This window comes from Rhodococcus sp. BP-349 (assembly GCF_019835845.1).
Lineage (GTDB): Bacteria > Actinomycetota > Actinomycetes > Mycobacteriales > Mycobacteriaceae > Rhodococcoides.
Genome location: NZ_JABUDR010000001.1, coordinates 1,878,439 through 1,934,608 on the forward strand (window position 1 = coordinate 1,878,439; position 56,170 = coordinate 1,934,608).

Consider the following 56,170-nt stretch of genomic DNA (forward strand, 5'->3'; position numbering starts at 1 on the left):
CGACGCTCCACGTGATGGTGTAACCGCCCGGGAGCTCGATCACGGCGAACGCGATGGAGCTGAACGTCTCGTCGGTGATGGGGATGGACTCGACGCCGATCATGTAGCAGAGACCACGAGCGAGGAACATGCCGGCGAGCGTGGCGACGAACGGCTGGATCTGGAGGTAGTGCACCAACACGCCCATCGTGGTGCCGAGCAGCGTGCCGCACAGCAGCACGGTGGCGATGACGAGGACGGGGGACCAACCGAGTTGCAGTGTGCGCGCGGCGATCATGGTCGACAGCGCCACGACGGAGCCGACCGAGAGATCGATGCCGCCGGTCAGGATGACGAAGGTCATGCCCACCGCGAGGACGATCAGGAACGCGTTGTCGACGAACAGGGAGAGGAACAGCTGCGGGTCGGCGAAGCCGGGGTAGCGCATCTCGCCGACGCCGAACAGGCCGACGAGCAACGCGAAGGTGGCGATGACCGGCAGGAACCTGCTCGGCGGCGAATAGCGTCGGATGCGGTCCCAGCGGGACGGCGCGGTGGAGGTGGCCGGGGGGCGTGTCAGCAGATCGGTCATGACCGGGCCGCCTTTCGAGTCGTCGGTCTCCTGTGTCGAAGGCCCAGAAGTGACGCTCGGGCACGCGGTGACTGCAGGAGGCAGACGACGATGACGACCAGAGCCTTGAAGAGGTAGTTGGCCTCGGAGGGGATGCCGAGATTAGGGATGGTGCGGGTCAGGGTGCCGATGAGCAGCGCACCGACCACGGTGCCGGCGAGCGAGAAGCGTCCGCCCGTGAGTGCCGTGCCGCCGATCACCACGGCGAGGATCGCGTCGAGCTCGATCCACAGACCGAGGCTGTTGGCGTTCACCGAGTTGGTGTTGGCGGCGATGATGAGACCGGCGATGCCGGAGCATGTCGCCGCGAAGACGTAGACGGTCCACACGATCGTGCGGGCGCTCACTCCCGCGAGGCGACTGGCCTCGGGATTGATGCCGACCGCTTCGACGAGCATGCCGAGAGCGGTACGGCGGGTCAGCAGGGCGGTCACCACGACGACGGCGAGCGCGATCAGCAGTGCCACGGGGAGTCCGAGGACGATCCCCGAGGCGAGCGAGCTGAAGGCCCCGTCCTGCACGGTGGTGATCTGACCGTCCGTGATGAGCATGGCCAGGCCGCGGCCGGCCACCATGAGGACCAGGGTCGCGATGATCGGCTGAATCCCGAACACCGACACCAACAGTCCGTTCCACAGTCCCAGCAGCACGCTGGCTCCCAGTGCCCACACGACGGCCATGACGACGGTGGTGACGGCGCCCTCGTCCGGGGCGGCCGCGATACGCGTGCAGGCCACGGCCGCCGCGATGACGGCGACGGCGCCGACCGACAGGTCGATGCCGCGGGTCGCGACCACGAGCGTCATGCCCACCGCGACGAGGATGAGCGGCGCGGAGTTCCGCGCGATGTCGACGACGTTGCCGAACAGGCCGCCGTTCTCGATCCTGATGTCGAGGAAGTCCGGTGTCGCGACGACGTTGACGACGATCAGCGCGATCAGGGCGAGCAGCGGCCAGACGACCGGGTGCGACATCCATCCCGGGTTCCGGCGACCGGCCGGGGCGTCGGACGCCGGCCGTGGCGGGGGAGTCGACGTCGGTCGTACTCCCAGAGTGTCGGTCATGCCTCGGAACTCCTGTCGTCTGCGCGGGTTCCCGCCGCGATGGTCGCGAGGACGTCGTCGACGGAGACTCCGCGGTTGACGCGCTCGTCGATCAGGTGGTGATCGCGCATCACGACGACGCGGTCGCTGAGGCGCAGGATCTCCTCGAGCTCGGCCGAGATGAACACGACCGACATCCCGCGTTCGGCGAGATCGGCCACAAGAGCCTGGATCTGCGCCTTGGCGCCGATGTCGATTCCCCGGGTGGGCTCGTCCAGGATCAGGATCTCCGGTTCCGTGACGAGCCAGCGTGCGAGCAGCACTTTCTGTTGGTTGCCGCCGGAGAGGTTGCGCATCAACGCGTTCGGGTCCGCGGGACGGATGTCGAGTGCAGTGATGTACTTCTCCACCAGGGCGGTGCGGGTGGCGCGGGGGATCGGGCGCATCCACCCACGAGTGGCCTGGAGCGCGAGCATCATGTTGTCGGCCACCGTCAGGTCGCCCACGACGCCGTCCGCCTTGCGGTCCTCGCTGGTGAGCGCGACCCGTCGATCGACCGCGTTGCGTGGTGTGCGGAAGCGTCGACGGGTGGAGTGGATCTCGATGGTGCCGGAATCTGCGCGGTCCGCCCCGCCGAGCAACCTCGCCAGTTCGGTGCGGCCCGATCCCAGCAGCCCCGCGACGCCGACGACCTGCCCGGCGTACAGCCGGAGATCCGTCGCCTCGAGGGCGCCCTTGCGGCCGAGGCCGAGCACCTCCATGACGGGTTCGGTGGTGGGATCGACCACCGTGGGCTCGCGGTCGTCCAACTCGCGCAGGGTGTCGAGTTCCCGGCCGATCATCAGTTCCACCAGGGTCAGTTGCGGGGTGTCCGCCACCGACCGCTCCTCCACCAGGCGTCCGTTGCGCAGGATCGTCATGCGATCCGAGATGCGATAGACCTGGTCGAGGAAGTGGGAGACGAAGACGACGGCCGTACCCGCGTCCCGCAGCCGCTCGATGACCCCGTACAGGGTCTCCACCTCGTCCTTGTCGAGGCTGGAGGTGGGCTCGTCGAGGATGAGCACGCGGGCGTCGACGTCCACCGCACGAGCGATCGCGATCAGCTGCTGCACGGCGATGGGGTGATCGCCGAGCACCGACGCGGGATCGACCGCGAGACCCAGTCGATCGAGCGTCGCACGTGCGCGGCGGTTCATCGCCCGGGTGTCGATACCGCCCACGGCGTCGAGAACGGTGCGCACCGCGCCGCCGGTGCTGCCGAGCAGTCGGTCGAGCCGCCGCGGCTCGCGCCCGAGCAGCATGTTCTCGGCCACGGTGAGGTTGGGCAGGAGGTTGACCTCCTGGTACACCGTGCTGATGCCGGCAGCCTGAGCGGCCGCCGGACTCGCGAACTCGTGCACGGTCCCGTCGACGGTGACAGTGCCGCTGTCGATCGGGTAGACGCCGGTGAGCGCCTTGATCAACGTCGACTTGCCGGCACCGTTCTCGCCCATCAGCGAGTGGACCTCGCCCGGGTAGAGCCGCAAGGAGACGCCGTCGAGGGCACGGACGGCGCCGAAGGTGATGGAGATGTCCGTCATCTCCACGATCGGGTCCGTCGCCGTCGTGGTCGGCGGGGGGACGATCATCTCGGTGCTCATGTCAGTACTGGCGGTCGGCGAGCACGGACGCGGCCTGGTCACGGGTGAAGGTGGTCTCCTCGGTGACCACGCGCTTGGGTACCTCCTCGCCGGCGACGACCTTCTCGGTCAGCTCCATCAGTTGCGGTCCGAGCAGCGGGTTGCACTCGACGATGTAGTCGATCTTGCCGTCGGCCAGCGCCTGCATGCCGTCCTTGACCGCGTCGACGGTGATGATCTTGATGTCCTTGCCGGGGACGAGGCCGGCCGCCTCGATGGCCTCGATGGCGCCCAGGCCCATGTCGTCGTTGTGGGCGTAGACCACGTCGATGGCCTTGTCGGAGTTCAGGAACGACTCCATGACCTGCTTGCCGCCGTCGCGGGTGAAGTCACCGGTCTGGGACTTGGAGATCGCGATGGTCGGTTGTGAGGCGATGGCCTCGCGGAAGCCCTCGGCTCGATCGATGGCCGGTGCGGCACCCGTCGTGCCCTCGAGCTCGACGACGTTGATGCGTCCGTCGGCGTTGACGTCGGACGTCGCACTGTTCTCGACCAGCCAGTCGCCGGCCTTGACACCTTCGGCAACGAAGTCCGACCCGAGGAACGTGGCGTACAGCGACTCGTCAGTCGTGTCGACCGAGCGGTCGGTGAGGATGACGGGGATGTTCGCGCGCTTCGCTTCCTGCAGGACCGGCTCCCAGCCCGTCTCGACGACCGGGCTGAAGGCGATCACGTCCACCTTCTGCTGGATGTAGGTGCGGATGGCCTTGATCTGGTTCTCCTGCTTCTGCTGTGCGTCGGAGAACTTGAGGTCGATACCGGCGTCGGTCGCCGCATCCTGGATCGACGAGGTGTTGGCGGTGCGCCAGCCGCTCTCTGCTCCGACCTGCGAGAACCCCAGAACGGTTCCGCCCTCGCCGCTCGCGGAATCACCTCCGCCGCCGCAGGCACTCAGGATCAGCGCACTGCTCACCAGGAACGTGCTCGCTGCAACGACTCTCTTCGACGTCATCGTGGTCTCCTCTACAGGCATCACTCCGTGTGACGCGTGACACAGAGTGTGAGCGTTAACATTCGTCCGCGTCAAGAGGTTCGCGAACATTGCCGAAACTCGATGTGAACGCTCACATCCATGGCATCATGCGCCGGTCGTGAGGCGCGGAGGCCGGCCGGCTAGATTGCGGCGAACCGGTACTCGATCACGCAGCGGGACGTCTCGTCCGGGCGCAGGACGGCCGACGGGAATTCCGGCCGGTTCGGGCTGTCGGGGAAGAACTGGGGCTCGAGCGCGAGTCCGTCGCCCTGTCGCAGCGCGGTACCGCGTCGGGACACGGTGCTGCCGTCGAGGAAGTTGCCGGTGTAGACCTGCAGCCCGGGCCGATTCGTCCACACCTCGAGCGTCGTGTCACTGCGATGCGACGTGACACGCGCGGCACGGCGCAACTTCCCGCCGTCCTCGGGTCCGTCGAGGACGAAGTTGTGGTCCACCCCTCGCGTGGCCGCGACATGAGGATCGTCGGACCGGACGACGTCGCCGATGCGGCGCGGGAGCCGCAGGTCGAGTGCCGTGCCGTCGACCGGGACGACACCGTTCGTGGGAATTCCCGCGGAGTCCACGGGCACGAACGAGGCCGCGTCCACCTGCAGTTCGAGGTCGTCGACACCGTGTCCGTCGAGATCGATGTACGCATGGCTGGTCAGGTTCACCACCGTCGTACGTGAGGTCTGCGCGAGGTACTCGATGCGCATCGTGTCTCCCCGGACCGAGTAGACGGCGCGTGCCCGCACCTCGCCGGGGTAGCCCTGGTCTCCGTCGGGACTCACCAGGGACAGTTCCACCTCGTCGGCGGTGACCCGCTCCACCGTCCAGGTGCGGGAGTCGAAGCCGTCGACTCCGCCGTGCAGGTGGTTGTCGCCGTCGTTGCGCGACACCTCCACCCGCTCACCGTCGAGGTCGAATCGCCCGCGCGCAATGCGATTGGCGTAGCGCCCCACCGTCGCCCCGAGGTAGTCCGTGCCCGCGCGTAACTCGGCCTCACCGGCGACGCCGACCGACACGTCACGTCGAACGCCGTCCCCGCCCGTGACGGTCAGGCGCAGCAGGGTCGCACCGTACGGCAGCACCTCCACCTCGATCCCCGGCGCCGAGCCGATGGTCACGGCGGTGTCGGACGTCCTGTCAGTGGTCATGGCGCAGACCCTACGACTGTCAGGGCGCAGACCCTACGACTGTCTTGGCGCAGACCCTGCGACTGTCTTGGCGCAGACCCTGCGACCAGAGGTGATTGAATCTGTAGATCATGACGACCGACACCGCGACCGACAGCGCAGGAGTCGCACCTCGGCACCGAGTGCTCTCCGGCATCCAGCCCACGGCGGACTCCTTCCACCTGGGCAACTACCTGGGCGCGGTGCGGCAATGGGTCGAGTTGCAGGACGAGTACGACGCGTTCTACTTCATCCCGGACCTGCACGCCATCACGGTGCCGCAGGATCCGAAGGAGTTGCGCGCCCGCACGCGCCGGGCCGCAGCGCAGTTGCTGGCCGTCGGTATCGACCCCGCACGGTCCACCCTGTTCGTGCAGTCCCACGTGCCCGAGCACGCGCAACTCGCGTGGGTTCTCAACTGCATCACCGGATTCGGCGAGGCCGGCCGTATGACGCAGTTCAAGGACAAGTCGGCGCGCCAGGGCAGCGATCAGGCGAGCGTGGGTCTGTTCACCTATCCGGTACTGCAGGCCGCGGACATCCTGCTCTATCGCCCGCAGCGAGTGCCCGTGGGGGAGGACCAGCGCCAGCATCTGGAGCTGACCCGCGATCTCGCCCAACGCTTCAACTCGCGCTACAAGAAGACGTTCGTCGTGCCCGAGGCGCACATCGTCACCGGGATCGCGAAGATCTACGACCTGCAGGAGCCGACGGCGAAGATGAGCAAGTCGGGCTCCGGCATCTCGGGCCGGATCGACATCCTCGACGACCCCGCCGTGTCGGCCAAGAAGATTCGCTCGGCGGTCACCGACAACGAGCGTGAGATCCGCTACGACACCGCCGAGAAGCCCGGCGTCAGCAATCTGCTCACCATCCAGTCCGCCCTCACCGGCACGCCCGTCTCGACGCTCGTCGAGGGATACGTCGGAAAGGGATACGGTGATCTCAAGAGCGACACCGCGGATGCGGTGTCGGCGTTCTCAGCCCCGGTACGCACGGCGTTCACGGAGTACATGAACGATCCGGCCGAACTCGACCGGATTCTGAGGGACGGGGCCGAGCACGCACGCTCGATCGCGTCCCGGACGCTGGCACAGGTGTACGACCGGGTCGGATTCCTTCCACCGAAAGGCTGAGCGCCATGCCGGACTTCGCGGCGATCATCGAGGAACGTCGACGGCGGTGGCCCTGGTTCGATCACCTCGCGCGGGCCGGTTCGGTGTACCAGCAGCAGAAGGGCGACTACTACGCCGCGGGCATCACGTACTTCAGCGTTCTGGCCCTCTTCCCGCTGCTGATGGTCGCGTTCGCCGTGGTGGGGTTCGTCCTCGCCTCCCGGCCGGATCTGTTGACCGAACTGCAGTCCCAGATCGCCGAGAACGTTCCCGGCAGTTTCGCGGGCACCATCAACGAACTGGTCTCGAGTGCCATCGAGTCGCGCACCAGCGTGGGCATCATCGGTCTCCTGGGCGCGCTCTACGCGGGCCTCGGATGGACGGCCAATCTGCGGGAGGCACTCACCGCGATGTGGGAGACGCCGCACGAGGCGGGCAGCTTCCTGGCCACCAAGGCCAAGGATCTCGGAGCGCTGCTCGGACTGGGTCTGGCATTGGTGATCTCGCTCGGCCTGTCGGCGGTGGCCAGCGGGTCGGTGGTCCCCGCACTCCTGAAGGCCGTCAATCTGGACGGCGTTCCCGGTGTCGGCGTCGCCGTGCAGATCGCGTCGTTCGCCCTGGCGATCGCCGCGACGTGGGCGCTGTTCGTCTGGGTCATCGCCCGGCTGCCCCGTGAACCCGTGACCGTGCGCAGCGCGGCACGCGCCGCGCTGTTGGCGGCCGTGGTGTTCGAGATCTTCAAGCAGGTCGGCGCGGTCTACCTCGAGAGCGTCACGTCCGGTCCGGCCGGTGCCACGTTCGGCCCGATCATCGGCATCCTCGTGTTCGCGTTCACGACGTCACGCTTCCTGTTGTTCTCGACGGCGTGGGCGGCGACGGCCACGGAGAACCTGGCTCTCGCGGCACCCGCCGTACCCGACAGTGCGGTGATCGCACCGCAGGTCGTGGTCCGCGAAGGTGTCTCACCCGCGGGCGCGGCGGCTCTCGTCGGAGCGGGCGTCCTCACCGTGCTCGGACTGGGCGGGTGGCGCGGCCGACGCCGACGCTGACGTGCAGTGTGGTCAGGACCGTCTGCGGTGCAGCGTGCGCGCCCACAGGAGCAGTCCGACCACGATGATCAGGCCCAGAACTCCCGCACCGACCCTGATCGCGACATCGCTCTCGTCGTCCACTCCGGCGTAGGCGCCGCCACTGCTCGCCTCGGTCCGCCGGTCGGTCGGTGCGGTCGAGGTGGGGGTCGACACGGTCGTCGGCGCCGCCGCCGCGTCCGGGCTCCCGGTCACCAGCGTGCCCACCGACGTGTCGGCGGGCTGCGTGAAGCCGTAGTCGAGCAGGCGGGCGGCCTGCTCCCAGGGCCGGATGGGCAGCACGTCGGCATTCATGAGCGACACGGCCAACCGGCGGCCACCGCGTTCGGCCGCGCCGACGAAGGTCTGGCGTGCGTCGTCGGTGTAGCCGTTCTTGCCGCCCAGTGCATCCGGATAGTTGAACAACAGCGCGTTGTCGCTGGCGAGGGTGAAGCCCGGCCGGTCCTCGTTGAGCGGGAGATCGGGGTTCACCGGCACGCCGGGCATGTCGGGACGTGAGGGATTGTCCGGCTTCGACGCGTCCTTGGGATAGCCCGGGAACGGAACCGATTCGGTGGCAACGAGTTCCGCGAAGGTCGGATTCTCCATCGCGGCCCGGAAGATGAGCGCCAGATCGTAGGGGGAGCAGGCCATGCCCGGTCCGTCGAGACCCGACGGCGACGCCGTGCGTGTGTCCAGTGCACCGAGCTCGCGGGCCTTCGCGTTCATCTTCTCCACGGCGGTGTCGACGCCGCCGAGTTGGACGGCGAGGGCGTGCGCGGCATCGTTGCCCGAGGCCATCACCAGCCCCTGCATCAACTGGCGCACCGAGTACACGCCGCCGGTACCGATGCCCACCGCGCTGCCCTCGGCGGCCGCGTCCTCCGCGGTGGCCACCACGGTGCGATCGAGATCGAGCTCGTCGAGCGCGACGAGCGCCAGCAGGACCTTGATCGTGCTCGCCGGCCGGTACCGGCCGTGCGGATCCTTCGCCGCGATCACCGCGCCGGAGTCGAGATCGGTGAGCACCCATCCCGCCGCCGAGATGTCCGCGGGAAGAGCGGGCGCACCGGCCGCGGTGATCACACCGCACGCCGCCAGTTCCTCGCCGCCGACCGTCTCGGCCGGGACGGGTACGGGCTGCGGTTCCGCGTCGCCGGGAGCGGGGACCTCGGACGCATCGATGGCCGGTGGTGGCACGTCACGGTGGGGACAGGCGTCGGTGTCGGGCGTCCGGAACGGGGTGGACGTCGGGGGCGGTGCGGGCTGCGCCCCGGCGAGACCCGGAAGGACTGCGGGCGTACTCACGAGAACGACCGCCGTCGCGATCCTCGCGGCTGTCCGTCTGCCGCGTCGACTGCGGTCGTGAATGTTCATCACCGGTCACCCTAGGCGGCGCGCTCGTGCACGCCGCCCCGGGTGACCGGGTGTGTCCGGATCGAGAAGTCAGTCGGCGGAGGGCCGGAGGTACGGCCGCTGCACCTTCTTCCACGCCTCGTACGTCTCGTACGCCGTCTGCGTGCTCTCCAGCGTCGAGGTGGCGCTGACCGGAACGTCCCACCAGGACTCGCTGTCCGGTGCGGCGATCAGCGGGTCCGTCTCGACGTGGATGACCGTGCAGCGGTCCGCGGCCTTGGCCACCTTGACCGCGTCGGCGAACTCGCCTGCGGTGTTCACCCGGATGACGTCGGCGCCGAGACTCTGGGCGTTGGCCGCCAGATCGACGGGCAGCACACCGCCGTCGAGTCGACCGGACTCGGACCGGTAGCGGTACGCGGTGCCGAAGCGCTGCGAGCCGAGCGACTCCGACAGCGATCCGATGGAGGCGAAGCCGTGGTTCTGGACCAGTACCAGGATGACCTTGACGCCCTCCTGGACCGCGGTGACCAGCTCGGTGGCCATCATGAGGTAGCTGCCGTCGCCGACCATGACGAAGACGTCGCGATCCGGTGCCGCCATCTTGACGCCGATGCCGCCGGCCACCTCGTAGCCCATGCAGGAGAATCCGTACTCGACGTGGTAGCCCTTGGCATCGCGTGTGCGCCAGAGCTTGTGGAGGTCTCCGGGCATCGAGCCGGCGGCGCACACGACGATGTCGCGCGGGTCGGACAGCGTGTTGGTGAGACCGATGACCTGGTTCTGGTTCATCCCGAGGTTGTCGTCGTCCACGGCGTAGACCGAGGCGACCGTGCGATCCCACTCGGCGGCGAGTTCGGTGGCGCGGGCACGATACTCGGCGCTCACCTCGTGGTCTGCCAGAGCGTCCGTCAGTGCCTCGAGCGCCTCGCGGGCGTCGGCGACTACGGAGAGACCGCCCTGCTTGACCGAGTCGATGGACGCGACGTTGATGTTGACGAACCGCACGTCGGGGTTGGAGAAGGCCGTGCGCGACGCGCTGGTGAAATCGCTGTAGCGCGTGCCGATCCCGATGACGACGTCCGCCTCGGTCGCGAGGGCGTTGGCGGCCGTGGTACCGGTGGACCCGATCGCGCCGACCGACTGTGGGTGGTCGTAGACGAGGGAGCCCTTGCCGGCCTGGCTCTGGCCGACGGGGATTCCGGTCTTCTCCGCGAACGACGCGAGCGCCTCGGTCGCACCGGAGTAGATGACGCCGCCGCCGGCGACGATCAGCGGCGCCTTCGCCGAGCGGATGATCTCGGCGGCGCGGGCGACGACGGACCGCTCGGGCAGCGGGCGGGCGACGTGCCAGGTGCGCGGCGCGAAGAACGACTCGGGCCAGTCGTGGGCCTCGGCCTGGACATCCTGCGGGACGGCGACCGTGGCGGCGCCGGTCTCCACCGGGTCGGTGAGGACGCGCATGGCGCCGAGCAGAGCCGCGGGCAGCTGCTCGGCACGCCACACTCGATCGAAGTAGCGCGAGAGCGGCTTGAACGCGTCGTTGACTGTGACGTCACCGCTGGACGGGAGCTCGAGCTCCTGCAGCACCGGCGAGGAGGCGCGGGTGGCGAAGGTGTCCGCCGGGAGCAGCAGGACGGGCAACCGGTTGATGGTGGCCAACGCCGCGCCGGTGAGCATGTTGGTCGAGCCCGGTCCGACGCTGGCGCTGACGGCCCAGGTCTGCAGACGATCCTTCTGGCGGGCGAAGCCGACGGCGCTGTGCACCATGGCCTGCTCGTTGCGGCCGAGGACGTAGGGGAGCTCCGGCTCGGTGCCCGCCTCGACGGCGTCGATCTCGGCCTGCAGCAACGCCTGTCCGAGACCGGCGACGTTGCCGTGGCCGAAGATGCCGAAGCAGCCCGCGAAGAACTTGGTCCGGACCCCGTCACGCTCGACGTACTGGTTGGCGAGGAAGCGAACGATGGCCTGGGACACCGTGAGGTGCACCAGCGACTCGGCGTTCTCGGTCTTGCTCTGTGACATCGGTGCGGTGGACACCATCGTCAGGCTCCTTTTCCACGGTGCGCTGAGTCCAGCGGAGGTCGGGGGGTGAGGGGGAGGCGGGGATCGACGTCCTGGCCGTCCCACGTGCGGCGGATCCAGGTGTGGTCGGGATCGTCGACGATCTTCCAGGCGCGCTCGCTGCCCGGTCCGGCCATGACGTTGAGGTAGTACATGTGATAGCCGGGCGCCGCGACGGACGGCCCGTGGTACCCGTGGGGGACCAGGACGACGTCGCCGGTGCGGACCTCCTCGAGCACCTCGATGGGGCGCTCGGGTGTGCCGTAGACGCGGTGGTACCCGAAGCCGGCGGAACCGTCACGGCCACTGTCGATCTCGAAGTAGTAGATCTCCTCGAGTGCCGATTCGGTCTCGGTCTCCTCGTCGTGCTTGTGGCCGGGGTAGGACGACCAGTTGCCGCCGGGGGTGATGACCTCGCACGCGATGAGCGAGTCGGCCTCGAACGTGTCGGCGGTACCGAAGTTGTGCACCTGCCGGCTGCAGTTGCCCGCGCCGCGCAGTTCGACGGCGACGTCGGCGGCGGGAACGTAGCGGAACGGCAGGGACCGCGAGGCGCGTGCGCCGCACAGGGCGAAGCGTCCACCCTGCTCGCTGCGCAGGGTGTAGCTGCTGTCGCGGCCGACGTACGCGAAGTCGGAGGGCCCGTCGAAGACCGACGCGCGCCCCGTCAGTGCGAACGACTCCTCGCCGCACGTGACGGTCGCGGATCCCTGCAGAGGGACCACCATGATCTCGTCGTCGTCGGAGGTGAGATCGACGGACTCGCCGGGTGCGAGAAGCACTGTGCACAGACTGGATTCGGTCCATCCCGCGCTCTCCGGGGTGACGGTGACTCCGGCGCCGGGGACGGCGGGAATGTAGAACTCGCTGTTCACTCGTCCGCCCCGCCCCGCACCATGTCGACTGCGGTCGCGACCGCGGTGGCGACGTCGCCGTCCTTCGGGTACAGCAGGGTGCGGCCCACGATGAGGCCGCGGACGGCCGGGATCTTCAGTGCGCGTGCCCAACTGGCGAAGGTCTCGTCGGGCGCGGTCTGGGGGTCGCCGCCGAGGAGCAGCGTCGGAAGCGTGGTGGCGTCCATGACGCGCTCCATCTCGTCCACCACGGGCAGCTTCATCCAGGTGTACGCCGACGAGGCGCCGAGGCCCTGGGCGATGTGGATGGACTTGATGACGGCGTCGGCACGCAGATCGTTGACCACCTTGCCGTCGCGGCGCGACGACAGGAACGGCTCGACCATGGCCATGAGGCCCTCGGCCGCGAGTTCGTCGATGGCCTGAGCGCAGGCGGTGAGCGTGCCGAGCGTGCCGGGATCATCGAGGTCGATGCGGGTCAGCATCTTGGCGCCGTTCATCCGCGCCTTCGCGGTGGACGCCGCGGTCGCGCCGGTCATCCGGTCGTCGAGCTCGAACGACGCGCCGGCGAGTCCGCCGCGGTTCATCGAGGAGATGACGACCTTGTCGTCGAGGGCGCCGAGCAGGACGAGGTCGTCGAGGATCTCGGACGTCGCGAGGACACCGTCGACTCCCGGATCGGCCAGCGCGGTGCGCAGGCGGTCGAGCAGTTCGGTGCGACTGTTCATGGCCGTCGGGTTCGAGCCGACCGACAGGGCGCCGCGGGCGGGGTGATCGGCGGCCACGATCATGAGCCGCCCGTCTCCGCGCACCGTCTCACGGGTGACGCGAGAGGCCCAGGCGCGGTCGATCGCGCCCGGGTCGTGCGCCCGGATCTCGGTGACGTCGGCGTACGTGGTGCAGGTCGCGGTGGTGGTCACAGCGGTGACGGTCTCGGCGGTGATGGTCTCAGACATGTGCTTCCTCGGAATCGGCGAGATCGGAACCCGGTGCGGTGACCGCGGACTCGGCGAGGGCGGCGACCTCGTCGGCGGTGGGCATGGCGGTCGAGCATTCGAGGCGCGACGCGACGATGGCGCCGGCCGCGTTGGCGTGGCGGAGAATCTTCTCGAGTGGCCAGCCGGACAGCAGTCCGTGGCACAGCGATCCACCGAAGCTGTCGCCGGCACCGAGTCCGTTGACGACGTCGACGAAGTTCGGCGGCACCTCCACGCGCTCGGTGCGCGTCTTGCCCAGTACGCCCTTGGGGCCCTGCTTGACGATCGCCAGCTCCACCCCCATGTCGAGCAGCGCGTCGGCGGCCCGGTCCGGCTCGGTCTCGCCGACGGCGATCTCGCACTCCTCACGGTTACCGACGGCCACCGTGACGTGTCGCAGTGCGCGCTGGACCTGCTCGGTCGCGGAGGCGGGGCTCTCCCAGAACATGGGCCGGTAGTCGAGGTCGAGCACCGTCAGCGGAGCGCGTCCACGCGCCTCCCAGGCGGCGAAGTGTGCACTGCGCGAGGGCTCCTCGGACAGACCGGTGACGGTCGACCAGTACAGCGCGGCGCTGCGGACGGCGTCGGTGTCGATGTCCTCGGGGCGCACCTGCAGGTCCGGCGCGGTGGGCTTGCGGTAGAAGTACAGCGGGAAGTCGTCCGGCGGAAAGATCTCGCAGAACGTGACCGGGGTGGCGTACTGGCCGTCGACCACGACGTAGCGGTTGTCGACGCCGAGGCGGGCGAGCTCGGCGCGCACGAAGCGGCCGAACGGATCGTCGCCGGCGCCGGAGATCAGCGCGGTGCGGCGCCCGAGTCGCGCGGCGGCGACGGTGACGTTGGCGGCGCTGCCACCGAGGAACTTGCCGAACGTCTCGACGTTCTCGAGGCCCACACCGACCTGCAGGGGATAGATGTCGACTCCGCTGCGTCCGATGGCGAGCACGTCGAAACGTGCATCACCGGTGGGGCCGGTGTTGTTCACTGTGGTCAAGGTCTGCTCCATCGATACTCGGGGCGTGTGCGTGGGGGCCGGTATCACTGTGCTCCGCGCCACACCAACCTGTCAATAGTTTGTCCTGACATTCTAACTTGCCGTCATATCGCGCACGGTCACTTACACTCTGTTCTCGGGCAGCCCGCCCGCACACCCGCCTCTTTTTCGGATCGGAGCTGGTACGTGAGTCAACCGCTCGCCGTGGAGCTCGACAGGTCGAGTCCCGTTCCGCTCTACTACCAACTCGCGCAGGCCATCGAGGGTGCGATCCTCGGCGGCAGTCTGGCCCCGGGCGATCGCTTCGAGAACGAGCTCGCCCTCGCGAAGCGCCTCAACCTGTCGAGGCCGACCACGCGTCGGGCCATTCAGGAACTGGTGGACAAGGGGCTGCTGGTGCGCAAGCGTGGCGTCGGCACGCAGGTGGTGCAGAGCCCGGTGCATCGGCCGGTGGAGCTCACCAGCCTCTTCGACGACCTCGCGCGCGCCGGCCAGGACCCGACGACGAAGTTGCTCGAGTACTCGGTGGGTCTGCCCACCGAGGACGTGGCGCGCGAACTCAACATCGGGCCGGAGTCCGAGGTGGTCACCGTGCGGCGTCTGCGCCTGACGAAGGGCGAGCCGCTCGCCCTGATGGTCAACTACATGCCCGTCGACGTGGCGCCGGAGCCCGCCGAGCTGGAGGCGCACGGCCTCTACCAGTCGCTTCGCACCAAGGGCGTGCACATCCGCCTCGCGCGCCAGCGCATCGGCGCGAAGGCGGCCGATCGCGACGAGGCGCACCTGCTCGACGAGAAGCCGAAGGCGCCGCTGCTCACCATGCACCGCACGGCGTTCGACGATTCCGGCAAGGTGGTCGAGTACGGGTCGCACGTGTACCGCGCGTCGCGGTACTACTTCGACACGACCCTCGTCGACCGCTGACCCGCAGGCGTCAGCCGGCGATCGACTCCAGCTTCGGCCGGACCTTCTCCAGCGCGTACGTCAGCGACGACGGTGACGGGGTGTTCAGCGCGATGATGGTCGCGTAGTCCGTGATCAGCATGCCGCCCGAGCGCACCGAGGGCAGATCCGCCCAGCCGGGCAGCGCTTCGAGATCCGCGGCGGTACCGCCGTTCACGAGAATGACCACCAGGTCGGAGTTCAGGACGTCCACGCGTTCCGGCCCGACGACGAGGCGGTTGCCGGCCGTGGCCGGGAGTTCGACGGTCGGCAGCGTCATCCCCAGCTTCTGGTAGAACGCCGAGGCGCCGTCGTCGGGATCGGCGACCACGACGAGCTGCTGGGTGGCCGGGATGTACTGCGACAGCAGCGCCGTCCTCCCGGCCAGTCCGGGCAGTTCGGCGGCGGCGTCGGCGAGGGTGGTCTCCGTCCCCGCGATCACCGCGTCGGCGTCGTCCTCGCGGCCGAGGGCGGTGCCCAGAGCGCGCGTCAACGCGTCGTACGGCGAGACCGTGTCGCCGATGACGGGAATGGTCGGGGCCAGTGCGGTCAACTGGTCGTACAGGGTGGGTGTCGATGCCGCGAAGTCGGCGAGGATGAGATCCGGTGCGTACGAGGCGATCTCCTCGATGGGGAGGGTGCCCTCGACAGGGACGGGAATGAGCGGTACGTCCGCCGCCAGCTCCGACTGCCAGGGATAGCGGCCGTCCGGTGCCCCGGTCGTGTCCGAGGCGAAGGCCACCGGCTGCACCCCCAGGGCGAGCGCGGCGTCCACGGCCGGAGCGGTGAGGGCGACGATGCGGGGGTCGGACCCGAGTTCGGCGCGGTCGATCGTGGTGGAGCCCAGTGCGTGCTCGATGGTCACGGTGCCCGTCGGGGCGTCGCTGTCGGGGACCTCGTCGGATGTCTGGTCACTGCTGCACCCGGCCGCCGAGAGGAGTGCCATGACGGCGACGGCCGAGGCGAGTCGTCGTGATGTCGTGCTGCGCATGCGGTTCCCCTGCTGTTCGTGATGCCTCCGGAGACCACGGAGGTAGGGGTACCCTAAGTCAGGCGACGGCCGGTGTGGGGAGCTACGTTCCGGCGGGTGGGGCCGTGCTCCCGCGCACCTGCAGGGTCGGCGCGATGAGATCGAGGGTGCCGGCCGCCGTCGGGCGCGCTATCCGGTCGATCACCGCCGTGGCGGCGCGGCGACCGACCGACGCGCTGGCATTGTCCACCGAGGTCAGGGAGACGTGGCGTAGTTGCGCGATGGAGGTGTTGTCGTACCCGACTATCGAGATGTCGTGCGGCACGGCCAGTCCCGCTTCCTGGCAGGCCGTCATGACGCCGACCGCGGCGATGTCGTTGACGGCGTACACGGCGGTCGGTCGGGGGGTGCGGGCGAGAAGTCTCCGGGCGGCCTCGTATCCGCCGTCCTCGGTGAGGTCGCACGGTTCGACGAGTCCGTCGGTGTCCAGACCCCGTGACGCCATCGCGGCGCGGTAGCTGTCGGCGCGCAGGGCGGACACGGCGCCGAACGACCCGGCCACGTGGGCGATCCGGCGGTGACCCAGTTCCGCGAGATGCGCCACCGCCAGCGCGGATCCCGCGGTGTCGTCGTTGGCCACGACGTCCGCACGGGGGAGCTCGAGGTCGCGGCTCGCGACGATCACCGTCGGCATGGACGTCGTGGCATCGGCGACCAGGGGAGTGGGCGACCGGGTGCCGACCAGGACGAGCGCGTCGAGTCGCAGTTCGGTGAACTTGCGGACGACGGTGTCGTCCCCGCTCCGGTCGGCGCGACCGTCGCCGAGCATCATGGTCAGCCCGTGCGCCTCGAGCACCGGGGCCATGCCCTCGAGGCAGTCCACGAACCACGGGTTGCGGAGGTCGTTGATGAGGACCCCGACGATGTCCGTCCGTTGCCGGGACAGGTTGCGGGCTGAGAGGTTCGGCCGGTAGCCCAGCTCGTCGATGGCTGCGCGCACGGCTGCGCGCTTCTCGTCGCTGACGTTGGGGGAGTCGTGCAGGACCAGGGAGACGAGCGACTTGGACACGCCGGCGCGTTCGGCCACGGTGCGGATGGTGGGTGGCCGCTCGATGTTCGTCACGGCTCGCTCCGTCCGGTGAGGCGGCCCCGCCGAGTTGGACCGTGCCAAATGCAGCCTAGCGGGACCGACGCGGTGAACGGAAGAGCGTTGACAGCGCGATCGGGCGACGGGCAGACTGCGGACAGTCTTCCTTTTGGAACGGTCCAACAACCCTCTCGTCTGGAGTGCACCCATGTCCGACCCTCGCCTCACCACTCTGCCTGTCGCCGTCGTCGGCTTCGGCTGGATGGGCCGCGTCCACACGCAGGCCTACAGCCGCGTGCGCCACCACTACCCCGCGCTTCGACCCCTGCCCGTTCTCGCGACCGTGGCCGACGAGGTGCCCGGCCGCGCCGCCGAGGCTGCCGAGCAGTTCGGCTTCGGCTCGTCCACCGAGTCGTGGCGCGACGTCGTGGCCGACCCGTCCATCGGTGCCGTGTCGGTGACGTCGCCGAACTTCCTGCACCGGGAGATGGGCGTCGCGGTGGCCGAGGCCGGGAAGCATCTCTGGATCGAGAAGCCCGTCGGACTGTCGGCGGACGATGCCCGTGCAGTGGCGATCGCCGCGGAGAAGGCAGGCGTGCAGACGGCGGTGGGCTTCAACTACCGCAATGCACCGGCCGTGGAGCAGGCGCGCGGCATCATCGCGTCCGGCGAACTGGGCGACGTGACGCATGCACGCTTCCGGTTCTTCAGTGACTACGCGGCCCACCCGGACGGCGCACTGAGCTGGCGTTTCGAGCGTGAGCGCGGCGGCAGCGGCGTGCTCGGCGATCTGGCGTCGCACGGCGCGGACCTGATCTGGTACCTGCTCGGCGACATCGCCTCACTGGTGGCGGACACCGCCGTCTTCATCCCGCAGCGCGCCAAGCCGACGGGGGTGACCAGCGGCCACATGCGCGCCTCGGGCGGTGAGCAGGGCCCGGTGGAGAACGAGGACTTCGTGTCCGCGCAGCTGCGCATGGCGACCGGCGCCCGGTGCGTCCTCGAGGCCAGCCGCGTGGCGGTGGGCGACCAGAACTCCTACGGGTTCGAGATCCACGGGACCAAGGGTTCGGTGTCATGGGACTTCCGTCGAATGGGGGAGCTGCAGCTGGGCCTACGGGCGGCCGGCGAGGATCAGCCGCTGTATCAGGACCAGCCGCAGTCGACGCTCTTCGTCGGTCCGGGAGCGGGCGAGTACGGCGTCTTCCAGCCGGGGTCCGCGTCCGCGATGGGGTACGACGACCTGAAGGTGGTCGAGGCGGCGCGCTTCCTGCAGTCGATCGCCGAGAATGCCTCCGTCGGCGCGACCGTGCGGGATGCTGTCCGCAGCGCCTCGGTGCTGGACGCGATGACGGAGTCGGTGGAGTCGGGAAGGTGGGTCTCGCTCTAGCGGGTATGTCCGGCTGCAGTCCTAATGTCCGAACAAAGTATTGACTTATGGCTGTGATGCGTATTACATCGACATCACACGGAACGTTCGCCGCTCGCCTCCCTCACGGGGTGTCATCCGAACGAATGCTCCGCCAGCGCAGAGAATCCCCCGTCAGGTAAGGAAGTCCATGTCCACTCAGGCAGATCTCGATCTCGCCACGCATACCGTCGTGACCGACGAGCGGGTGAAGAAGCAGAAGCCGTTCCAGCGTCTGCTGGTCCGTCCGGAGATCGGTGCCCTCTTCGGCGCCATCATCATCTTCGTGTTCTTCGCCATCGTCGCCCCGCCGTTCCGCAGCCCCGAGGCCCTGGCCACCGTGCTGTACGCCTCGTCGACCATCGGCATCATGGCGTGCGGGGTGTCGGTCCTCATGATCGGCGGCGAGTTCGACCTGTCGACCGGTGTGGCGGTGACGTTCTCCTCGATCGCCGCGTCCATGCTGGCCTACAACCTGCATCTCAACGTGTGGATCGGCTCGGTCCTCGCCCTGGTGCTGGCACTGGGGGTGGGATTCCTCAACGGGTACCTGGTGATGAAGACGAAGATCCCCTCGTTCCTCATCACCCTGTCCTCGTTCCTGATGTTGACGGGCATCAACCTCGCGGTGACCAAGCTCGTCACCGGCCAGGTCGCGACGCAGTCCATCTCCGACATGGACGGGTTCGACTCCGCCAAGAAGGTCTTCGCCTCGTCGTTCTCGGTCTTCGGTGTCTCGGTCCGCATCACCGTCCTGTGGTGGCTCGTCTTCACGCTCATCACCACCTACGTGCTGATGAAGACGCGCATCGGCAACTGGATCTTCGCCGTCGGCGGTAACCAGGACTCGGCTCGCGCCATCGGTGTGCCGGTCACGAAGGTCAAGATCGGCATGTTCATGTTCGTCGGCTTCTGCGCCTGGTTCGTCGGCATGCACCTGCTCTTCGCCTTCAACACCGTCCAGTCCGGCCAGGGTGTGGGCAACGAGTTCCTCTACATCATCGCCGCGGTCATCGGTGGCTGCCTGCTCACCGGAGGTTTCGGTACCGCCATCGGTGCGGCCATCGGAGCGTTCATCTTCGGTATGACCAACCAGGGCATCGTCTACGCCGGCTGGAACCCGGACTGGTTCAAGTTCTTCCTCGGTGCGATGCTGCTCTTCGCCGTCATCGCCAACAACAGCTTCCGTTCCTACGCTGCGAAAAGGTGACACCTGACATGAGTGCAACCATCGAGACTCCCCTCGAATCGAACAGTGGCGGCAAGACCCCGCTGATCGAGCTGAAGAACGTCGGCAAGAGCTACGGCAACATCATCGCCCTCGGCGGGATCAACCTGCGCGTCGGCGCCGGCGAGGTCACCGGTGTGCTCGGCGACAACGGTGCCGGCAAGTCCACGCTCATCAAGATCATGGCCGGCCTGCACCAGCAGACCGAGGGCCAGCTGCTCGTCGACGGCGAGGAGGTCAAGTTCGGCTCACCCAAGGACGCGCTCGACAAGGGCATCGCGACGGTCTACCAGGACCTCGCCGTCGTGTCCCTGATGCCGGTGTGGCGCAACTTCTTCCTGGGCCAGGAGCTCCGGAAGAAGGGCGTCTTCCGCACCCTCGACGCCGCCGCGATGCGCGCGACGACCAAGGAGGAACTCCACAAGATGGGCATCGACCTGCCCGACGTGGACGCCCCCATCGGCTCGCTCTCCGGCGGTCAGCGCCAGTGTGTGGCCATCGCCCGCGCCATCTTCTTCGGCGCCCGCGTCCTCATCCTCGACGAGCCGACCGCCGCGCTGGGCGTCAAGCAGTCCGGCATGGTGCTGCGCTACATCTCTGCAGCCAAGGAGCAGGGCTTCGGCGTCGTGTTCATCACGCACAACCCGCACCACGCGTACATGGTCGGTGACCACTTCGTCCTGCTCAACCGTGGCCGCCAGAAGCTCGACTGCTCCTACGACGAGATCAGCCTCGACGACCTGACCAAGGAGATGGCCGGCGGCGACGAGCTCGAGACGCTCACCCACGAACTGCGCCGCTGACGCTCGACTCCCGGGCCCCGCACCTCACACGAGGTGCGGGGCCCGTGTCGTGTCGGTACCCGGACCGCGCGCGCGAGTGCTCGTGAGCAGAACTGCACCGACGACGACGGCCCCGCACCCAGGTTTTCGCCCAGAGGTGCGGGGCCGTCGTTCTCGGGGTCTAGCGGAGAGGGAGACCTGCCGCCGTGTACGCGGCATCGACGAGCTCCATGGTGGCCACCGCGTCGTCGGCGTCGAGGGGGATCGGAGCGCCGCTCTGCACGTGCGCCGCGAAGGCCTCGAGCTGGTACTCGTACGACGGGCGGGTGCCGAGGTGCTCCACCGTCGTCCCCGACGCATCCGTGACGGAGACGCGGTCGTCGGTGTTCGGCTTGATGTGGTTGTGCGCGAACGCCGTTCCCTCGGTGAAGGTCAGCAGCACCGTGAACTCGTGCTCGGCGTGCTCCATCGAGTTCGTCACGGCGCCGGTGGCGCCGTCGGGGAACGCGAGTTCGATGGTCGACGTCGCGTCGACGCCCGGGTCACGTTCGGTGGCGACGGCGGAGACCACGCGGGGAGGCCCGCCGGCGACGTCGGCGAGCAGGCGGTGCACGTGGAGCCCGTAGCAGCCCAGGTCCATGACGGAACCGCCGGCGAGGTCGAGCGACCATCGCGGATCGTCGTCGGCGGGTGCGGGCATGGCCATGACGACCTCGACCCGCGTGAGGCGACCGAGGGTGCCGTTCGCGGCGATGTCCAGCAGCCGCCGCGTCACCGGGTGGAAGAGGTAGTGGAACCCCTCGACGATCACTGCGCCCGTCTCACGAGCCACGTCGCGCACGGCCCGCGCCTCGGCGGCGTTGCGCGCGAACGGCTTCTCGGTCAGGACGGCCTTGCCGGCGCGCAGTGCGCGCATGTTCCACTCGGCGTGCAGGGCGTTGGCGAGCGGGTTGTAGACGGCGTCAACCTCGGGATCGTCGATCACCGCGTCGTAGTCGTCGGCGACGCGCTCGACGTCGTACCGCTGTGCGAAGGCCTCGGCGCGGCCGCGATCGCGTGCCGCGACGACCACCAGTCGATGACCGAGCGCGTGAGCCGGGCCGACGATCGCCTGCTCCGCGATGCGCGACGCGCCGAGGACCCCGATGCGCAGAGGTGCCGTCACACCGCGGCCGATCGCGCGGCGACGATGTCGTGGAGGTGCTGCACGCTGGCGACGACGTCCGTCACCGGGCCGCCCACCTCGCCCGGCTCCTCGGACAGGATGGTGTCCTGCTCGAGCACGAACCAGCCGGTGTATCCGGCGTCGAGGAGCGAGTCGACGACGCCGCCGATGCCCACGTCCCCGGTTCCGAGCGGCGTGTACATGCCGGCGCGGACCGCGTCGGTGTAGGTGAGCTCGCCGGCCTGGACCCGTGCCGCGAGGGCGGCGTCGACGTCCTTGAGGTGAGCGTGTGCGATGCGATCGGCTGCCGCGGTGGCCAGTTCGGCCGGATCGGTGCCGCCGATCATGAGGTGCCCCGTGTCCAGGCACAGCGGGATGGAGGAGCCGTCGAGCACGCGGTGCACCTCGTCACGCTGCTCGATCATGGTGCCGACGTGGGGATGCACCACGGCGAGGATGCCCCGCTCTGCGGAGGCGGCGGCGAGACGATCGAGGTTGCGCAGCAACACGGTCCACTGATCGGCGGTGAGCGTCGGGCGGGCGTCGTACCCCTCTTGGCCGGTGGAGGCGGCGAGGACGATGACGTCGGCGTTCGCGGCCACGAAACCGTCGAGCAGCGAGGCGATGGTCGGCACCGGATCGTGCGACTCCTCATGCAGCAGGACCGGAGCGAAGCCGCCGACGGAGGTCAGGTCGTGACCGGCGAGCACTGCGGCCAGGGACGCCGGATCAGCCGGGAGAAAGCCCTCGGGACCGTTCTCCGTCGCGGTGAGTCCGGCGCCGCGCATCTCGCGGAGCACGCGGTCGTTGTCCATCTGGTAACCCCAGCCGGGGACCTCGCAGACGCCCCACGAGATGGGTGCTCCGGCGATACGTACGGGTGCGGCGGTCATGAGCGGACCTCTTCCAGGGTGACGGGTGCGCCGCGGCGCAGGGATTCGGTGGCGGCCTCGGCGATCCAGGCGACCTCGAGGGCGTCCTGCGCGGTGCAGGGGGACGGGCGGGTGCCGGCGCAGACCTCGAGGAACGCGGACAGCTCGGCGCGGTAGGAGACGGCGAACCGGTCCATGAAGAACCCGTGGGGCGTGTCCGACGGGAACAGCTCGCCGTGCGGGAAGAGCTGGGGCGCTTCCATGTTCCGGACCGGGGTGTGGGGATCCCAGCCGGCGACGACCGTGTCGTCCCGGCCGTGGACCTCGAGCCGGCAGTCGTAGCCGCGGCCGTTGTAGCGGGAGTTCGACACGACACCGACCGCGCCACCCTCGAACGTGAGCAGCACGGTGGCGGAGTCGACGTCGCCGGCGGCGGCGAACGCGGGATCGCCCTGGTTCGAGCCGGTGGCGAACACGGACACGACCTCGCGGCCGACGATCCAGCGCACGACGTCGAAGTCGTGGACGCTGCAGTCGCGGAAGATGCCGCCGGACTCCGCGATGTACGCCATCGGCGGGGGAGCGGGGTCGAGAGTGGTGGACCGCACGGTGTGCAGGAACCCGAGATCCCCACTGCGCACGGCACGCTCGGCGGCCGCGACGGCCGGATCGAATCGCCGGTTGAACCCGATCTGGACGGGCACGTCGGAGGTCGCGATGCCGTCGACCACGGCCTTGCTCTCGGTGGCGGTGAAGGCCAACGGCTTCTCGCAGAAGACGGGGATCCCGGCGTCCACCGCGGCCAGCAGCAGCGAGGCGTGCGCGGGCGTGGCCGCCGCGACGACGATGCCGTCCACTCCGGCGGTGAGCATCGCGTCGACCCCGTCGACCTTCTCCGCGCCGTACTTCGCGGCGACGGCGTCGGTGACCTCCGGCCGTCCGTCGGTGACCACGAGGCTCGAGACCCCGTCGAGTCCGGCGAGAGTCTCGGTGTGGAACGCACCGATGCGTCCCAGTCCGACGACTCCGATTCGCTGGTTCCGAACGTCGTTGCCCATCAGTCCTGTCCTCCTACTACCTGTTGATCCCATTCGATGACCGAGCCGGTGACGACGCCGCTGCGCGGCGACAGCAGGAACACCACCATGTCGGCGATCTCGTCGGGCTGTCCGAGCTTGCCCATCGGCATGCGCGCGGCGGCGTCGGCGGCCCAGTCGTCCGGCGCGTCGTGGAACGTCCTCTGCGTCACGGCTTCGCCCTCGGTCTCGGTCCAGCCGATCTCGAGTGCGTTGATGCGGATCCGGTCGAACCGGTGAGCGTGTGCCGCGTTCTTGGTCAGCCCCGACAGGCCGGCCTTCGCCGCCACGTACGGGGCGAGGTACGACTGCCCGCCGCGGCCGCTCACGGAGCCGATGTTCACGATGGTGCCGGGAGCCGAGCGCGAGAGCATGTCTCGGACGGCGGCCTGCATGACGAAGAACGGTCCCCGCAGATTGACGGCCATGTGCTGGTCGAACAGCTCGGGGGTGGTGTCGAGCAGTGACCCGCGGGAGGTGAGTCCGGCCGCGTTGCACACGGCATCGACGCGGCCGTAGTGCTCGACGGTGCGCTCGACGCTCGCGATCGCCTCGATGGGGTCGGCGATGTCGGCGCGCACGAAGGTCGCGTCGTGGCCGTCGGCGCGCAGCTCGCGTTCGAACGCGGTGCCCACCTCGTCACGTCGGCCGCTGAAGGCCACGCGTGCGCCCGCGGCGAGGCTCGCTCGCACGACGGCGGCGCCGACACCGGACGTGCCGCCGCTGACGAGAACGACGGTGTCGTCCAGAAGAGTGCCCACACCGGGAAGTCTTGCGGTCCCGGCGCCGGTGATCAACACTCTGAACGCATCAAAAACACCTCGAGAGGACACCGCTGTGGGACATCGCTACAAAGTGCGGGAGATCGCGCAGCAGTCGGGCCTGAGCGAGGCGACCGTGGACCGGGTGCTGCACGAGCGGCCCGGTGTCCGGGAGGACACCCGAGCGGAGGTGCGCCAGGCCATCGCCGACCTCGACAAGCAGCGCACCCAGTTGCGGTTGTCGGGGCGCAAGTTCTTCGTCGACGTGGTCATGCAGGCACCCGAGCGTTTCTGTTCCCAGGTGCGGTCCGCCCTCGAGGCCGAGTTGCCGATGCTGTCACCGGCCGTGGTCCGGTCGCGGTTCCACTTCCGAGAGACGGAGTCGGTGCCCGCGATGCTCGAGACGCTCGACGGCATCCGCGCGCGCGGCTCGCACGGACTGATCGTCAAGGCGCCGGACGATCCGCAGGTGTCCGACGCGCTCGACGCCGTCGTGGCAGCCGGCATCCCGGTGGTGACCTACGTCAGCGACGTGCCGTCGAGCGCGCGCACCGCGTACGTGGGCATCGACGACGGCGCCGCGGGCGCCACCGCGGCGTACCTCGTCGATCAGTGGCTGGGGGAGTCGACGTCGAGTGTGCTGGTCACGTTGAGCCACGACACGTTCCGCAACGAGGGCGAACGGGAGATCGGGTTCCGTCGGGCACTGCGCCGCACGGCGTCCGGGGTGCCGCGGGCGGTGTTCGACATCGCCCGCAGCAGTGGACTCGACGACACGGTGGAGGATCTGGTGGTCGAGGCGTTGACACTGCACCCCGACATCGAGGCGGTCTACTCCATCGGCGGCGGCAACGTCGCCACCGTACGGGCCTTCGAGCGAGTGGGTCGTCGGTGCCGGGTGTTCATCGCCCACGACCTCGACGCGGACAACCGTCGACTGCTGACCGAACGCTCCATCTCTGCTGTGCTGCACCATGATCTGCGTGCGGACGCGCGGTCGGCGTGCCGGTTGCTCATGCAGGCCGCCGGTGCCCTGGAGGGTGTTCGGGACGAGCCGTCACCCGTGCACGTGGTCACTCCGCACAACACTCCCCGATGAGACGCTGCGGCCGAGGAACCAGATGGCGAGTGCGGCGAGGGAGATCGCTGCCCCGGTGAGGCACAGCACGGCCCATCCGCCGACGGAATAGCTCACGGACGCGGCCACGGAACCGAGGACTCCGCCGCCGAAGTAGCTCACCATGTACGCGGTGTTGAGGCGGTTCCGCGCCGGCGGATCGAGGACGAACACGACGTTCTGATTGCTGATGTGAGCGCCCTGGGTACCGAGGTCGAGAGCCATGATGCCGACGATCAGGACGACGACGGCCCACACGGCGGAGCTGCCCGATCCGAGGAAGAGCAGCGCCCAGCTGGCCAGCAGGATCGACAGGCACAGCGTCGTCGCGCGCCGTCCGTGTCCCTTGTCGGTCATGCGCCCGGCGAGGGGTGCCATCAGCGCCCCGGCGACCCCGGCGATGCCGAACAGGCCGATGACGGCGTCACCGTAGGAGAACGGCGGAGCGGCGAGCAGGAACGCGAGCCCGGTCCACAGCACCGAGAACGCGGCCATCAGGAGCGCGCCGAGCGCCATGCGCAACCGGAGCTCTCGGAGTTGGCGCACGAGCGTCAGGATCGAGACGAGGATGCCGCGGTAGGTGTCGGTCACCACCGGAGTCGACACGGGAACGTACTTCCGCAGCACCACCGCGAGCAGGGCGATGGCCACGGCGGCCACCCCGTAGACCAGCCGCCAGCCGCCCAGCTCGGACAGGAACCCGCTGACGGTGCGGGCGAGCAGGATTCCGGTGAGCAGACCGCTCATGACGGTGCCCACGGTGCGTCCGCGATCCTCCTCCGCGGCGAGGGCCGAGGCGAGCGGGACGATGACCATGGCGGCGGACGCGCCCACCCCGGCGAGGACGAGGGCGGCGGCGAGCATGGGGAATCCGGGGGACACCACGGCGATGCCGTCCGCGACGGCGCAGATCAGGGCGGCGGTGACGATGAGGCGCCGCCGTTCGATCAGGTCGCCGAGCGGGACGAGGAACGCCAGACCGATGGCGTAGCCGATCTGCGCGGTGGTGACGAGGATCCCCGCCGTGCCCTCCTCGATGTCGAAGGAGCGAGCGATCGTGTCGAGCAGCGGTTGCGCGTAGTACAGATTCGCGACCAGGACGCCGCAGGTGACGGCCAGCAGGAGCACCAGCCCGCGGCCGATGGTGGGTTCGGTCGTCGAGCTGCCCCCGGGTTCTGTCACCGCACAACTATGGCCCCACCTCGCCGAGGCCGCACAGCGGGGACTCCCGGTACCTCGAGAACACCTCGAGGTCCGTTCGACGGGTTCGACTGATCTCGGGACAGTCGGGGTATCCGTGCAGCACGGTGACAGACACAGGCGTCACCCGACCACTCGCCGGACGACCGACACAGGAGTCGCACATGAGCAAGCACGAACCGCTGGGACCTCTCTCGAAAGGGTTCCTCGCCGCGGACATGTTCGGCTACCAGGGCATTCTGACGGACGAGGAGTCGGAGACGGTCGGGGTGGTGCGCCGCTTCCTCGAGGACGAGGTCGCCCCGCGCGCGAACGAGTTCTGGGAGAAGGCGGAGTCACCGGTCCATCTGCTCCCGCGCCTGGCCGATCTCGGGATCGTCGGTCTGGAGTACGAGTTCGACGGTCGCGCGCCCGCACGCAAGGTCTTCACCGGGTGGCTGGGCATGGAGTTCTCGCGGGTCGATCCGTCCACGGGCACGATGTTCACCGTCCACAGCGGGCTCGCGATGAGCAGCATCGCCATCCTGGGCTCCGACGAGCAGAAGGAGCGGTGGCTCCCGGCCATGCGCCGGATGGAGAAGATCGGCGCCTTCGGCTTGTCCGAGCCGCACGGCGGTTCCGACGTCGCCGGTGGCTTGGAGACCACGGCGCGGCTCGACGGCGACCACTGGATCCTCAACGGCAGCAAGCGGTGGATCGGCAACGCCACCTTCGCCGACCTGATCATCGTCTACGCGAAGGACGAGGCGGACGGTGAGGTGAAGGGCTTCGTCCTCGAGAAGGGCGACGACGGCTTCCCCGAGGGATTCCGTGCGGAGAAGATCGAGCGCAAGTACTCACTGCGCGCGGTCGAGAACGCGGATCTGTACTTCGAGGACTGCCGGGTGCCCGCCGCGAACAAGCTCGAGCACGCGAACTCGTTCGCCGACACCGCCAAGGTCCTGTCCCTCACCCGCGGCGGCGTCGCGTGGGGCGCGGTCGGAGTGATGATCGGTGCGTTCGAGAAGGCGGTGGCCTACGCACAGGAGCGCGAGCAGTTCGGGGCGCCCATCGCGTCGTTCCAGTTGATCTCGGATCTGATCGCGCGCATGGCCGGCAACATCACCGCGTGCCTCGGGATGGCACTGCGGGTGTCGCAGCTGCAGGACTCCGGGGTGCAGCACGACGAGCACGCGGCACTGTCCAAGAGCTACACCACCACGCGATTGCGTGAGGTGGTGGGCTGGGCCCGAGAGATCATGGGCGGCAACGGCATCGTGCTCGACTACGACGTGATCCGTTACTTCACCGATGCCGAGGCGCTGTACTCGTACGAGGGCACGTCGCAGATGAACAACCTCATCGTCGGCAGGGGAGTGACGGGGTACTCGGCGTTCGTCTAGTCCGAAGCGCACGAGAGCCCGCTCCTGCAGTGCAGGAGCGGGCTCTCGTGGTGGTGCGGGAGGATCAGCGTGCGAAGAGCAGTGCGCGCTTGACTTCCTGGATCGCCTTCGTCACCTGGATGCCACGGGGGCACGCGTCGGTGCAGTTGAAGGTGGTGCGGCAGCGCCACACACCCTCGACGTCGTTGAGGATGTCCAGGCGCTCGGGAGCGCCCTCGTCACGGCTGTCGAAGATGAAGCGGTGTGCGTTGACGATGGCGGCGGGACCGAAGTAGCTGCCGTCGTTCCAGTACACGGGGCACGAGGTGGTGCAGCACGCGCACAGGATGCACTTGGTGGTGTCGTCGAACCGCGCGCGGTCGGCGGCCGACTGGATTCGCTCACGCGTGGGCTCGTTGCCGGACGTCATCAGGTAGGGCTTGACGGCACGGAACGCGTCGAAGAACGGCTCCATGTTCACGATCAGGTCCTTCTCCACGGGCAGACCGCGGATGGGCTCGATCGTGATGGTGAGGGACTTCGAGGAGTCCTTCGGGAGCATGTCGCGCATCAGGACCTTGCAGGCCAGACGGTTGACACCGTTGACACGGACCGCGTCGCTGCCGCACACGCCGTGCGCGCACGAACGGCGGAACGAGAACGTGCCGTCCAGGTAGTTCTTCACGTACAGCATCAGGTTGAGAAGGCGGTCGGTCGGCAGGGTGGGGACCTGGAAGCTGTCCCAGTGCGAGCCCTTGTCGTCCTCCGGGTTGAAGCGAGCGATCTTCAGTGTGACCATCACTGCTTCGTCCGGAACCGCAGGCAGACCGCCCTTGTCTTCGGACTTGTCGATAGCGGGTGCGCTCATCAGTACTTACGCTCCATCGGCTCGTAGCGGGTCTGCACCACGGGCTTGTAGTCGAGGCGGATATCGGAGAGCAGACCCTCGCCCACCTTGTACGCCATGGTGTGGCGCATGAAGTTGACGTCGTCGCGCTCGGGGTAGTCCTCGCGAGCGTGTCCGCCGCGAGTCTCCTTGCGGTTGAGAGCACCGGCGACGGTGACCTCCGCCATCTCCAGCAGGAAGCCGAGCTCGACGGCCTCGAGCAGGTCGCTGTTGTAGCGCTTGCCCTTGTCCTGCACGGTGATCCGGCCGTAGCGCTCCTTGAGTCCCTGGATGTCGCTCAGGGCCTGCTTGAGGGTGTCCTCGGTGCGGAAGACGGACGCGTTGTTGTCCATCGACTGCTGCAGCTCGGTGCGGATGGTCGCGACCTTCTCGTTGCCGTGATCCGAGAGGATGAGTTCGAGCCAGTCCTCGACCATCTTCTGCGGAGCCTCGGGCAGCGGGGTGAAGTCGACGCTGTTGGCGTGCTCGGCGGCAGCGATGCCGGCGCGACGGCCGAACACGTTGATGTCGAGCAGCGAGTTGGTACCGAGACGGTTGGAGCCGTGCACGGACACACAGGCGCACTCGCCGGCGGCGAAGAGGCCGGGGACGACGTCGTCGTTGTTGCGGAGCACCTCACCGCGGATCTTGGTGGGGATGCCGCCCATGACGTAGTGGCACGTCGGGTACACGGGCACCAGCTCGGTGACCGGGTCGACGCCCAGGTACGTACGGGAGAACTCCGTGATGTCCGGGAGCTTCTCCTCGAGGACGTCGGCGCCGAGGTGGGTCACGTCGATGTAGACGTAGTCCTTGTTCGGTCCGGCGCCGCGACCCTCGAGCACCTCGAGCACCATCGAACGGGCGACGATGTCGCGCGGCGCGAGGTCCTTGATGGTGGGGGCGTAGCGCTCCATGAAGCGTTCACCGTCCGCGTTGCGGAGGATTCCGCCCTCACCACGCACGGCCTCGGAGATGAGGATGCCCAGTCCGGCGAGGCCGGTCGGGTGGAACTGGTGGAACTCCATGTCCTCGAGCGGCAGGCCCTTGCGGAAGATGATGCTCATGCCGTCACCGGTGAGGGTGTGGGCGTTCGAGGTGGTCTTGTAGATACGACCCGAACCGCCGGTGGCGAACACGATCGACTTCGCGTGGAACACGTGCAGCTCGCCGGTGGCCAGCTCGTAGGCGATGACGCCGGTGGCCACGGGGCCCTCGTCGGTCTCCGTCAGCGCGATGTCCAGAGCATAGAACTCGTTGAAGAACTCCACGTCGTGCTTGACGCACTGCTGGTACAGCGTCTGGAGGATCATGTGACCGGTGCGGTCGGCGGCGTAACACGCACGGCGCACGGGCGCCTTGCCGTGGTCACGGGTGTGCCCGCCGAAGCGACGCTGGTCGATCTTGCCCTCGGGCGTGCGGTTGAACGGCAGGCCCATCTTCTCGAGGTCGAGGACCGCGTCGATGGCCTCTTTCGCCATGATCTCGGCGGCGTCCTGGTCGACCAGGTAGTCGCCGCCCTTGATCGTGTCGAAGGTGTGCCACTCCCAGTTGTCCTCCTCGACGTTGGCGAGGGCAGCACACATGCCGCCCTGCGCCGCGCCGGTGTGGCTGCGAGTGGGGTAGAGCTTCGTGAGCACCGCGGTGCGGGCGCGCGGACCGGCCTCGATCGCCGCGCGCATACCTGCACCACCGGCACCGACGATCAGTACGTCGTAACGATGTTCCTGCATGTGCACTCTCCCCTAGCTGGCGGTGATGTTGGGGTCGAACGTGAAGATGACGTACGTGCCCAGACCCATGATGAGGATCATCGAGAGCACCAGAAGCGTGGTGAGCCAGAACCGCGTGGAGTCCTTGCGCGAGTAGTCGGCGATGACGGTCCGCAGACCGTTGCCGCCGTGCAGCTGCGCCAACCAGAGCATCGTCAGGTCCCACACCTGCCAGAACGGGCTCGACCAGCGGCCGGCCACGAAGGCGAAGTTGATGCGGTGAACACCGTCGTCGAGCAGCAACATGATGGACATGTGGCCGAGGACGAGGACGACGAGCGCGAGCCCGGAGAAGCGCATGAACAGCCATGCGTAGAGCTCGAAGTTGCCGCGGTTCTTCCGGCGCGGTGAGCGCGGATTGTCGAGGCTGGCGGGACGGTCGTGAGACGTTCCCAGCGTGCGTGCCTGCTTGGCACCTGCGTCGGTGGTCGCCATGGCTCAGTGCCCCCCGGTGAAGGTGTTGTAGAGGATGCGTGCCGCGCCCGGGATCATGACGACGAACCAGATGCCGAGGATGACCCACAGCATGAGGCGCTGGTACTGGGTTCCCTTCGACCAGAAGTCGACGAGCATGACTCGGATGCCGTTGAGTGCGTGGTAGAGCACCGCGGCCACCAGGCCGAGCTCCATCAGGCCGACGATCGGCGTCTTGTACGTGTCGATCACGTCGTTGTACGCCTGGGGATCGACGCGGACGAGCGCCGTGTCCAGGACGTGCACGAACAGGAAGAAGAACGTGACGACACCGGTGATCCGGTGCAGAACCCAGGACCACATGCCAGGGTCTCCGCGGTACAGAGACCGCGTGCGCTCCCGCGTCGGGGCGGCTTCGGTCGTGCTAGCCATCGAGTGCAGTGCCTCCAACATCATTGATGGACGCGACGAGCGAAGACGCCCGGAGAGATACCGGAGAAATCCAGCTCGATCGTGTGTGTGAAACGACTTCTTCGAACTCTAATCCCATGCTCGGACACGCACTAATTCGCGTTGGGCCTGGCGTTTCCGTGCGGACCGGAAGTTAGGTTTGCCTGTCCAATGACCTGATGGGTCGCTCGGAGTTGCCTGCAGTGACAGCCTCGACGTGACAGGATCGCCCTCATGCCGGAAGTCGACTGGAAATCCTTGCGCGACAGTGCTCGTGAGGCTATGACCCACGCCTACGCGCCCTATTCGAACTACCCCGTGGGGGCTGCTGCGACAGTGGTCGACGGACGCATCGTCGTCGGATGCAATGTGGAAAATGTCTCATACGGTCTCGGGCTCTGCGCCGAGTGCGGACTGGTGTCGGCGCTGAACGCGAGCGGCGGCGGACGACTGATCGCGTTCTCGTGCTGCGACAGTCGAGGCTCGATCCTGCTGCCGTGCGGCCGTTGTCGGCAGCTTCTGTTCGAGTTCGGCGGAGGCGATCTGCTGATCGACACGGCGTCGGGTGTGCGTCCACTGAGCGACCTCCTCCCCGAGGCGTTCGGCCCCGACGATCTCGCCGCCGGGCAGGTCTCGAACACCGCTGAGAAGGCGGTGACCGATGCCTGATGCCGTATCGGTGATAGCCACCAAACGCGATGGCCACACCCTTTCTTCGGACCAGATCTCGTGGATGGTCGACGCCTATACCCGTGGCGACGTGGCGGACGAGCAGATGTCGGCCCTCACGATGGCCATTCTGCTGCGCGGCATGACACGCGGGGAGATCCGTGAGTGGACCGACGCGATGATCGCCTCGGGCAGCCGCATGGATTTCTCGTCCATCTCGCGTCCCACCGTCGACAAGCACTCCACGGGGGGTATCGGGGACAAGATCACGCTCCCGCTCGCACCCCTCGTCGCAGCGTGCGGTGCGGCGGTGCCGCAGCTGTCGGGACGCGGTCTCGGCTACACCGGCGGCACGCTGGACAAGCTGGAGTCCATTCCGGGCTGGCGGGCCGACCTCACGGCCGATGAGATGACCCGATTGCTCGACGACCCCGCTGTCGGCGCCGTCATCTGCGCTGCGGGTGCGGATCTGGCCCCGGCGGACAAGAAGCTCTACGCCCTGCGCGACGTCACCGGCACCGTCGAGTCGATCCCCATGATCGCCGCGTCGATCATGAGCAAGAAGATCGCCGAGGGGACGGGCGCACTGGTTCTGGACGTGAAGTGCGGATCGGGTGCGTTCATGAAGTCGCTGGATCAGGCGCGCGAGCTCGCTGCGACGATGGTCGAGCTCGGCACCGACTCGGGCGTCAGCACGGTCGCCCTGGTCACCGGCATGTCCACCCCGCTCGGGCTCACCGCGGGCAACGCTCTCGAGGTGCAGGAATCCCTCGACGTCCTGGCCGGCGGCGGCCCCGCGGACGTCGTCGAGCTGACTCTCGCGCTGGCGCGGGAGATGGTCGCGGCCGCCGGACTCGACGGCGTCGATCCGGCCGACAAGCTGCGCGACGGCACGGCCATGGACCGGTGGCGGTCGATGATCGCCGGACAGGGTGGCGATCCCGATGCGCCGCTGCCCGTGGCACGACATACTCACGACGTCGTGGCCGACCGCGACGGCGTGGTCACCCGTGTGGACGCCATGGCGGTGGGTATCGCTGCCTGGCGGCTGGGTGCCGGGCGCGAGCGGCAGGGCCAGCAGGTCCAGGCAGGAGCAGGGGTGCGCATGCATGTCAGACCGGGAGAGCGGGTGTCCGCCGGGAGTCCGGTGTTCACGCTGCACACGGACACCCCGGAACGGTTCGACGGTGCGCTCGAGGCACTGACGGACGGGTGGGCCGTCGGCGACGACGCTCCTGTTGTCTCGCCGCTGATCCTGGACCGGATCGGTACGTAGCGTGACGCGCGCTCGGTGGTCCCTCGTCGCGCTGGTGGGGGTGATGCTCGCGATTCTGCTGGGCGCGTGCGGGTCGTCGTCGGACGAGCCGTTGATCGACACGGTGACCGACAACGGTGTGCTCGTTGTCGGCACGGAGGGCACGTACAGCCCCTTCAGCTTCCAGGGGTCCGACGGTGACCTGACGGGGTACGACATCGATGTCGTCCGCGCGGTCGGGGAGAAGCTCGGCGTCCGCGTCGAGTTCGTCCAGACGCCGTTCGACTCGATCTTCGCCGGTCTCGAGTCCGGCCGTTTCGACCTCATCGCGAACCAGGTGACCGTCAACGACGAGCGACAGGCAAAGTACGACCTCTCGCGTCCGTACACCGTGTCCGACGGCGAGATCGTCGCGCGGGCGGGGGACACGTCGATCACCTCGCTGGCGGATCTGGCCGGCCGGACCACGGCGCAGTCGTCGACGAGCAACTGGGCCGAGGTGGCCACCGACGCCGGCGCTCAGGTGCAGGCTGTCGAGGGATTCGTCCAGGCGGTGACGCTGGTCAAGGACGGCCGTGTCGATGCCACCGTCAACGACTCGCTCGCTATCGCCGAGTACTTCGCGCAGACCGGGGACACGGGTGTCGCCGTCGCCGCCCAGACCGGGGACACCAGCCTGCAGGCCTTCGCCGCCCGCAAGGACAGCGGCCTGATGGAGCAGGTGAACACCGCGCTGGAGGAGCTGCAGGACGACGGCACGCTGGCGGCGGCCTCGGAGCGCTACTTCGGGTCCGACGTCGCGGTGCCTGATCCGCAGACCGCCGCGGCCACCGCCCCCACCGCCGAGGCCGGGGCCACCGAGTCGACGCAGGAACTGATCACCCGCAACCTGGTGCCGATGCTGAAGGCCACCGTCACCACGACGTTGCCGCTCACCGCGATCAGCTTCGTCATCGGTCTCGCGATCGCGCTGGCCGTGGCACTGGCCCGGATCTCCTCGATCCGACCCCTGTCGCTGCTCGCGCGCTTCTACGTCTCGATCGTCCGCGGCACTCCGTTGCTGCTGCAGCTGTTCATCGTGTTCTACGCGTTGCCGCAGTTCGGGGTGGTCATCTCGCCGTTCCCGGCGGCGGTCGTGGCGTTCAGCATCAACGTCGGTGGGTACGCGGCCGAGATCGTGCGGGCAGCCATCCTCGGCGTGCCCAAGGGCCAGTGGGAGGCGGCCGAGACCATCGGCATGGGGTACCGCACCACGCTGCAGCGCATCGTCCTGCCGCAGGCGCTGCGCACCGCGGTGCCGCCGTTGTCCAACACGTTGATCTCGTTGGTGAAGGACACATCGTTGGCGTCCACGATCCTGGTCACCGAGCTGCTCCGCGTGGCGCAGCTCGCGGCGGCCCCCACCTTCGACTTCTTCGCGCTCTACTCGGTGGCCGCGGTGTACTACTGGATCATCTGCATCGTCCTGTCCTCCGTGCAGGGCAGACTCGAGACCCGACTGGACAGGTACGTGGCGCGATGACCGAGAAGCCCTTGATCGAGGCGACGGGACTGCGGAAGTCGTTCGGCGACAACCACGTCCTGCAGGGAGTCGACTTCACCGCCGACCGCGGCACGGTCACCGTCGTCGTGGGTCCGTCCGGCTCCGGCAAGACCACGCTGCTGCGCGGGCTCAACGCGCTCGACCCGGTGGACTCCGGCACCGTGCGCATCGGCGACGTGTCCGCGGACTTCGGTGAGCTGGCGTCGGCTCCGCGTGGCCGCGTCCGGTCGGCGACGGCAGCGCTGCGTGCACAGAGCGGCATGGTGTTCCAGAGCCACAACCTGTTCCCGCACAAGACGGTGCTGCAGAACGTTGTCGAGGGTCCCGTGATCGTGCAGAAGCACCCGCGGGCGGAGGCCGAGGCGGCGGGCAGGGAACTGCTCGCGCAGGTCGGTCTCACCGGCAAGGAGGACCAGTACCCGTTCCAGCTGTCGGGCGGCCAGCAGCAACGCGTCGGGATCGCCCGCGCACTCGCGCTGGCGCCCGAACTCATGCTGTTCGACGAGCCCACCTCGGCGCTCGATCCCGTGCTCGTCGGCGAGGTGCTGTCGGTCATGAAGAACCTCGCGAGCGAGGGCTGGACCATGGTCGTGGTCACCCACGAGATCCGGTTCGCGCAGCAGGTGGCCGACCAGGTGCTGTTCGTCGACGGGGGAGTCGTGGTCGAGCGAGGCACCCCCACCGATGTGCTGACGCACCCGGCGCAGGAGCGGACGCAACAGTTCCTCAAGCGGATCCTCGACCCGCTGTAGGCGAGGAGCGCGGGGCGCGGCCGCGAACACTACAGTCGGGACATGGATGACGATCTGACGGTTGCTCCGGACAGCGCGGCACGACTGAGCGGTCCGGCACCCCTGGACATGCAGAACATCGCCCGCGCGCCGAAGGCGTTGTTGCACGACCATCTCGACGGTGGGCTCCGCCCGTCGACCGTGCTGGAACTCGCGAGCGAGTGCGGGTACGACGGGCTTCCCGCGTCGGACGCGGAGAGCCTCGGCCGGTGGTTCCGCGACGCCGCCGACAGCGGCTCCCTCGAGCTGTATCTCGAGACGTTCGCGCACACCGTCGCCGTCATGCAGACGGCCGAGGGCCTGCAGCGCGTGGCCCGCGAGTGCGCGGAGGATCTGGCCGCCGACGGTGTCGTCTACGCCGAGGTGCGCTACGCGCCCGAGCAGCACCTCGAGAAGGGGCTGACGCTGGACGAGGTCGTCGAGCACACCCTCGAAGGGTTCCGTCAGGGCGAGAGCGCCGCCCGTGCGGCCGGTCGGCCCATCGTCATCGGGTGCCTCCTCACCGCGATGCGGCACGCTGCCCGTTCCCGCGAGATCGCCGAACTGGCAGTCCGGTACCGCGACCAGGGCGTGGCGGGCTTCGACATCGCAGGCAAGGAAGCGGGCTTCCCCCCGAGCCGGCACCTCGACGCGTTCGAGTACATGCGGGCGAACAACGCACACTTCACCATTCACGCCGGCGAGGCGTTCGGCCTGCCCTCCATCCACGAAGCGATCGCGTTCTGTGGCACGGACCGGTTGGGCCACGGTGTGCGCATCGTCGACGACATCACCACGAACGCCGACGGCGCCCGCGAACTCGGCCAGCTCGCGAACTATGTGCGAGACAAGCGGATTCCGCTGGAACTGTGCCCCAGCTCCAACGTCCAGACGGGCGCCGTGGCCAGCATCGAGGAGCACCCCTTCGACATTCTGGCCCGCTTACGGTTCCGCGTCACCGTGAACACGGACAACCGGCTGATGAGCGACACCTCCATGAGCAAGGAGATGTATCGGCTGGCCACGGCCTTCGGGTACGGGTGGTCTGACCTCGAGCGGTTCACCATCAACGCGCTCAAGTCATCGTTCCTGCCGTTCGACCAGAGGTTGGCACTGATCGATGACGTCGTGAAGCCGGGGTACCGGGTGTTGTTGGGGTAGGGGTCGTTCGGTGACCCCGAGTCCAGAGCCTGAGCGCGTCGTTTGCCGGCCCGTGCCTGTCACATCAGCGTCCGCGCGACTATCTCGCGCTGGATCTGACTGGTCCCTCCGTATATCGCCGCAGCGATGGTGTGGCGGGCGATGTGCTCCATGTCGAATTCCTTGGTGAAGCCGTATCCTCCGAGCAGTTGGATGCCGTCCAGCGCCACTTTCCGCGCAGTCTCGGTAGCTTTCAATTTGGCCATCGAGGTCAGTCGGGTCAATTCCTTGTCGTTTCCGACGCGCTCTTGAACGCGATGCGCGGCGAGGAACGTCAGGGCTCGGGCGGCTTCCACCTCGGTGGCCAGATCGGCGATCTGGTGCCGCAGTGCTTGCATCGAGGACAGCGTGCTTCCGAACTGGCGGCGTTGGCCGAGAAACTCCGTCGCGTCCTGCAGTGCTCGACGGGCGTTGCCGACCGCTTGGGCTGCAATGATCAGGCGGTCGCTGTTGAGACCCGACATGACTTGGCGCCATGCTCCACCCTCGATGCCCACCACCGCTGATGCGGGTACCGACACGTCGGTCAGGTAGATGTCGTTGACCTCACGCGACCCCATGGTCGGAATCTCGTGGACAGTCATTCCTTCTGTTGTGGGGTCGACGTCCAACATCGTCAGGCCTTTGTGTTTGGCGTCAGCGTCGCGGCTGGTCCTCACGACGAGAAGGATGCGGTCGACGAGATGTGCGTAGGAGGCCCAGGTCTTTTGCCCGTTGATCACGAAATTGTCACCGTCGCGTACCGCCTTACAGGCGACGTTGGCGGCGTCGGAACCGGCTTCAGGTTCGGATAGGCTGAGCGACATCGATGCGCCGTCCACCAGCATGGGGATGCGTTGCTGCTTCTGTTCTTCGCTGGCGTACTTCAGGATGGTTTGAGCGACGAGCTGAGTGCTCGCGGCCGCGGCAACAGGTGCTAGGGCGCGACTTGTCTCTTCGAAGAACAAGCACTGTTCCACCAGTCCGCCGCCGGACCCGCCGTACTCTTCGGGGATGGCTATTCCGGCCCAGCCCAGCCGTGCCATCTTGGCGAAGAGTTTTCTGCTGTGGATGACAGTGCCGTTGTCGGAGTAGCCGTTACGCTTCTCGCGCGTCCCGACTTCCGCTGTGCAGAAGTCGGCGACGGACGCGGCGAAGTCGAGCTGGTCTCGAGTGAAGTACATGTTGTTCTCCTGGACAGTTCTGGTGTGCGGTGTGGGTGAACGCCGGGGTCACGAACGCAGTAGTCGGCGTTGCATCTTCCCTGCGGCGTTCCGTGGCAGGTCATCGACGAAATCGACGATGCGCGGGTAGGCGTGGCGCCCGAGCTGCTCTCGGGCGAGGGCTTTCAAGTCGGCAGTGAGTTGCTTCTGGTCGCTGTCGGGCGCCGCGACGACGACGGCCCGCACGACCGATCCGCGCTGCTTGTCCGATTGCGCCAACACCGCCACGTCGAGAACGAGAGGGTGGCGGGAGAGGATGTTCTCCACTTCTGCGGGACCGACGTTGTATCCGGAAGTGACGATGAGGTCGTCGTCGCGCCCGAGGAACGACAGTCGGCCGTCGTCGTCTCGGCGTGCGAGGTCACCGGTGATGTACCAGTCGTCGGTCCAGCGTTCGGCCCATTTGAGGGGGGCGTCGAGGTACCCGGTGCATCCCGCTGGTCCGCCGTCGGTGCGGATACCGATGATGCCGGTGTCCGCGTCGGTAGGGGCTCCGGTGGAATCGAGGAGGGTCACCTCGAAACCGGGCACCGCGGGCGGCAGCGAGCCCGGTTCGGGTGGGTTGCCGTCGTAGCCGGGGGTTGCCATGACCAATCCGATCTCGGTGGTGCCGTAGGTCTCCTGCAGCGGTGCCGAGCAGAATCTCGACCATTGCCGGCCGAGTTCGGCGCCTTGGTGTTCGCCGGCGCAAGCTGCGCCGCGAAGTCGAGAAGGAAAGCCCTCCGTGTGGAAGGCAGGGATTATTTGACGCATTGCGCTGGGCGCGCTGGCGAAGTAGGTCACTTGTTCTTGATCGAGAATGCGAATCCAGTCCACTGCGTCGAATCTGCCGGTGTGGATGACGCGGGGTATGCCCTGTGCGCTGACACAGAACCCGGCCGAGTACAGCCCGTTCACCCAACCGGGGCTCGAGGTGGACGCGAACACGTCGCCGTCGCGAAGAGCGTAGGTGTGCCGGGTGAAGGGCTGCATCGTCACCAGGTACGAGTGCGGGAGTTGGCAGCCCTTCGGGATGCCGGTGGTGCCGCTGGTGTAGAGCAGGGTCGCGGTGTCGGAGGCGGCGGTGGCGACGACCGTCGGTAACGGGAGGTGGCGTCGGACCAGGGTCCAGAAGTCGTCGTCGGTCCAGTAGTCGAGGTCGTCGGTCCGCTCCTGCTCGGAGTCGCCGACGACGAGCACGTGTGTCGAGGAGCCGGACGATCCGATCGCGTCGAGGAGCGCCGGATGGGATTGACCGTCGGTGACGATGACCGATGGTGTCGAGTGTCCGATTCGTTGGGCGAGACCGGCAGCGCCGAATCCGGGGTAGACGGGGACGAAAACTGCGCCCAGACGCCACGTCGCGAGCGCGGTGAGGTGAGCTTCGATGCCCTGCGGGAGGATCGCGGCGACTCGGTCTCCACGACTGACACCGAGGGTCTTCAGCGCGGAGGCCAGTTGCGCGGATACCCGGGCGAGGTCCGCGAAGGTCCACCGGCGTCCGGGTGTGTCGGCGCTGTCGCGCACGATGAAGGCGATGCGGGTCGGGTCTGTGGCGGCCCAACGGTCACATACTTCGGTGACGGTGTTGAGGCCCTCGGCGAGAGGGCGCGTCAGGTGTCGCTCGGCTGCGGCCCACACCTCGTGGTTGGGCATGTCCCGCTCTGCGGCGAGATCGTGAAGTGTCGTGGTGGTCACGGTGGTCCTTTCTGATGCGAACGTCATTTTGATCAGCGGTCGGCGACGACGTGGGCGGCGGCCGCCATGACGGCCGCGGCGACGGAGAGCAGCACGGTGTCGCGTCCTCGTGGGGCGATCAGTTGGATTCCGATCGGGGCCCCGTTCATGGTGCGGTGCAACGGCAATGTGATGGCGGGGTCGCCGGACACATTGAAATAGGGTGTGTAACGCATGGCGGTGCGCACTCGTCGGCCGCCGTCGCGGGGGTGAGTGAACCAGCCGTGCGGCGGTGGAGCGCCGGCGAGGACAGGAGTGAGCAAGAGGTCGGGCCCGTCGTTCCACCATTGCTCCCACGCAGTTCTGGTGTCGTCTGCCCACGACAGTGTGTCGGTGCGCCCCGCACGGTCGAGGGAGTCACCGATTCGGGCGAGTGCGCGTGTTCCCGGTTCGAGATCGGTGTCCGAGAAGTGCCTGTCCAGTCGCTTCTCCCAGGCCGCGAGTTCGTCGGTGAGACCGAGGGCGACCATGTTCACGAAGGCGCGGTGGAACGCGTGATGATCACGCATCGGTTGCGGCACAGCACGACTCGTCGAGTGTCCGAGATTGCGTAGCAGCTGCTCGGCGAACCGCAGTGCGGTTTCGTTGTCGGGGGAGTCCTGTTCCTGTTCGGCGTGGAAGATCTGCACGTGGACGGAGCCGACAGTGCTAGATGGCCCGGATCGGGGGGTCAACGTTTCGAGCACCGCGGAGATGTCTCGAACACTGCGTGCCATGAATCCGTGGGTGGAGAGCCCGTGCCATCCTCCGTGGTCCAGTTCGTCCATGGGAAGCAGCCCGGTGGTGGGTTTGTACCCGATCACACCGCACGCTGCCGCCGGTATCCGGATGGATCCTGATGCGTCGGTCCCGTGCGCCACCGGAACGTAGCCGGCGGCGACTGCCGCAGCCGAGCCGCCGGACGAGCCACCCGCAGACAGTCCTGATCCGTTCGGGTTGCGGGTCGTTCCCGTCACTCGTGGTTCGGTGGTGATGGTGCTGCCGAATTCTGCGGTGTTCGTTCGGCCCACCACCACGAAACCGGCCGATCGCAGACCGCTCACGATGTGGCTGTCGTGGGGGGCGAGGAAGCGTTGGTCGTGTAACAGCCGGTTGCCGTTTCCGACCGGTTCTCCCGCGATCGGGCATCCGAGATCCTTGATCAGTGTGGGCACACCCCGAAACGATGCGTTTCTCGGCAGTTGGTCGAGTTCGTCGTAGGCGGGACCCCGGCGGGTGGTGACGACGGCGTTCAGTTCCTCGTCCAGGTGGTCGATGCGGGCGAACGCAGCATCGACTGCGGCGCTGGGGAGGACACTTCCGTCACGAATATGGCGGGCCTGGTCGGTGGCGTCCAGTTCGTGGAGGGGAGGGGTGGTCATGACTGTGGTCCGTGTGCTGCGCCGACGGTCATTCGTCCCGATGCCACCGCGGTGTCCGCGACGCTCGCGACGACATCGATGACTCCCGGGGTCCGTTCCTCGGCGCTGAGAACCACTGTGGTCGAGGGGTATACCGGAGCGAGAAGCCTCATGTCGACATCGGTGACATCGACGGCAGCATGACCGAATGCCTCCGCGGTGGCGCGCACGATCGTGCCCAGCGTGCACAATCCGTGCACGATCGGGCCTGACATTCCTGCCGCCACCGCGGCGACAGGGTCGATGTGAACGGGCTGTAGATCACCGGTGAGTCGGTACAGGGCGGCAGCTCGGGAATCGATGTCGACCCGAGCCACTTCCGGAGGTCTCGGTCGGTCTGTGTCTGGGCGTGCGGACGGTCCCCGCGCGCCACCCCAGCCGCCTTCGCCGCGCACGTACATCAGATATCCCGAGTCGAAGTGGAAACTCGAGACGCGGATGTCGATCAGAGCTGCGTGTCCTTTGTCGTGGACATCGGTCACGTGGGCCGTCATCTCCACGGTGGCTGCGGGTTCGAGAGGCATGTGGAGGTGGAGGGTCTGTCCGATATGCAGTACCGATGTAGGGGCGTACCCGCATTCGGAAGCGACGGCTTCGGTGGCCCACAGTCCCAGGGCTGCAGCGAAAGTGGGGAGGGGTGACAGGTCTCGTTCGTAGACCAGGTCGAGTCGGTCGGCGCCGGCGCCGACGGCCAGTGCGTAGAGCGCCGCGTCGTATTCTGTGTAACTGCGGGTACATTGTCCCAGCTCGCGACCGGGTAGGTCCTGAACTCTCATCGCGCACTCTTGTCGGATGTTCTGCGACGTGCGCGCACGACGGCCGCAGCACGTTCGGGGGTGTCCAACGAGCGGTGATGAATGTCGCGCCATCGGGGTGCTGTCGGCTCCGCCGCGTTGATCAGCCTCAGGGTCTCGCGAGCGGCGTCGAGGGAGGTGTCGAGTTGCGAGATCAGATGGCTGGTGTCGGCATTCGCGTCGGCTGTCAGCGACGTGATGAGGCCGTGACCGTGTGCGTCGGAGGCGGACATCCGTTCTCCGAGGACCAGGAGTCGCTGTGCGGCGGTCGGTCCGACGAGGGCACGGATTCTGGTCACGGCGGTGGGGTCGTACACCAGACCCATCCGCACGGACGGCATGGCGAAGAATGCGTCGTGGCTTGCCACACGGATGTCGCAGCCCACGGCCAGTTCCAGTCCTGCTCCGATGCACGCGCCGGTGATGGACGCGACGGTGATCGCCGAGGACTGCGTCAGCGCTGCAGTCAGGTTCGACATCGCGTCGAACCATGCGCGGTCGTCTTTGCACCCTGTGATCTCGTCGAGATCCGCGCCGGCCGAGAAGTGTTCCCCCACAGCGCTGATGACAATGATTCGCGTGCGCCGCCGTTCCGCACAGCGGACACCGTCGAGGAGCGCTTCGAGAATGGGCGTGGACAGCGCGTTGCGTTGTTCGTGCCGGTCGATCGTCACGTGGATCTCCCCGGGCGTGCGTTCTTCGACGAGCACTGCGCCTGTGCGGTCACGCATGCGGGGCCGTCCCGCCACTGACTCCGTAGACTTCGCCGGTGACGTAGGCGGCTTGGTCGCTGGCGAGGAATGAGATGACGTTGGCCACGTCGTCGGGTGTGCCCAGTCGGCCGAGGAAGGTGCGCCGTTCGGCGAACCCGGCGAAGAAGTCGTCAGGGTAGATCCGTCGAAGGAAGTCGTTGTAGATCAGTCCCGGTGCGACGGCGTTGACGCGAATCCCGTGTCTGCCCACTTCCGAGGCGGCGACGCGTGTCAGGGCCAGTACTCCCGCCTTCGCTGCGGAGTAGGCCGAACCGTGATCGGGAATGGATTCCCAGGCGGCGGTCGAGCTGAGGTTGACGATGGCTCCGGTGCCGCGTTCGACCATCGACGGCAGCACGCTTCTGGTGCAGTAGAAGGTTCCGTTCAGGTCGATGTCGATGCACTTCCGCCAAGCGTCGATGTCGAGATCGACGATCGGCGAGCTGACGCTGAAACCGGCGTTGTTGATCAGGACATCGATGTGTCCGAAGCGGTCGAGAGTATCGGTGACGACGGCGTCGATGGCGTCGGTGTCGGTGACGTCCAGACGGTGATGCGACATGGGACGGTGGTGAAGTTCGGCCAGTTCGCCGGCCAGTTCCGCGGCGCGGCGTTCGTGGGTATCGGTGACGACGACGGTGAAGCCGTCGCTCGCCAGGCGGCGGGCCACGGCCCGGCCGATGCCCGCACCAGCTGCGGCTGTCACCAGCGCGACACGGGTGTCGTTCATGAGGACACTCCCGACCGGGTGGGGGAAGTGGTGGTGGTGGTGGTGGTGGTCGTCGTCGCGGCGGGGGGTGGTCCGGTGATCAGTGCCTCGATCGTGCTCGAGACCGCGCGCGGATCGTCGACGGACATCAGGTGGCCGACGCCCGCGATCTCGGTGTATCGGGCGTGACCGTGGGTCAACCCTTCGATGATGATGTCACCGGCCTTGCGGGGGCACCATGCGTCGTGTTCACCGCCGACGATGTCGGTGGGGCAGGTGACTTGCCCCAGGAGTGGTTGCAACGGGGCGTCGCGAAGACGAGCCATGGCCAGTGCTGCGTTGGCGTATCCGTCGCCTTCGCCGATCGCGGCGATGCGCCGGTGACCGTACCCTGACGCGCGCTCGGGATGTGCGGCGAACATGTCGCTGACTTCGGTCAGGATGTCGCTGTGGAGGGTATCGAGCTCGCGGTTGCTCACGGTTCGCGCTTTGTCTTCGAAGAATTGCGCGGTGCGACGTGAAATGACGGACGACCCACCGATCGCGACGACATGGGAGATGAGGTGATCCGGTTGCGCGGCGACCCAGAGTGCGATGGTGGCGCCCATGGAGAAACCGACGACCACTGCCGGCCCGCTGATCGATGACATGAATGCCATGAGATCGCGGCCGAGTTGCTCGAGAGTTCCGTCGGCCGCCCCGACGGTGGATTGTCCGTGTCCGCGCAGGTCCACGGCATAACAGTCGAACCGGTCGAGATCTGACAATTGCTGGGCCCAGCAGCTTTCGGAGGTCTCTGCCATGCCGTGCAGGAAAACGATTGTCTCACCTCCCGGATTCCCATGACGGAGGTAGGAGACGGTCAGGTCGGGTGTCGTGTGATAGCTGCGATGCACGTGTGTCTCCGTTGGTCGATGCCCGTGAGGGGAGGGGGTATGGCTGATCAGTGCAGTAGCGGTCCGCTACGTGATAGCGGAATCCGTGTGCGCCACGCGCAGTTTGGTCACTGCCAGCGCCACCACGGTGACAGCGCAGGCTGCGGCGACGGCCGCGGAGATCGGGACGGTGGTGTCGAACTTGTCCAATAGCCAGATGGACAGAACCGGTGTGATTCCGCCGCCGATCACGGCGGCGATCGAGTATCCGAACGAGACCCCGGTGTAGCGCACTTCGGTACCGAACAGCTCGGACATCCACGCGCTGACCGGGCCATAGATCAAGCCCTGAAGCACGAGTGCGACGGTGAAAGCCAGCCCTGCGAGGAGTGAGCTACCGGTGTCGATCAGCGGGAAAATGGCAAATCCCCAGCCGGCGAACCCGATTGCTCCGATCGTCATCGGAACCCGTCGCCCGACGCGGTCCGACCACCGCCCCGCCGCAAGAATGGAGAAAAAGTAGAACACTGCCGCGACAAGAACGAGGATCAAACTCCGGGTGGAGGAGAAGCCGGCTTGATTCCTGGCATAGGACAGCCCGAAGATGACGGCCAGGTAGTAGCCGCTCTGAATCGCGAGATTGGCACCGATCGATGCGAACACCTGGCGGGGATATTCCCGGACGAGGATCATGAATGGAATGCGGGTCGGTTCTACTGTCTCGGGCCGTTGCGTCGCAAGCTTTTCGAAGGCGCTCGATTCTTCGATCTGTAACCGGATGTACAGCGCGACGAGAACCATGACAGCGCTGAGCAGGAACGGGATGCGCCATCCCCAGGAGTTGAACGCATCTTCCGACATGCCGGCCGACACCCCTGCGATCAAACTGGCGGCCAGAATGTAACCGATAGGGGACGCGCTGCCGATCCAGGCCCCGAAGAAACCCCGCCTGTTCGTAGCGTCGCGATGTTCGACGACCATCAAGGCGGCTCCGGCGTATTCGCCGCCGAGTGCGAGGCCCTGCATGATGCGTGCGAGTACCAGCAGTATGGGCGCCAGGATTCCCACAGTCGCGTAGGTGGGCAGTAACCCGATCGCGAAAGTCGGAATACCCATCAGCAGTAGTGCTGCGACCAAAGTACGTTTGCGCCCGTACTTGTCCCCGAAATGGCCGAACAGAATGCCGCCGATCGGGCGTGCGATGAAAGCGACGCCGAACGTGGCGAACGACAGCAGGAGACTGGTCAACTCGTTGTCCGATGGGAAGAACAAGGGACCGAGAACCAGTGCCGCCATGGCCCCGAACAGGTTGAATTCGAACCATTCGATGACGGTTCCCGACATCGAGGCGATGGTGGTCTTTCGTATCGAGTCGGACGACGTGCGAGTCGAGGGGGGTGCCGCGGGGTTCTGAACGGGTCGGCCGTCGGCCTGGTCGTTGTACGAATTGGTTGTCATCGAGTCTCCGCTGTGGATGTGGGGGGGCGACGGGGGTGCCTGGAGAGGCGCGTGGTCGGCGTGCGCCGCAAAGGGGCAAGTGGCACACCTCTGGCCGCAGAGGTGGAGTGAGATGGGAGATGCTTCAGACCGCTGTTGTGGTGGCCAGGCGGGTCCTGATCGCCGCCGCAACGGCCGAGTTACTGGTCACAACGGGGACGTCCGTAGCTCTTCGGATGAGATCCAGTGCCTCGACGGCTCGAAAGTTGGTGCAGGAGATGAACAGATGGTCCGCCTCCGCTTCGGTGATCAATCGCAGTGCGTGCTCGGCAATGATGCTGGGCGTCGGTCCGGCGAGAAGGAAATTGTCACTGATGCCCAGCCCCGCGATACCGGCAACCGGAATGCCGTCGCTGGTGAGGCTGGCCTCGAGCTTCTCGTTGACCTCGTCGATGTACGGCGTCAGCACGGCAACACGTTCCGCCGTCGCTTTCCGAAGGGCGAGGCTCACTGAAGCGATCGTGCTGACGGTGGGGCAATCTGTGATGTGGGAGATTCGCGCGCACAACGCGGAGTCGTAGTCGGTACCGCGAAGGGCACCGGCGCTGGTGCATCCGAACACCGTCATCTGCGGGTAGAGCGTGGCCAAGTCGGCGACTGCTTGCGGTAAGTGGTCATCCAACATTCTGGACTCCGCGGCATTCGTCGCTTCGGTGAGAAACATGCGTGCCGAATACACGTCGGCGACATCGTGCAGATCGCGGCGAAGATCGCGCTCCATGACTGTGTTCGAGGACGGGATGAGCAGTCCGACCCTGGGACGGGCGGGTGAGTCGAGCAGATCGTGCGGCATGTGGGTCCGTTCGGTACGGGGACATCGGTAGGCCGGTGGGCCCAGCACGCAGGTCCCGGTCAGTGAAATGCAGGTAACATATTACTCAGTCTTGCGGACGTCATGGTTGGAGTCAAGAGGTCGCGCGACATTGATGGTTCGGCGGGAACGGCAGCGGTCTAGGGGCTTGTGGCCGGGGCGATCCAACCGCCGTGGCGCTTCCGACGCAGACAACCGCCGATCTGCATGAGATATCGTCGCAACTATGTCTGAGGCTGATCGCGTGCCCCCACCGGCCGCGGTGCCGTCCTCCGACGAGTGGGTCGATGGTCGTCGGGCAGGGCCCGGCCGCCGTGGTGGCTTGTCCGACCGGGTGCGTGACCACCTGCGGCAGCACATCATCACGGGGACCATCAAACCCGGGACGATGATTCAGATTGCTCCGGTCGCAGAGCAACTCGGTGTTTCTCGCACTCCCGTCCGGGAGGCTTTGTTGTCTCTACAACAATCGAAACTTGTCACTGTGGTGCCGAATCAGGGTTTCATGGTGCGCGCGCTGTCGATCGACGATATTCGCGATATCTATGTCATGCGATCAGTCATCGAAACCGCAACTGCCGAGAGAGCGGCCGCGAGGGCAACAGATGAAAACCATGCTGAGTTGCTCGAACTGTTGAGGCAGTCGGATGAGGTTGCCGGGGTGACGTACACGCTGGAGTTCGACGGACTGTGCCGTCAGTATCACGAAAAGATTGCCAACATCGCAGACAGCCATCGTTTGGCCGAGTCAGTGCGCGCCATCTTCGATGACTTGCTTCGGCTGCAGAGTATCGGCGTCATGCCGCCCGATCCTCACTTGATCGTCGTCGAGCACCGAGAGATTCTCGACGCGGTGGTGGCGGGGAATCCGTCGTCGGCCAAGCGCGCCATGGACGTGCATATTGCGACTCTGCATCGAACTGCCGTTTCGGGGTTGGTGGTACCACCCAATTCTGAAGCGACATGATCGATCGCTGGCCTCTCGATCAAACGGCGGCCCGTTGCTTGCAGATCCGGGAGCGTTCGAGACCAACGATGTCGTGTCGATGACGAATGAGTCTGTGTCGGCCGGGTCTGCCACAAGATACCCCCGAACGCCTGAGGTGGGTCCGGGGGTATCGAGTAGATCTATGAGCCGGTGGTGATGACCTTGTCTCTCGTGTCAGGAACGAACAGGCACCCGATCATGCCCACGATGGCGCCGATGACTCCGAATCCCATTGCGCGGTGCACGTTCCCGTCCGCTGCCATGAGTGCGAACAGAGGGAAGAGGCCGGATCCCACGCCTCGAGCGACGTAGTATGTGGCGCCTGAACCAAGCGCTCGGTAACGGGTTGGATAGAACTCGGAAATCCAGGTACCGATGACCCCGAATCCCGCGTACCCGATTGCCGCGCCCGCGAGGGCAGCGGTCGCTACAGACCACGTGTCACCTGTTCCCTGAACGGTTTCCGTGTCGGATCCGATCGTCAGGAACAGCCCGAACCCGAGAACGCCCACAGCACAGGACCAGAAGGTCGAGCCTCGTCGACCGATCCGATCGGAGAGTGCGCCGAAGATGATGTAGGACGCAATACCGAGCAGCGTCCCGATCGACAGAACAATGGTCGACCATCCGAGAGACAGGCCGGCGTATTCACGGAGATAGGTGGGACCGAAGGTGATGTAGCAGTAGCTCGCCGCGAAGATTCCCGTTGTCGCCAGTGTGAGGAACAACCCGCCCAGAACCACGCGCGTCCTGTGTTCGGTGGGCGGGGGCACGGGTGCGGAAGGCCGCTCGTCCGATCCGTCCTCGCCGAGTCCCTGTCGACTGGTCGCCGTGTCGGCATCGCGCGCAGCACGCCATAGTTTGGACTCTGGCAGCGAGCGAAACGCGACCACACCGATGCCGACACTCATCGCGCCGATGACGACGAAACCTGTACGCCATCCAGTGTTCGAACCGAACGAGGTGATGGTGGCGAACAGGATTGCCTGTGTGATGAGTGTGCCGCAGATGAACATGCCTTGAAGGACACTGCCCATCAGGCCACGGTTCTTCGTCTTCCAGGTCTCGGTGAACATCGCGAAGATGACACCGAAAGCACCTCCCATCGCGATACCGGCGACGACTCGGGTGATGGTGAACAATTCGAAGTTGGTCAGGAAAGCACCGAGGATGGCGAGCGTTCCGTAGATCGTGGTGAAAGCGACGTACGTGGGACGCCGCCCCCATTTGTCGGCCGTCCACCCGAAGATGAAGCCACCGGCAATCGACGCGATGCTCTGCAGGGTGATCACCGTGACCACTGCTTGGGTCGACACGTCGAACGAGTCGGACAGGTCTCGCAGGGGGTAGCTGAGGAGATTGAGCTCCATGCTCTCGATCAGGGCACCGACGATGGCGAAGGTCAGGACGGTCTTGCGTTCCCTGGGTGTGTAGGCATTTTCGGCGTTGAGGCGCGTGGCGGCGGGTGCGGCGCCGGATACGTGGTGCGCGCTCATCGTGCACCCGCCGCCTGGTGACGTGACTCGGGCGAGGCGGACTCCAGATCAGTCATCTTGTTGGTCATCCCACCGATACCTTCGATGGTGCTGACGATGACGTCACCGGCGCGTAGATACCGTCGGGGGGAGCGGCCGAGACCGACGCCTGCTGGAGTACCTGTGAAGATGAGGTCCCCGGGGAAGAGGGTGACGCGAGCTGAGATGTACTCGATGAGTTCCGAGACAGGGAACACCAGGTTCGACGAGGTGCCGTCCTGCATGATCTCGCCGTTGACTGAGCACCGAAGTGCGAGTGAGTCCGGGTCGTCGAATTCGTCTGGTGTGACGAGTACCGGCCCGATCGGGGCGAAGTTCTCGAAGGACTTCCCGAAGCTGTACTGCGAGTTGGCCCCCTGCAGCTGTACGTCGCGATCGGAAATGTCCTGTCCGACGGTCAACCCTGCGACATGACTCCAGGCATCGGCGCGGTTCACCTTCTCGCAGCGGCGGCCGACGACGACGACCAGTTCCACTTCCCAGTCGACGCTGGGGCCGGTGAGCGTGATGGTGGTGTTGGGGCCGGCTATTGCAGAAGGGAATTTGGTGAAGAGCAAAGGGACCGTGGGTAGAGGCGATCCGGCCTCGGCGGCGTGGTCGACGTAGTTCAGACCCACCCCGAAGATCTGACGCGGTCGTGGACTGACAGCGCCGACAGCGGCTACCCCCGGACCGGCGGCGTCGGCCGACTGGGCGCGCGGGGCGTGATGCCGACACCAGGTGATGAATTCGTCCCACCGGTCGTAGATGTGCTCGATCCGGTGATCGAAGAGGCCGTCGCTCGCAGTCGCGACATCGATGGCCGTGTCGCCTGCCAGCAGTGTCAAGCGGTCGTCGTGGTTGGCAATACGCATGGTTCAGCTGTCCTTTCCGGGACTGGACGTGGCCTGTTGAGCGCTCACGAGTCGGTAGGTCGACCACCGGACGGGTGGACCCAGTGCCGACACGGCGTCGATGAAGGTGCCGACGGGTGCCGGGGCGAGTGATCCGTGGCGTTCCACGATCACGAACAGCGCGACGGTGGACTCGACTTCCGATGCCTCGCGAAGGTCGCCGACGGCCTGCCCCTCCGCGGTGTCGTCCTTGGCCGACGTTGCGATCGGGTCGCTTTCGTAGATCGTCACTCCGTCGGCGCTACCGCTGTCGATCGTCGTGCCTGCTAGGCGCGTCAGGCCCTGAACGAGTGCGGCCACGTCGTCTCGGGTGCAGGTGATGCGTCCGAGTAGGACCTCGCCTGTGCGGCCGAATCCCTGTCGATAGTGCAGACGCCCGACGGTGCGCTCGTTCTCTCTGAACAGTGCCACCGCGGCCGTGGTGCGTGGTGTCGGCGAGTCCAATGCGGCGAGGTACTCGGAACTCGTCAGAGTGTCGACGCAATCTGTCTCGTAGATCGACAGAAACTCGACCAGCCCCCGTCCACGATCCGGATGCTCGACGAAACGTCGTGCTGTCCGAAAACCGCTCACTGCCAGCCGTTCCGGGAAATGCTCGGTGGAGTACCAACTGTCGAACTCGGCGAGGTCGGCGCGGTCCACCGATATCACGTTGATCAGTGTGCCCTCGGGTGCGCCCGGAATTACGGGTGAGACGTCGTGGTCGATCTGTCGCGTCATCAGAAAAGGCCCTGGCGTTGCTGGAACTTCGTCGGTTTGCCGAGTGTGTCACCGCTGTCGGCGACCCAGGCCGCCACTGCGTCGATCATCGTGGACAGCGTGGTCGTGGGGAAACCGAACTCGGCCTGAAGTGCGGAACCATCCATGACGTAGGCGGTCCCGGTCTCGCGACCCGAGAAGATGGGCTCGCGCCCGAGCTTCTCGCCGAACCGGTGCGCGAGCCATCGGATCGAGACGATCTCCGGACCCGTGATGTTGAGCCGTCTCGGGGGTGACTGCGCGAGTGTCAGTGAGCGAATGGCGTAGTCGGCGACATCGCGCTGCCAGATGACGCTGGCATGGCCCATCTCGAGTGGTATCTCGACGCCGTCCTTGACCGCCTGGGCGATCTCCTGCAGCACTCCGTATCGCGTCTCGATGGAGTACCCGAGTCGGAACAGGACGACGGGCGTACCGAATTGCTTGGAGTGGTGCTCGAAGATGCGTTCCCGTCCGACGCACGAGGCGGCGTATTCGCCGATGGGACCGGACGGGTCGCTCTCGCGTGATCCGCCAGTCGTGACATCGGCGAGCGGGTAGGTGACGAGTGTGGAGAACGCAACGATCCTGCTGTCTCGGTACCGCGTCGCCACACGGCCCGGCAGATAGGAATTCATCGACCAGGTGAACGATTCGTTACCCGTCGTACCGAACTTGTGGCCTGCCATGTAAATGACGTTGGCGGCGTCGGGGAGCCTCTGCAGCTGCTCGTCGTCTGTCAGGTCGGCCGGAACACACTCGACGCCGTTCCGTTGGAGGAACTCGCGACTGTGCGGGTCGGAGAATCGTGCGACACCGAACACTCTGGTGTCGGTGCCGGCTGCATCGGCTGCGCGCTGTGCCATCGCCGCGACGCTGGGACCCACCTTTCCACCGACACCGAGAACGACGATGTCGCCGTCGATCGTCGACATCGCCTCGATCAGAGCGGGCGACGGCGTGGCGAGTGCATCCTCGATCGCGTCGACTCCGTCGAACGTCACGGACGGGGGAGGGGTCTCGCGGGTGATGCTCATCTGCACTCCTCGTTGTTATGTGACCTGTGACATATAGCCTGGTCGCACACGAGTCGAGGTGACACCGCCGCATACACCAGTGTTTGCCACCTCCGGAGTGTGGGATCACCACAGTACGATGGTGCAGTGACGAAAAACGCCGATGTGGTCGGGGAGCTGACCGGTGAGGCGTCGAACCTCATCTGGAACACCTACCGCGGGTACACCAGTGCGGTCTTCGATCACGCGGAACTCGAACACTTCGTGCGGATGAACGTCGTCGTCGTGCTGGGATGTCTCGATCGCGGAACCAATCCCGCACCGTCGGAACTGGTCCACGCCCGGGAACTCGGAGAGCTGAGGGCCAGGCAGGGCGTGCCGCTGGAGTCGGTCATTCAGGCGTTCCGCTCGACGGAACGCGTGGTGCTGCTCCACGTCGAACGTTCGCGAACCGCTCCCACCGGAACCGAGCGTATCGAGCGCGCCCTGTCGTGCTTCGACGCACTGACCAACTCGATGATCGATGCCTATCGAGATGCGTCGTCCGCGCTCGATGCGGTACGTGCGAGAGCCGAGGAAGAGTTGACCACGGCCTTGACGAAAGGGCTGGCGGTCGATCAGGACGATATCGATCGTTGGGCAGACGTCCTGGAGTTCGATTCCACACGGCCGTGCCTGTGTGCGGTCCTCGAGCTCGCGGTCAGTGCGGATCCGCTTGCCAGTCAACGCTTTCGCAGGCGTGCGGTCACCGCGCTCACCTCCTCGATGAACGGGTCGGTGATCTCCCGAGCGAGCGACGGTGTCATCGTTCTCTTCCTGCGAGCGGACGAGGGCCCGTCGTCTGGATCTCTCGATATGATAATGGGCGGTCTCATCGGAACCAAGGATTGCAGGGCTGTCTACCTGGGGAGCACGGTGCCGACGTTGAGATCGGGGTACGAGTCCTACCGTCACGCAGTCAAGGTGCGTGATGTTGCGCTCGGAAGTGGCGAAGGCCCGCGTGTCTGGCACTACCGGGAGGTTCTGCTCGACGTGCTGTTGTGCGCCGATCCACCAGCTCGCGGTGAATTCGTACGCAGTCGAATCGGTGCGTTGATCAGCCGACCCCAACTGCTCGACACCGTGGCAGCGCTGGCGGACTGTAATTTGTCCCAGGCACGGGCTGCATCTCAGCTATTCGTGCACGTCAACACCGTGGCATTGCGGGCCAAACGTATCTCGGAGTTGACTGGCCGGAACCCCCTCGTGTTCGACGACCTCGTCGAGTTGTACCTGGCTGCACGTCATCGCCACGAGCTCGAACACGCGACGCCGTTCGACCATGCCGGTGGCGACGGCGATCCGCGTGTGACACATTCTGCTCAATAGCACTGCCGGAGAATCGACTCGCGCCCGACAACCCGGATCGATCGGGCATCGATGCGAGCGAATCGGTCCGCGCCGTGCAGATTCAGAGGATCAGTGGATGCAGAATAAGCGGGTGTGCGAACCGAGTATCGGTCGTCGATTTGGCAGATAAGATCCGACCCGTGCACCGCATCTTCACCACCCCCGTCTCGTCCGTCTACCCGCACTACGTCACCAAGGTGGAGCGCAAGGGTCGGACGAAGGACGAGCTCGACGAGGTCGTCCGCTGGCTCACGGGCTTCGATGACGCCGAGTTGGCGCAGCACCTCTCGGCGGACACGACGTTCCTCGATTTCTTCGAGGCCGCGCAGCTGAACCCGAACGCGCCGCTCATCACCGGGTCGGTGTGTGGGGTGCGGGTGGAGTCGGTGGAGGATCCGCTGATGCAGAACATCCGTCGCCTCGACAAGCTCGTCGACGAGCTCGCCAAGGGGCGACCGATGGCGAAGATCCTGCGCGCCTGATCGGCGCGCCGACAGTCAGGTGGTCGGACGCAACCGGGTCTCGAACTCGCGCTCGAGGGCGCGCCACGACTCCGCCTCTGCGTCGAACGGGGCGCTCGGAGCCATGCGTCCGTCCACCGGCTCGAGGATGTAGGAGATGAGCCAGCCGAGGGGAGTGGCCGGCGCCAGTGCCTCCTCGACGGACGCGTCCTTGGCGTAGTCGGCTGCGTCGGTGAACAGTTCGACGGCGAGATCGAGCTGATCGGCGTCGACGGATTCCGGCCCGCGGGCCAGGTCGTCGGCGAGCCCGGGCAGCACATACACGTTCTCGTCGGTCACCTGCACGTCGAGGGAGCCGTCGACGGCCGCGGTGCGCACGTCGTCGTACGTGCTGACCGTCGTGAGGTCGTGGTCGTGATCGTCGGCCAGGTAGCGGGCGAGCGCGCGCTCACTACCGAACACGAAGATCGCGCCCGAACGTCCCAGGAACAGCGGCTCGTCGTCGAGGTAGCAGCGCAGTGTGTAGTAGGTGTCCTCCGAGGTGATGATGCGCACCGGATCGATACCGACGGAGCCCCAGAAGGTCTCGTCCTCGTCATCGGTGTCGACGGGGACCACGAGCACGTCGGAGTCGTCCGACGCGGTGTCGTCGTCCGTGTCGATGTCCTCGTCGTCCAGATCCTCTGCGTCGACGATGTTCTCGGCTGCGGCCGTGATCTCCGCATCGGCCACGGCCGTCGCGTCGGCGTCGACATCAGGAGTCGTCAGGACAGTGTCGATAGCGTCGAGAACGTCGTCCCACCCCTTCGCGACGACGGCACCGATGCGGTTCCACAGCTGCGAGCCCTCACGCCCGACGAACGCGTCGGCGCCGCGGGACAGCACGCCGAGAAGCGCATTGGCGGAGAAGAAGCGGGTGACGGCATCCAGTTCGCAGACCTCGCCGAGCGTGCGTGCCATCTCCAGCGAGCGGGCCAGCTCGATGATCGAGTCCTCGTCCGGATCGCCCGCGGCGAGCTCCGGAACCCCCACGAGGTCGTAGACGTGGTCGTCGTCCGGCTCGATGTGGGCTGCGGAGAGCGCGACGACGGTGCGCCACTGGGGATGGTCGACGAGGTCGTTGTCGGTGTCGGTGCGGATGAACGCAGCCATCTCCGCCACCGACGGGAACGCGTAGAGATCGTCCTCGCGGCCGAGGAAGGCCTCCCACTCCTCGCCGTCCTCACGCCATTCGGGCGCCCACAGGGTGACGAGGTCGCCGGCAGTCACACCGAGTTCGATCGGGACGATGTCTCCAGCCATGGCCGCGAGCCTATCCCAGCCGCCGGACGTCCTCACTGGACGCCGTGTCGAGCCCCAGACGCAGGGCGGCATGGATGTCGGCCCGCTCGATACTCACTGCCAGAACGGCCGTGTTCACTGCATGAACGATCGCAACCTCGACGCGGTGGCAGCGCATCTCCCGGATGCCGTCGTCGATGACGAGGCCGACCAGACGTCCGTGCGCATCCACCTCGGCACGCACGAGCGAATCGTCCCTGTCGTTACGGCCGCGCACGTGTGCGAGCTCGTCGAGAGTGCTGTGCAACAGAGCCGACACTCGTCGCGCCGAGCCCGCCGACCAGAGGTCGTGCACGCCGACGTCGGCAGAACGCGACGCTGGTACCGGCGGCACCGGGTGTGCGAGCTCGTGAAGCATGCGCACCGCTGCGGCCACCGCCGAACCTCCGAACGCGAGCTCGCCCCGTTCCAACTCGAGGTCGAGGATCTCGCCGGACTCCGACACCGCGATGCGTCCGGCGCGGGACGTGGCATGTCCGCCGGTCATGCGGTCGGCCGATAGAAGCCGTGGAAGCTCATGCCGACGTTCGACGTTCGGACAGCACTGACGCTCACCGGATCACCCGCTTCCACCATCTGACCGTTTCCCACCACCATCGCGACGTGACCGTCCCACACGGCCAGGTCGCCCGGCATGAGGTCCTCCGCGTTCACCGGACTGCCCACCGCCTGGTCGGCCGCCAGCCGCGGCAGGTCGACCCCGGCGGTGCCGTACGCACTCTGCGTGAGTCCGCTGCAGTCCAGGCCCTGGCCCGGAGTGGTGCCGCCCCACACGTACGGCGTGCCCTGCTGGGCCAGTGCGAAGCGCACGGCACCGGCCGCGCGCTCGTTGGGAGCCACGGCGGTGCTGCCGTCGGGCAGTGTCACGAGGGTGCCGGTGCCGGGTGTCGTCGGTTCGATGGCCTCCGGCGCGAACAGACCGCGAAGAGCCGCGTCCGGCGACGAGGGCAGGGACGGCATCGAGGAGAGGGACGGCATCGAGGACAGGGACGGAAGCGCGGGAACCGTCGGCACGACCAGTGCTCCGAGCCGTACGGCCAGAGCGTCGAGCTCCGCCCGCACCCGGGCATGAACAGCGAGAGCACTGTCGAGGTGATGTGTCGCGTGGGCGATGAGCGCCGTCTGTCCCGGCGGAGTGAGGGCCGAGGGTGCGAGTGCGGCTGCGCCCGTCAGGAATGCGGCCATGATGGTCTGAAGTTCGGCCAGCCCTCGTGC

The 56,170-nt window shown here is 67.0% G+C and carries 53 protein-coding genes (2 of these 53 running past the window's edge); 16 read left to right on the plus strand and 37 right to left on the minus strand.

The genetic code is table 11. The features are described 5' to 3' along the window. From yjfF to HQ325_RS08935, 5 genes are all read right to left on the minus strand, one after another. Positions 1-571, minus strand: the 5' portion of a protein-coding gene (gene yjfF, locus HQ325_RS08915; RefSeq protein WP_222628140.1) for a galactofuranose ABC transporter, permease protein YjfF. The gene continues 473 nt to the left of window position 1, outside the view; the window shows 571 of its 1,044 coding nt (coding positions 1-571); it begins with the start codon at positions 569-571; its stop codon lies beyond the left edge, outside the window. Continuing rightward, on the minus strand, positions 568-1,674 hold the full coding sequence (locus HQ325_RS08920) for an ABC transporter permease (protein ID WP_261777765.1): 1,107 nt from the start codon (positions 1,672-1,674) through the stop codon (positions 568-570). Before HQ325_RS08920 ends, yjfF begins: the two co-directional genes overlap by 4 nt. After that, complete coding sequence (locus tag HQ325_RS08925; RefSeq protein ID WP_261777766.1) at positions 1,671-3,296, minus strand: sugar ABC transporter ATP-binding protein; 1,626 nt, start codon at positions 3,294-3,296, stop codon at positions 1,671-1,673. Before HQ325_RS08925 ends, HQ325_RS08920 begins: the two co-directional genes overlap by 4 nt. Position 3,297: 1 nt before the next feature. Then, positions 3,298-4,287: an ABC transporter substrate-binding protein gene (locus HQ325_RS08930; RefSeq protein WP_222628142.1), complete on the minus strand. Its 990-nt coding sequence runs from the start codon at positions 4,285-4,287 to the stop codon at positions 3,298-3,300. A 161-nt stretch (positions 4,288-4,448) separates the two neighbouring features. After that, on the minus strand, positions 4,449-5,465 hold the full coding sequence (locus HQ325_RS08935; protein ID WP_222628144.1) for an aldose epimerase family protein: 1,017 nt from the start codon (positions 5,463-5,465) through the stop codon (positions 4,449-4,451). 110 nt (positions 5,466-5,575) lie between these two features. Between HQ325_RS08935 and trpS the strand changes: the two genes are divergently transcribed. Together trpS and yhjD are read left to right on the plus strand one after the other, a co-directional pair. Continuing rightward, positions 5,576-6,619, plus strand: coding sequence for a tryptophan--tRNA ligase (gene trpS / locus HQ325_RS08940; RefSeq protein ID WP_222628146.1), 1,044 nt, complete (start codon positions 5,576-5,578; stop codon positions 6,617-6,619). A gap of 5 nt (positions 6,620-6,624) precedes the next feature. Next, positions 6,625-7,647, plus strand: coding sequence for an inner membrane protein YhjD (gene yhjD / locus HQ325_RS08945; protein WP_222628149.1), 1,023 nt, complete (start codon positions 6,625-6,627; stop codon positions 7,645-7,647). A gap of 12 nt (positions 7,648-7,659) precedes the next feature. Here the strand turns inward: yhjD and HQ325_RS08950 are convergent, their stop codons facing one another. The 5 genes from HQ325_RS08950 to iolC all read right to left on the minus strand — a co-directional run bounded on the left by HQ325_RS08950 (position 7,660) and on the right by iolC (position 13,922). Then, the gene (locus tag HQ325_RS08950; protein WP_222628151.1) at positions 7,660-9,042 is read right to left on the minus strand and encodes a D-alanyl-D-alanine carboxypeptidase; all 1,383 of its coding nucleotides are present in this window, start codon (positions 9,040-9,042) and stop codon (positions 7,660-7,662) included. Positions 9,043-9,111: 69 nt separating this feature from the next. Further along, positions 9,112-11,064, minus strand: a complete 1,953-nt coding sequence (gene iolD, locus HQ325_RS08955) for a 3D-(3,5/4)-trihydroxycyclohexane-1,2-dione acylhydrolase (decyclizing) (protein ID WP_222628153.1) — start codon at positions 11,062-11,064, stop codon at positions 9,112-9,114. A gap of 2 nt (positions 11,065-11,066) precedes the next feature. Continuing rightward, entirely contained in the window at positions 11,067-11,960 is an 894-nt protein-coding gene (gene iolB, locus HQ325_RS08960) for a 5-deoxy-glucuronate isomerase (protein WP_222628155.1), read from the minus strand. Further along, positions 11,957-12,895 carry an aldolase gene (locus tag HQ325_RS08965; protein ID WP_222628157.1) on the minus strand — a complete coding sequence of 313 codons (939 nt, stop codon included), beginning with the start codon at positions 12,893-12,895 and terminating at the stop codon, positions 11,957-11,959. The genes iolB and HQ325_RS08965 overlap by 4 nt, the downstream gene beginning before the upstream one ends. Beyond that, positions 12,888-13,922 (minus strand): 5-dehydro-2-deoxygluconokinase, encoded by a 1,035-nt coding sequence (iolC, locus tag HQ325_RS08970; RefSeq protein WP_222628159.1) that lies wholly within the window; start codon positions 13,920-13,922, stop codon positions 12,888-12,890. The genes HQ325_RS08965 and iolC overlap by 8 nt, the downstream gene beginning before the upstream one ends. 174 nt (positions 13,923-14,096) lie before the next feature. On the opposite strand from iolC, the gene HQ325_RS08975 reads away from it, so the two are divergent. Next, positions 14,097-14,834, plus strand: coding sequence for a GntR family transcriptional regulator (locus tag HQ325_RS08975; protein ID WP_222628161.1), 738 nt, complete (start codon positions 14,097-14,099; stop codon positions 14,832-14,834). 10 nt (positions 14,835-14,844) lie between these two features. Here HQ325_RS08975 and HQ325_RS08980 read toward each other — a convergent pair whose 3' ends face one another. Both HQ325_RS08980 and HQ325_RS08985 read right to left on the minus strand, forming a co-directional pair. After that, on the minus strand, positions 14,845-15,843 hold the full coding sequence (locus HQ325_RS08980) for an ABC transporter substrate-binding protein (RefSeq protein WP_222628163.1): 999 nt from the start codon (positions 15,841-15,843) through the stop codon (positions 14,845-14,847). Between the two features lie 82 nt (positions 15,844-15,925). After that, a complete protein-coding gene (locus HQ325_RS08985) occupies positions 15,926-16,945 on the minus strand; it encodes a LacI family DNA-binding transcriptional regulator (RefSeq protein ID WP_308014321.1) in 1,020 nt (339 codons plus the stop codon). A 172-nt stretch (positions 16,946-17,117) separates the two neighbouring features. Here HQ325_RS08985 and HQ325_RS08990 point away from each other — a divergent pair, with 172 nt between their 5' ends. The 3 genes from HQ325_RS08990 to HQ325_RS09000 all read left to right on the plus strand — a co-directional run bounded on the left by HQ325_RS08990 (position 17,118) and on the right by HQ325_RS09000 (position 20,348). Next, positions 17,118-18,299, plus strand: a complete 1,182-nt coding sequence (locus HQ325_RS08990) for a Gfo/Idh/MocA family protein (RefSeq protein ID WP_222628167.1) — start codon at positions 17,118-17,120, stop codon at positions 18,297-18,299. Between the two features lie 169 nt (positions 18,300-18,468). Further along, positions 18,469-19,527 carry an ABC transporter permease gene (locus HQ325_RS08995; RefSeq protein ID WP_222628169.1) on the plus strand — a complete coding sequence of 353 codons (1,059 nt, stop codon included), beginning with the start codon at positions 18,469-18,471 and terminating at the stop codon, positions 19,525-19,527. Positions 19,528-19,535: 8 nt separating this feature from the next. Continuing rightward, complete coding sequence (locus HQ325_RS09000; protein WP_222628171.1) at positions 19,536-20,348, plus strand: ATP-binding cassette domain-containing protein; 813 nt, start codon at positions 19,536-19,538, stop codon at positions 20,346-20,348. Positions 20,349-20,508: 160 nt separating this feature from the next. On the opposite strand, the gene HQ325_RS09005 is transcribed toward HQ325_RS09000, so the two are convergent. From HQ325_RS09005 to HQ325_RS09020, 4 genes are read right to left on the minus strand one after another with little or no spacing between them, the layout of a single operon-like run. Continuing rightward, positions 20,509-21,492 (minus strand): Gfo/Idh/MocA family oxidoreductase, encoded by a 984-nt coding sequence (locus HQ325_RS09005; protein WP_308014322.1) that lies wholly within the window; start codon positions 21,490-21,492, stop codon positions 20,509-20,511. Further along, positions 21,489-22,385, minus strand: coding sequence for a sugar phosphate isomerase/epimerase (locus HQ325_RS09010; protein ID WP_222628173.1), 897 nt, complete (start codon positions 22,383-22,385; stop codon positions 21,489-21,491). Before HQ325_RS09010 ends, HQ325_RS09005 begins: the two co-directional genes overlap by 4 nt. Further along, the gene (locus HQ325_RS09015) at positions 22,382-23,422 is read right to left on the minus strand and encodes a Gfo/Idh/MocA family oxidoreductase (protein ID WP_222628175.1); all 1,041 of its coding nucleotides are present in this window, start codon (positions 23,420-23,422) and stop codon (positions 22,382-22,384) included. The genes HQ325_RS09010 and HQ325_RS09015 overlap by 4 nt, the downstream gene beginning before the upstream one ends. Then, positions 23,422-24,201, minus strand: coding sequence for an SDR family oxidoreductase (locus HQ325_RS09020; protein ID WP_222628177.1), 780 nt, complete (start codon positions 24,199-24,201; stop codon positions 23,422-23,424). The genes HQ325_RS09015 and HQ325_RS09020 overlap by 1 nt, the downstream gene beginning before the upstream one ends. 76 nt (positions 24,202-24,277) lie before the next feature. Here HQ325_RS09020 and HQ325_RS09025 point away from each other — a divergent pair, with 76 nt between their 5' ends. Beyond that, positions 24,278-25,300, plus strand: coding sequence for a LacI family DNA-binding transcriptional regulator (locus HQ325_RS09025; protein ID WP_222628179.1), 1,023 nt, complete (start codon positions 24,278-24,280; stop codon positions 25,298-25,300). On the opposite strand, the gene HQ325_RS09030 is transcribed toward HQ325_RS09025, so the two are convergent. Beyond that, complete coding sequence (locus HQ325_RS09030; protein WP_222628182.1) at positions 25,259-26,500, minus strand: MFS transporter; 1,242 nt, start codon at positions 26,498-26,500, stop codon at positions 25,259-25,261. The two genes, HQ325_RS09025 and HQ325_RS09030, sit on opposite strands and share 42 nt — an antisense overlap. A 182-nt stretch (positions 26,501-26,682) precedes the next feature. On the opposite strand from HQ325_RS09030, the gene HQ325_RS09035 reads away from it, so the two are divergent. Then, positions 26,683-27,900 carry an acyl-CoA dehydrogenase family protein gene (locus HQ325_RS09035; RefSeq protein WP_222628184.1) on the plus strand — a complete coding sequence of 406 codons (1,218 nt, stop codon included), beginning with the start codon at positions 26,683-26,685 and terminating at the stop codon, positions 27,898-27,900. A gap of 64 nt (positions 27,901-27,964) precedes the next feature. On the opposite strand, the gene HQ325_RS09040 is transcribed toward HQ325_RS09035, so the two are convergent. Genes HQ325_RS09040 through sdhC form a run of 4 tightly spaced genes read right to left on the minus strand, consistent with a single transcriptional unit; the run spans position 27,965 to position 31,383 of the window. Continuing rightward, a complete protein-coding gene (locus tag HQ325_RS09040) occupies positions 27,965-28,747 on the minus strand; it encodes a succinate dehydrogenase iron-sulfur subunit (RefSeq protein ID WP_027503726.1) in 783 nt (260 codons plus the stop codon). Then, positions 28,747-30,498 carry a succinate dehydrogenase flavoprotein subunit gene (gene sdhA, locus HQ325_RS09045; protein WP_222628186.1) on the minus strand — a complete coding sequence of 584 codons (1,752 nt, stop codon included), beginning with the start codon at positions 30,496-30,498 and terminating at the stop codon, positions 28,747-28,749. The genes HQ325_RS09040 and sdhA overlap by 1 nt, the downstream gene beginning before the upstream one ends. A 12-nt stretch (positions 30,499-30,510) precedes the next feature. Further along, on the minus strand, positions 30,511-30,972 hold the full coding sequence (locus HQ325_RS09050) for a succinate dehydrogenase hydrophobic membrane anchor subunit (RefSeq protein WP_027503724.1): 462 nt from the start codon (positions 30,970-30,972) through the stop codon (positions 30,511-30,513). A 3-nt stretch (positions 30,973-30,975) separates the two neighbouring features. Next, entirely contained in the window at positions 30,976-31,383 is a 408-nt protein-coding gene (gene sdhC, locus HQ325_RS09055) for a succinate dehydrogenase, cytochrome b556 subunit (protein WP_081821085.1), read from the minus strand. Positions 31,384-31,635: 252 nt separating this feature from the next. On the opposite strand from sdhC, the gene HQ325_RS09060 reads away from it, so the two are divergent. The 5 genes from HQ325_RS09060 (at position 31,636) to HQ325_RS09080 (ending at position 36,799) form a co-directional block, all read left to right on the plus strand. Next, positions 31,636-32,070: a cytidine deaminase gene (locus HQ325_RS09060; RefSeq protein ID WP_222628188.1), complete on the plus strand. Its 435-nt coding sequence runs from the start codon at positions 31,636-31,638 to the stop codon at positions 32,068-32,070. Continuing rightward, positions 32,063-33,346, plus strand: a complete 1,284-nt coding sequence (locus HQ325_RS09065) for a thymidine phosphorylase (RefSeq protein ID WP_222628190.1) — start codon at positions 32,063-32,065, stop codon at positions 33,344-33,346. Before HQ325_RS09060 ends, HQ325_RS09065 begins: the two co-directional genes overlap by 8 nt. 43 nt (positions 33,347-33,389) lie before the next feature. After that, entirely contained in the window at positions 33,390-34,847 is a 1,458-nt protein-coding gene (locus HQ325_RS09070; protein WP_222628573.1) for an ABC transporter permease subunit, read from the plus strand. Then, positions 34,844-35,620, plus strand: a complete 777-nt coding sequence (locus HQ325_RS09075) for an amino acid ABC transporter ATP-binding protein (protein WP_308014323.1) — start codon at positions 34,844-34,846, stop codon at positions 35,618-35,620. Before HQ325_RS09070 ends, HQ325_RS09075 begins: the two co-directional genes overlap by 4 nt. 108 nt (positions 35,621-35,728) lie before the next feature. Then, on the plus strand, positions 35,729-36,799 hold the full coding sequence (locus HQ325_RS09080) for an adenosine deaminase (RefSeq protein WP_037184105.1): 1,071 nt from the start codon (positions 35,729-35,731) through the stop codon (positions 36,797-36,799). Between the two features lie 59 nt (positions 36,800-36,858). Here the strand turns inward: HQ325_RS09080 and HQ325_RS09085 are convergent, their stop codons facing one another. The 9 genes from HQ325_RS09085 to HQ325_RS09125 all read right to left on the minus strand — a co-directional run bounded on the left by HQ325_RS09085 (position 36,859) and on the right by HQ325_RS09125 (position 46,504). Continuing rightward, positions 36,859-38,001 carry an acyl-CoA dehydrogenase family protein gene (locus tag HQ325_RS09085; protein WP_222628192.1) on the minus strand — a complete coding sequence of 381 codons (1,143 nt, stop codon included), beginning with the start codon at positions 37,999-38,001 and terminating at the stop codon, positions 36,859-36,861. A gap of 48 nt (positions 38,002-38,049) precedes the next feature. Further along, positions 38,050-39,717, minus strand: coding sequence for an acyl-CoA synthetase (locus tag HQ325_RS09090; protein WP_222628195.1), 1,668 nt, complete (start codon positions 39,715-39,717; stop codon positions 38,050-38,052). A gap of 32 nt (positions 39,718-39,749) precedes the next feature. Beyond that, positions 39,750-41,117: an amidase gene (locus HQ325_RS09095; protein ID WP_222628197.1), complete on the minus strand. Its 1,368-nt coding sequence runs from the start codon at positions 41,115-41,117 to the stop codon at positions 39,750-39,752. Further along, on the minus strand, positions 41,114-41,932 hold the full coding sequence (locus HQ325_RS09100; protein WP_222628198.1) for a MaoC/PaaZ C-terminal domain-containing protein: 819 nt from the start codon (positions 41,930-41,932) through the stop codon (positions 41,114-41,116). The genes HQ325_RS09095 and HQ325_RS09100 overlap by 4 nt, the downstream gene beginning before the upstream one ends. Continuing rightward, positions 41,929-42,681, minus strand: coding sequence for an enoyl-CoA hydratase/isomerase family protein (locus tag HQ325_RS09105; RefSeq protein WP_222628200.1), 753 nt, complete (start codon positions 42,679-42,681; stop codon positions 41,929-41,931). Before HQ325_RS09105 ends, HQ325_RS09100 begins: the two co-directional genes overlap by 4 nt. Further along, positions 42,674-43,432 (minus strand): SDR family NAD(P)-dependent oxidoreductase, encoded by a 759-nt coding sequence (locus HQ325_RS09110; RefSeq protein ID WP_222628202.1) that lies wholly within the window; start codon positions 43,430-43,432, stop codon positions 42,674-42,676. The genes HQ325_RS09105 and HQ325_RS09110 overlap by 8 nt, the downstream gene beginning before the upstream one ends. Continuing rightward, positions 43,429-44,307, minus strand: coding sequence for an alpha/beta hydrolase (locus tag HQ325_RS09115; RefSeq protein ID WP_308014324.1), 879 nt, complete (start codon positions 44,305-44,307; stop codon positions 43,429-43,431). The genes HQ325_RS09110 and HQ325_RS09115 overlap by 4 nt, the downstream gene beginning before the upstream one ends. Before the next feature lie 66 nt (positions 44,308-44,373). After that, positions 44,374-45,744 (minus strand): MFS transporter, encoded by a 1,371-nt coding sequence (locus tag HQ325_RS09120; RefSeq protein ID WP_222628205.1) that lies wholly within the window; start codon positions 45,742-45,744, stop codon positions 44,374-44,376. A gap of 124 nt (positions 45,745-45,868) precedes the next feature. Next, positions 45,869-46,504 carry a hypothetical protein gene (locus tag HQ325_RS09125; RefSeq protein ID WP_222628207.1) on the minus strand — a complete coding sequence of 212 codons (636 nt, stop codon included), beginning with the start codon at positions 46,502-46,504 and terminating at the stop codon, positions 45,869-45,871. Between the two features lie 316 nt (positions 46,505-46,820). Between HQ325_RS09125 and HQ325_RS09130 the strand changes: the two genes are divergently transcribed. Further along, a complete protein-coding gene (locus HQ325_RS09130) occupies positions 46,821-47,561 on the plus strand; it encodes a GntR family transcriptional regulator (protein ID WP_222628209.1) in 741 nt (246 codons plus the stop codon). A gap of 161 nt (positions 47,562-47,722) precedes the next feature. Here the strand turns inward: HQ325_RS09130 and HQ325_RS09135 are convergent, their stop codons facing one another. Genes HQ325_RS09135 through HQ325_RS09150 form a run of 4 tightly spaced genes read right to left on the minus strand, consistent with a single transcriptional unit; the run spans position 47,723 to position 51,785 of the window. After that, positions 47,723-49,078 carry an MFS transporter gene (locus tag HQ325_RS09135; protein ID WP_222628212.1) on the minus strand — a complete coding sequence of 452 codons (1,356 nt, stop codon included), beginning with the start codon at positions 49,076-49,078 and terminating at the stop codon, positions 47,723-47,725. Then, positions 49,075-49,971, minus strand: a complete 897-nt coding sequence (locus HQ325_RS09140) for a fumarylacetoacetate hydrolase family protein (protein WP_222628214.1) — start codon at positions 49,969-49,971, stop codon at positions 49,075-49,077. Before HQ325_RS09140 ends, HQ325_RS09135 begins: the two co-directional genes overlap by 4 nt. Before the next feature lie 3 nt (positions 49,972-49,974). Continuing rightward, positions 49,975-50,730, minus strand: a complete 756-nt coding sequence (locus HQ325_RS09145; RefSeq protein ID WP_222628216.1) for a hypothetical protein — start codon at positions 50,728-50,730, stop codon at positions 49,975-49,977. Continuing rightward, on the minus strand, positions 50,730-51,785 hold the full coding sequence (locus HQ325_RS09150) for an NAD(P)-dependent oxidoreductase (RefSeq protein ID WP_222628218.1): 1,056 nt from the start codon (positions 51,783-51,785) through the stop codon (positions 50,730-50,732). Before HQ325_RS09150 ends, HQ325_RS09145 begins: the two co-directional genes overlap by 1 nt. 126 nt (positions 51,786-51,911) lie before the next feature. Here HQ325_RS09150 and HQ325_RS09155 point away from each other — a divergent pair, with 126 nt between their 5' ends. Together HQ325_RS09155 and HQ325_RS09160 are read left to right on the plus strand one after the other, a co-directional pair. Next, entirely contained in the window at positions 51,912-53,132 is a 1,221-nt protein-coding gene (locus HQ325_RS09155) for a CdaR family transcriptional regulator (RefSeq protein WP_222628221.1), read from the plus strand. A 161-nt stretch (positions 53,133-53,293) separates the two neighbouring features. Beyond that, positions 53,294-53,635 carry a DUF2200 domain-containing protein gene (locus HQ325_RS09160; protein WP_027503713.1) on the plus strand — a complete coding sequence of 114 codons (342 nt, stop codon included), beginning with the start codon at positions 53,294-53,296 and terminating at the stop codon, positions 53,633-53,635. Positions 53,636-53,650: 15 nt separating this feature from the next. On the opposite strand, the gene HQ325_RS09165 is transcribed toward HQ325_RS09160, so the two are convergent. The 3 genes in view from HQ325_RS09165 to HQ325_RS09175 are tightly spaced (at most 10 nt apart) and all read right to left on the minus strand, a layout consistent with a single transcriptional unit that may run on beyond the window. Further along, the gene (locus tag HQ325_RS09165; RefSeq protein WP_222628223.1) at positions 53,651-54,916 is read right to left on the minus strand and encodes a primosomal protein; all 1,266 of its coding nucleotides are present in this window, start codon (positions 54,914-54,916) and stop codon (positions 53,651-53,653) included. Between the two features lie 10 nt (positions 54,917-54,926). After that, positions 54,927-55,442 (minus strand): hypothetical protein, encoded by a 516-nt coding sequence (locus HQ325_RS09170; RefSeq protein WP_222628225.1) that lies wholly within the window; start codon positions 55,440-55,442, stop codon positions 54,927-54,929. Continuing rightward, positions 55,439-56,170: the 3' portion of a C40 family peptidase gene (locus HQ325_RS09175; protein WP_222628227.1), read on the minus strand. 279 nt of this gene lie beyond the right edge of the window; only the last 732 of its 1,011 coding nucleotides appear in the window; its start codon lies beyond the right edge, outside the window; its stop codon occupies positions 55,439-55,441. The genes HQ325_RS09170 and HQ325_RS09175 overlap by 4 nt, the downstream gene beginning before the upstream one ends.

Bases quoted from the DNA above. Each gene is read 5' to 3' on its own strand.
- HQ325_RS09130 (WP_222628209.1), top strand. From the start codon at position 46,821: ATGTCTGAGGCTGATCGCGTGCCCCCACCGGCCGCGGTGCCGTCCTCC.
- HQ325_RS09075 (WP_308014323.1), top strand. From the start codon at position 34,844: ATGACCGAGAAGCCCTTGATCGAGGCGACGGGACTGCGGAAGTCGTTC.
- HQ325_RS09085 (WP_222628192.1), bottom strand. From the start codon at position 38,001: ATGTACTTCACTCGAGACCAGCTCGACTTCGCCGCGTCCGTCGCCGAC.
- yhjD (WP_222628149.1), top strand. From the start codon at position 6,625: ATGCCGGACTTCGCGGCGATCATCGAGGAACGTCGACGGCGGTGGCCC.
- HQ325_RS09135 (WP_222628212.1), bottom strand. From the start codon at position 49,078: ATGAGCGCGCACCACGTATCCGGCGCCGCACCCGCCGCCACGCGCCTC.
- HQ325_RS09015 (WP_222628175.1), bottom strand. From the start codon at position 23,422: ATGGGCAACGACGTTCGGAACCAGCGAATCGGAGTCGTCGGACTGGGA.
- HQ325_RS09145 (WP_222628216.1), bottom strand. From the start codon at position 50,730: ATGACGCGACAGATCGACCACGACGTCTCACCCGTAATTCCGGGCGCA.
- sdhA (WP_222628186.1), bottom strand. From the start codon at position 30,498: ATGCAGGAACATCGTTACGACGTACTGATCGTCGGTGCCGGTGGTGCA.
- HQ325_RS08990 (WP_222628167.1), top strand. From the start codon at position 17,118: ATGTCCGACCCTCGCCTCACCACTCTGCCTGTCGCCGTCGTCGGCTTC.
- HQ325_RS09095 (WP_222628197.1), bottom strand. From the start codon at position 41,117: ATGACCACCCCTCCCCTCCACGAACTGGACGCCACCGACCAGGCCCGC.
- HQ325_RS09100 (WP_222628198.1), bottom strand. From the start codon at position 41,932: ATGAGAGTTCAGGACCTACCCGGTCGCGAGCTGGGACAATGTACCCGC.
- HQ325_RS09050 (WP_027503724.1), bottom strand. From the start codon at position 30,972: ATGGCGACCACCGACGCAGGTGCCAAGCAGGCACGCACGCTGGGAACG.
- HQ325_RS08925 (WP_261777766.1), bottom strand. From the start codon at position 3,296: ATGAGCACCGAGATGATCGTCCCCCCGCCGACCACGACGGCGACGGAC.
- HQ325_RS09070 (WP_222628573.1), top strand. From the start codon at position 33,390: ATGCTCGCGATTCTGCTGGGCGCGTGCGGGTCGTCGTCGGACGAGCCG.
- HQ325_RS08920 (WP_261777765.1), bottom strand. From the start codon at position 1,674: ATGACCGACACTCTGGGAGTACGACCGACGTCGACTCCCCCGCCACGG.
- HQ325_RS08980 (WP_222628163.1), bottom strand. From the start codon at position 15,843: ATGCGCAGCACGACATCACGACGACTCGCCTCGGCCGTCGCCGTCATG.
- HQ325_RS09000 (WP_222628171.1), top strand. From the start codon at position 19,536: ATGAGTGCAACCATCGAGACTCCCCTCGAATCGAACAGTGGCGGCAAG.
- HQ325_RS08930 (WP_222628142.1), bottom strand. From the start codon at position 4,287: ATGACGTCGAAGAGAGTCGTTGCAGCGAGCACGTTCCTGGTGAGCAGT.
- HQ325_RS08935 (WP_222628144.1), bottom strand. From the start codon at position 5,465: ATGACCACTGACAGGACGTCCGACACCGCCGTGACCATCGGCTCGGCG.
- HQ325_RS09080 (WP_037184105.1), top strand. From the start codon at position 35,729: ATGCAGAACATCGCCCGCGCGCCGAAGGCGTTGTTGCACGACCATCTC.
- HQ325_RS09170 (WP_222628225.1), bottom strand. From the start codon at position 55,442: ATGACCGGCGGACATGCCACGTCCCGCGCCGGACGCATCGCGGTGTCG.
- HQ325_RS09140 (WP_222628214.1), bottom strand. From the start codon at position 49,971: ATGCGTATTGCCAACCACGACGACCGCTTGACACTGCTGGCAGGCGAC.
- HQ325_RS09150 (WP_222628218.1), bottom strand. From the start codon at position 51,785: ATGAGCATCACCCGCGAGACCCCTCCCCCGTCCGTGACGTTCGACGGA.
- HQ325_RS09165 (WP_222628223.1), bottom strand. From the start codon at position 54,916: ATGGCTGGAGACATCGTCCCGATCGAACTCGGTGTGACTGCCGGCGAC.
- HQ325_RS09010 (WP_222628173.1), bottom strand. From the start codon at position 22,385: ATGACCGCCGCACCCGTACGTATCGCCGGAGCACCCATCTCGTGGGGC.
- HQ325_RS09120 (WP_222628205.1), bottom strand. From the start codon at position 45,744: ATGACAACCAATTCGTACAACGACCAGGCCGACGGCCGACCCGTTCAG.
- HQ325_RS09060 (WP_222628188.1), top strand. From the start codon at position 31,636: ATGCCGGAAGTCGACTGGAAATCCTTGCGCGACAGTGCTCGTGAGGCT.
- HQ325_RS09035 (WP_222628184.1), top strand. From the start codon at position 26,683: ATGAGCAAGCACGAACCGCTGGGACCTCTCTCGAAAGGGTTCCTCGCC.
- sdhC (WP_081821085.1), bottom strand. From the start codon at position 31,383: ATGGCTAGCACGACCGAAGCCGCCCCGACGCGGGAGCGCACGCGGTCT.
- iolC (WP_222628159.1), bottom strand. From the start codon at position 13,922: ATGGAGCAGACCTTGACCACAGTGAACAACACCGGCCCCACCGGTGAT.
- HQ325_RS08950 (WP_222628151.1), bottom strand. From the start codon at position 9,042: ATGAACATTCACGACCGCAGTCGACGCGGCAGACGGACAGCCGCGAGG.
- trpS (WP_222628146.1), top strand. From the start codon at position 5,576: ATGACGACCGACACCGCGACCGACAGCGCAGGAGTCGCACCTCGGCAC.
- iolD (WP_222628153.1), bottom strand. From the start codon at position 11,064: ATGGTGTCCACCGCACCGATGTCACAGAGCAAGACCGAGAACGCCGAG.
- HQ325_RS08965 (WP_222628157.1), bottom strand. From the start codon at position 12,895: ATGTCTGAGACCATCACCGCCGAGACCGTCACCGCTGTGACCACCACC.
- HQ325_RS09065 (WP_222628190.1), top strand. From the start codon at position 32,063: ATGCCTGATGCCGTATCGGTGATAGCCACCAAACGCGATGGCCACACC.
- HQ325_RS09105 (WP_222628200.1), bottom strand. From the start codon at position 42,681: ATGCGTGACCGCACAGGCGCAGTGCTCGTCGAAGAACGCACGCCCGGG.
- HQ325_RS09040 (WP_027503726.1), bottom strand. From the start codon at position 28,747: ATGAGCGCACCCGCTATCGACAAGTCCGAAGACAAGGGCGGTCTGCCT.
- HQ325_RS08995 (WP_222628169.1), top strand. From the start codon at position 18,469: ATGTCCACTCAGGCAGATCTCGATCTCGCCACGCATACCGTCGTGACC.
- HQ325_RS09110 (WP_222628202.1), bottom strand. From the start codon at position 43,432: ATGAACGACACCCGTGTCGCGCTGGTGACAGCCGCAGCTGGTGCGGGC.
- HQ325_RS09125 (WP_222628207.1), bottom strand. From the start codon at position 46,504: ATGGAGCGCGATCTTCGCCGCGATCTGCACGATGTCGCCGACGTGTAT.